Source organism: Tunturiibacter gelidiferens (assembly GCF_014201335.1).
In the GTDB taxonomy this organism is placed as follows: domain Bacteria; phylum Acidobacteriota; class Terriglobia; order Terriglobales; family Acidobacteriaceae; genus Edaphobacter; species Edaphobacter lichenicola_E.
The window spans coordinates 115,344-172,682 of record NZ_JACHEB010000002.1; the positions used below are offsets into that span (position 1 = coordinate 115,344).

59 protein-coding genes (2 of these 59 running past the window's edge) are annotated in these 57,339 nt (G+C 57.4%); 22 read left to right on the forward strand and 37 right to left on the reverse strand.

Going from position 1 to position 57,339, the window contains the following annotated elements:
- The 3 genes from HDF14_RS04220 to HDF14_RS04230 all read left to right on the forward strand — a co-directional run.
- Positions 1-1,523, forward strand: partial view of a TonB-dependent receptor gene (locus HDF14_RS04220; RefSeq protein ID WP_260698024.1) — the 3' portion only. The gene continues 1,900 nt to the left of window position 1, outside the view; 1,523 of the gene's 3,423 nt are visible here — the last part of the coding sequence; the start codon falls outside the window, past its left edge; its stop codon occupies positions 1,521-1,523.
- A 50-nt stretch (positions 1,524-1,573) separates the two neighbouring features.
- On the forward strand, positions 1,574-2,410 hold the full coding sequence (locus tag HDF14_RS04225) for a GntR family transcriptional regulator (protein WP_183974605.1): 837 nt from the start codon (positions 1,574-1,576) through the stop codon (positions 2,408-2,410).
- 102 nt (positions 2,411-2,512) lie between these two features.
- On the forward strand, positions 2,513-3,694 hold the full coding sequence (locus HDF14_RS04230) for a tetratricopeptide repeat protein (RefSeq protein ID WP_183973876.1): 1,182 nt from the start codon (positions 2,513-2,515) through the stop codon (positions 3,692-3,694).
- A gap of 116 nt (positions 3,695-3,810) precedes the next feature.
- Here HDF14_RS04230 and HDF14_RS04235 read toward each other — a convergent pair whose 3' ends face one another.
- Entirely contained in the window at positions 3,811-6,294 is a 2,484-nt protein-coding gene (locus tag HDF14_RS04235; RefSeq protein WP_313899485.1) for an endonuclease MutS2, read from the reverse strand.
- 93 nt (positions 6,295-6,387) lie between these two features.
- Between HDF14_RS04235 and HDF14_RS04240 the strand changes: the two genes are divergently transcribed.
- Complete coding sequence (locus HDF14_RS04240) at positions 6,388-6,927, forward strand: zinc ribbon domain-containing protein (RefSeq protein WP_183973878.1); 540 nt, start codon at positions 6,388-6,390, stop codon at positions 6,925-6,927.
- A 22-nt stretch (positions 6,928-6,949) separates the two neighbouring features.
- Positions 6,950-7,939 carry a porphobilinogen synthase gene (hemB, locus tag HDF14_RS04245; RefSeq protein WP_183973880.1) on the forward strand — a complete coding sequence of 330 codons (990 nt, stop codon included), beginning with the start codon at positions 6,950-6,952 and terminating at the stop codon, positions 7,937-7,939.
- A 10-nt stretch (positions 7,940-7,949) separates the two neighbouring features.
- Here hemB and HDF14_RS04250 read toward each other — a convergent pair whose 3' ends face one another.
- Positions 7,950-8,870 carry a hypothetical protein gene (locus HDF14_RS04250; protein ID WP_183973882.1) on the reverse strand — a complete coding sequence of 307 codons (921 nt, stop codon included), beginning with the start codon at positions 8,868-8,870 and terminating at the stop codon, positions 7,950-7,952.
- 342 nt (positions 8,871-9,212) lie between these two features.
- Between HDF14_RS04250 and lpdA the strand changes: the two genes are divergently transcribed.
- The 3 genes from lpdA to HDF14_RS04265 all read left to right on the forward strand — a co-directional run bounded on the left by lpdA (position 9,213) and on the right by HDF14_RS04265 (position 13,240).
- The gene (lpdA, locus tag HDF14_RS04255) at positions 9,213-10,631 is read left to right on the forward strand and encodes a dihydrolipoyl dehydrogenase (RefSeq protein ID WP_183973884.1); all 1,419 of its coding nucleotides are present in this window, start codon (positions 9,213-9,215) and stop codon (positions 10,629-10,631) included.
- Between the two features lie 77 nt (positions 10,632-10,708).
- Entirely contained in the window at positions 10,709-11,434 is a 726-nt protein-coding gene (gene lipB, locus HDF14_RS04260; RefSeq protein ID WP_183973886.1) for a lipoyl(octanoyl) transferase LipB, read from the forward strand.
- 177 nt (positions 11,435-11,611) lie between these two features.
- Positions 11,612-13,240, forward strand: a complete 1,629-nt coding sequence (locus HDF14_RS04265; RefSeq protein ID WP_183973888.1) for a 2-oxo acid dehydrogenase subunit E2 — start codon at positions 11,612-11,614, stop codon at positions 13,238-13,240.
- A 71-nt stretch (positions 13,241-13,311) separates the two neighbouring features.
- Here HDF14_RS04265 and purK read toward each other — a convergent pair whose 3' ends face one another.
- From purK to HDF14_RS04365, 20 genes are all read right to left on the reverse strand, one after another.
- Positions 13,312-14,490, reverse strand: a complete 1,179-nt coding sequence (gene purK / locus HDF14_RS04270) for a 5-(carboxyamino)imidazole ribonucleotide synthase (protein WP_183973890.1) — start codon at positions 14,488-14,490, stop codon at positions 13,312-13,314.
- A complete protein-coding gene (gene purE, locus HDF14_RS04275) occupies positions 14,487-15,005 on the reverse strand; it encodes a 5-(carboxyamino)imidazole ribonucleotide mutase (protein WP_183973892.1) in 519 nt (172 codons plus the stop codon). The genes purK and purE overlap by 4 nt, the downstream gene beginning before the upstream one ends.
- Before the next feature lie 45 nt (positions 15,006-15,050).
- Positions 15,051-15,311, reverse strand: coding sequence for a hypothetical protein (locus HDF14_RS04280; protein WP_183973894.1), 261 nt, complete (start codon positions 15,309-15,311; stop codon positions 15,051-15,053).
- A 20-nt stretch (positions 15,312-15,331) separates the two neighbouring features.
- On the reverse strand, positions 15,332-15,547 hold the full coding sequence (locus HDF14_RS04285) for a hypothetical protein (RefSeq protein ID WP_183973896.1): 216 nt from the start codon (positions 15,545-15,547) through the stop codon (positions 15,332-15,334).
- Positions 15,548-15,567: 20 nt separating this feature from the next.
- Positions 15,568-17,898, reverse strand: a complete 2,331-nt coding sequence (locus tag HDF14_RS04290) for a hypothetical protein (RefSeq protein WP_183973897.1) — start codon at positions 17,896-17,898, stop codon at positions 15,568-15,570.
- The gene (locus tag HDF14_RS04295; RefSeq protein WP_183973899.1) at positions 17,895-19,130 is read right to left on the reverse strand and encodes a phage portal protein; all 1,236 of its coding nucleotides are present in this window, start codon (positions 19,128-19,130) and stop codon (positions 17,895-17,897) included. Before HDF14_RS04295 ends, HDF14_RS04290 begins: the two co-directional genes overlap by 4 nt.
- 191 nt (positions 19,131-19,321) lie before the next feature.
- Positions 19,322-20,158: a DUF3037 domain-containing protein gene (locus tag HDF14_RS04300; RefSeq protein ID WP_183973901.1), complete on the reverse strand. Its 837-nt coding sequence runs from the start codon at positions 20,156-20,158 to the stop codon at positions 19,322-19,324.
- Between the two features lie 27 nt (positions 20,159-20,185).
- Positions 20,186-21,046 carry a HipA family kinase gene (locus HDF14_RS04305; RefSeq protein WP_313899501.1) on the reverse strand — a complete coding sequence of 287 codons (861 nt, stop codon included), beginning with the start codon at positions 21,044-21,046 and terminating at the stop codon, positions 20,186-20,188.
- Between the two features lie 186 nt (positions 21,047-21,232).
- On the reverse strand, positions 21,233-22,810 hold the full coding sequence (locus HDF14_RS04310; RefSeq protein WP_260698026.1) for a terminase: 1,578 nt from the start codon (positions 22,808-22,810) through the stop codon (positions 21,233-21,235).
- Positions 22,811-27,433 carry an SGNH/GDSL hydrolase family protein gene (locus HDF14_RS04315; RefSeq protein WP_183973903.1) on the reverse strand — a complete coding sequence of 1,541 codons (4,623 nt, stop codon included), beginning with the start codon at positions 27,431-27,433 and terminating at the stop codon, positions 22,811-22,813. It lies immediately after the preceding gene.
- Between the two features lie 126 nt (positions 27,434-27,559).
- Positions 27,560-28,546 carry a hypothetical protein gene (locus tag HDF14_RS04320; RefSeq protein ID WP_313899487.1) on the reverse strand — a complete coding sequence of 329 codons (987 nt, stop codon included), beginning with the start codon at positions 28,544-28,546 and terminating at the stop codon, positions 27,560-27,562.
- The gene (locus HDF14_RS04325; RefSeq protein WP_183973905.1) at positions 28,543-29,055 is read right to left on the reverse strand and encodes a hypothetical protein; all 513 of its coding nucleotides are present in this window, start codon (positions 29,053-29,055) and stop codon (positions 28,543-28,545) included. Before HDF14_RS04325 ends, HDF14_RS04320 begins: the two co-directional genes overlap by 4 nt.
- A gap of 36 nt (positions 29,056-29,091) precedes the next feature.
- Positions 29,092-29,550: a hypothetical protein gene (locus HDF14_RS04330; protein ID WP_183973907.1), complete on the reverse strand. Its 459-nt coding sequence runs from the start codon at positions 29,548-29,550 to the stop codon at positions 29,092-29,094.
- On the reverse strand, positions 29,528-30,151 hold the full coding sequence (locus HDF14_RS04335; RefSeq protein WP_183973909.1) for a hypothetical protein: 624 nt from the start codon (positions 30,149-30,151) through the stop codon (positions 29,528-29,530). The genes HDF14_RS04330 and HDF14_RS04335 overlap by 23 nt, the downstream gene beginning before the upstream one ends.
- Before the next feature lie 96 nt (positions 30,152-30,247).
- Complete coding sequence (locus HDF14_RS04340) at positions 30,248-31,219, reverse strand: hypothetical protein (RefSeq protein ID WP_183973911.1); 972 nt, start codon at positions 31,217-31,219, stop codon at positions 30,248-30,250.
- 145 nt (positions 31,220-31,364) lie between these two features.
- A complete protein-coding gene (locus tag HDF14_RS04345) occupies positions 31,365-31,796 on the reverse strand; it encodes a hypothetical protein (protein ID WP_260698027.1) in 432 nt (143 codons plus the stop codon).
- 49 nt (positions 31,797-31,845) lie between these two features.
- Positions 31,846-32,247: a hypothetical protein gene (locus tag HDF14_RS04350; protein WP_183973913.1), complete on the reverse strand. Its 402-nt coding sequence runs from the start codon at positions 32,245-32,247 to the stop codon at positions 31,846-31,848.
- Between the two features lie 87 nt (positions 32,248-32,334).
- A complete protein-coding gene (locus HDF14_RS04355; protein ID WP_260698028.1) occupies positions 32,335-32,973 on the reverse strand; it encodes a hypothetical protein in 639 nt (212 codons plus the stop codon).
- A gap of 250 nt (positions 32,974-33,223) precedes the next feature.
- Positions 33,224-33,577, reverse strand: a complete 354-nt coding sequence (locus tag HDF14_RS04360; protein WP_183973915.1) for a hypothetical protein — start codon at positions 33,575-33,577, stop codon at positions 33,224-33,226.
- Positions 33,578-33,959: 382 nt separating this feature from the next.
- Positions 33,960-34,436 (reverse strand): sigma-70 family RNA polymerase sigma factor, encoded by a 477-nt coding sequence (locus HDF14_RS04365; protein WP_183973917.1) that lies wholly within the window; start codon positions 34,434-34,436, stop codon positions 33,960-33,962.
- A 695-nt stretch (positions 34,437-35,131) separates the two neighbouring features.
- On the opposite strand from HDF14_RS04365, the gene HDF14_RS04370 reads away from it, so the two are divergent.
- Entirely contained in the window at positions 35,132-35,851 is a 720-nt protein-coding gene (locus tag HDF14_RS04370; RefSeq protein ID WP_183973919.1) for a hypothetical protein, read from the forward strand.
- Positions 35,852-35,857: 6 nt separating this feature from the next.
- Here the strand turns inward: HDF14_RS04370 and HDF14_RS04375 are convergent, their stop codons facing one another.
- The gene (locus HDF14_RS04375; RefSeq protein ID WP_183973921.1) at positions 35,858-36,268 is read right to left on the reverse strand and encodes a YidH family protein; all 411 of its coding nucleotides are present in this window, start codon (positions 36,266-36,268) and stop codon (positions 35,858-35,860) included.
- Between the two features lie 119 nt (positions 36,269-36,387).
- Between HDF14_RS04375 and HDF14_RS04380 the strand changes: the two genes are divergently transcribed.
- Together HDF14_RS04380 and HDF14_RS04385 are read left to right on the forward strand one after the other, a co-directional pair.
- Positions 36,388-36,681 carry a hypothetical protein gene (locus HDF14_RS04380; protein ID WP_183973934.1) on the forward strand — a complete coding sequence of 98 codons (294 nt, stop codon included), beginning with the start codon at positions 36,388-36,390 and terminating at the stop codon, positions 36,679-36,681.
- A 29-nt stretch (positions 36,682-36,710) separates the two neighbouring features.
- A complete protein-coding gene (locus tag HDF14_RS04385) occupies positions 36,711-37,280 on the forward strand; it encodes a methyltransferase family protein (protein WP_183973935.1) in 570 nt (189 codons plus the stop codon).
- 104 nt (positions 37,281-37,384) lie between these two features.
- Here the strand turns inward: HDF14_RS04385 and HDF14_RS04390 are convergent, their stop codons facing one another.
- Positions 37,385-37,660, reverse strand: coding sequence for a hypothetical protein (locus tag HDF14_RS04390; protein WP_183973936.1), 276 nt, complete (start codon positions 37,658-37,660; stop codon positions 37,385-37,387).
- A gap of 410 nt (positions 37,661-38,070) precedes the next feature.
- Between HDF14_RS04390 and HDF14_RS04395 the strand changes: the two genes are divergently transcribed.
- From HDF14_RS04395 to HDF14_RS04410, 4 genes are all read left to right on the forward strand, one after another.
- On the forward strand, positions 38,071-39,291 hold the full coding sequence (locus HDF14_RS04395) for an alpha/beta hydrolase family protein (RefSeq protein WP_183973938.1): 1,221 nt from the start codon (positions 38,071-38,073) through the stop codon (positions 39,289-39,291).
- A gap of 377 nt (positions 39,292-39,668) precedes the next feature.
- Positions 39,669-41,084, forward strand: a complete 1,416-nt coding sequence (locus tag HDF14_RS04400; protein ID WP_183973940.1) for an MBOAT family O-acyltransferase — start codon at positions 39,669-39,671, stop codon at positions 41,082-41,084.
- Complete coding sequence (locus HDF14_RS04405) at positions 41,059-42,288, forward strand: hypothetical protein (RefSeq protein ID WP_183973942.1); 1,230 nt, start codon at positions 41,059-41,061, stop codon at positions 42,286-42,288. The genes HDF14_RS04400 and HDF14_RS04405 overlap by 26 nt, the downstream gene beginning before the upstream one ends.
- A 151-nt stretch (positions 42,289-42,439) precedes the next feature.
- Positions 42,440-42,676, forward strand: coding sequence for a hypothetical protein (locus tag HDF14_RS04410; RefSeq protein WP_183973944.1), 237 nt, complete (start codon positions 42,440-42,442; stop codon positions 42,674-42,676).
- A gap of 240 nt (positions 42,677-42,916) precedes the next feature.
- Here the strand turns inward: HDF14_RS04410 and HDF14_RS04415 are convergent, their stop codons facing one another.
- The gene (locus HDF14_RS04415; protein ID WP_183973946.1) at positions 42,917-43,135 is read right to left on the reverse strand and encodes a hypothetical protein; all 219 of its coding nucleotides are present in this window, start codon (positions 43,133-43,135) and stop codon (positions 42,917-42,919) included.
- Positions 43,132-43,320 carry a hypothetical protein gene (locus HDF14_RS04420; RefSeq protein WP_183973948.1) on the reverse strand — a complete coding sequence of 63 codons (189 nt, stop codon included), beginning with the start codon at positions 43,318-43,320 and terminating at the stop codon, positions 43,132-43,134. The genes HDF14_RS04415 and HDF14_RS04420 overlap by 4 nt, the downstream gene beginning before the upstream one ends.
- Here HDF14_RS04420 and glyA point away from each other — a divergent pair.
- The 3 genes from glyA (at position 43,307) to HDF14_RS04435 (ending at position 45,709) form a co-directional block, all read left to right on the forward strand.
- Positions 43,307-44,572, forward strand: coding sequence for a serine hydroxymethyltransferase (gene glyA, locus HDF14_RS04425; RefSeq protein WP_313899488.1), 1,266 nt, complete (start codon positions 43,307-43,309; stop codon positions 44,570-44,572). The genes HDF14_RS04420 and glyA overlap by 14 nt on opposite strands.
- A gap of 221 nt (positions 44,573-44,793) precedes the next feature.
- The gene (locus tag HDF14_RS04430) at positions 44,794-45,270 is read left to right on the forward strand and encodes a DUF4126 family protein (protein ID WP_183973950.1); all 477 of its coding nucleotides are present in this window, start codon (positions 44,794-44,796) and stop codon (positions 45,268-45,270) included.
- Between the two features lie 229 nt (positions 45,271-45,499).
- On the forward strand, positions 45,500-45,709 hold the full coding sequence (locus tag HDF14_RS04435) for a hypothetical protein (RefSeq protein ID WP_183973952.1): 210 nt from the start codon (positions 45,500-45,502) through the stop codon (positions 45,707-45,709).
- Between the two features lie 45 nt (positions 45,710-45,754).
- On the opposite strand, the gene HDF14_RS04440 is transcribed toward HDF14_RS04435, so the two are convergent.
- The 4 genes from HDF14_RS04440 to HDF14_RS04455 form a co-directional block, all read right to left on the reverse strand.
- Positions 45,755-46,300: an AAA family ATPase gene (locus tag HDF14_RS04440; protein ID WP_183973954.1), complete on the reverse strand. Its 546-nt coding sequence runs from the start codon at positions 46,298-46,300 to the stop codon at positions 45,755-45,757.
- A gap of 52 nt (positions 46,301-46,352) precedes the next feature.
- Positions 46,353-46,805: a thioredoxin family protein gene (locus HDF14_RS04445; RefSeq protein ID WP_260698029.1), complete on the reverse strand. Its 453-nt coding sequence runs from the start codon at positions 46,803-46,805 to the stop codon at positions 46,353-46,355.
- 52 nt (positions 46,806-46,857) lie between these two features.
- A complete protein-coding gene (locus HDF14_RS04450) occupies positions 46,858-48,993 on the reverse strand; it encodes a hypothetical protein (RefSeq protein WP_183973956.1) in 2,136 nt (711 codons plus the stop codon).
- Positions 48,994-49,139: 146 nt separating this feature from the next.
- Positions 49,140-49,910: a hypothetical protein gene (locus HDF14_RS04455; RefSeq protein WP_183973958.1), complete on the reverse strand. Its 771-nt coding sequence runs from the start codon at positions 49,908-49,910 to the stop codon at positions 49,140-49,142.
- 19 nt (positions 49,911-49,929) lie between these two features.
- Here HDF14_RS04455 and HDF14_RS04460 point away from each other — a divergent pair, with 19 nt between their 5' ends.
- From HDF14_RS04460 to HDF14_RS04470, 3 genes are all read left to right on the forward strand, one after another.
- On the forward strand, positions 49,930-50,247 hold the full coding sequence (locus HDF14_RS04460; RefSeq protein WP_183973960.1) for a hypothetical protein: 318 nt from the start codon (positions 49,930-49,932) through the stop codon (positions 50,245-50,247).
- A gap of 89 nt (positions 50,248-50,336) precedes the next feature.
- Positions 50,337-52,124 carry a M20/M25/M40 family metallo-hydrolase gene (locus HDF14_RS04465; RefSeq protein WP_183973962.1) on the forward strand — a complete coding sequence of 596 codons (1,788 nt, stop codon included), beginning with the start codon at positions 50,337-50,339 and terminating at the stop codon, positions 52,122-52,124.
- Between the two features lie 94 nt (positions 52,125-52,218).
- A complete protein-coding gene (locus tag HDF14_RS04470) occupies positions 52,219-52,617 on the forward strand; it encodes a DUF302 domain-containing protein (protein WP_183973964.1) in 399 nt (132 codons plus the stop codon).
- A 24-nt stretch (positions 52,618-52,641) separates the two neighbouring features.
- On the opposite strand, the gene HDF14_RS04475 is transcribed toward HDF14_RS04470, so the two are convergent.
- From HDF14_RS04475 to HDF14_RS04500, 6 genes are all read right to left on the reverse strand, one after another.
- The gene (locus HDF14_RS04475; protein WP_183973966.1) at positions 52,642-53,208 is read right to left on the reverse strand and encodes a DNA-3-methyladenine glycosylase I; all 567 of its coding nucleotides are present in this window, start codon (positions 53,206-53,208) and stop codon (positions 52,642-52,644) included.
- Between the two features lie 107 nt (positions 53,209-53,315).
- Entirely contained in the window at positions 53,316-54,161 is an 846-nt protein-coding gene (locus HDF14_RS04480) for a class I SAM-dependent methyltransferase (protein ID WP_183973968.1), read from the reverse strand.
- Positions 54,162-54,265: 104 nt separating this feature from the next.
- Positions 54,266-55,105, reverse strand: coding sequence for an acetyl-CoA carboxylase, carboxyltransferase subunit beta (accD, locus tag HDF14_RS04485; protein WP_183973970.1), 840 nt, complete (start codon positions 55,103-55,105; stop codon positions 54,266-54,268).
- 81 nt (positions 55,106-55,186) lie between these two features.
- Entirely contained in the window at positions 55,187-55,609 is a 423-nt protein-coding gene (locus tag HDF14_RS04490; RefSeq protein WP_183973972.1) for a hypothetical protein, read from the reverse strand.
- A gap of 113 nt (positions 55,610-55,722) precedes the next feature.
- Entirely contained in the window at positions 55,723-56,499 is a 777-nt protein-coding gene (locus HDF14_RS04495; RefSeq protein WP_183973975.1) for a hypothetical protein, read from the reverse strand.
- Positions 56,500-56,529: 30 nt separating this feature from the next.
- Complete coding sequence (locus HDF14_RS04500; protein WP_183973977.1) at positions 56,530-56,697, reverse strand: hypothetical protein; 168 nt, start codon at positions 56,695-56,697, stop codon at positions 56,530-56,532.
- 302 nt (positions 56,698-56,999) lie between these two features.
- Here HDF14_RS04500 and HDF14_RS04505 point away from each other — a divergent pair, with 302 nt between their 5' ends.
- Positions 57,000-57,242: a hypothetical protein gene (locus tag HDF14_RS04505; RefSeq protein ID WP_183973979.1), complete on the forward strand. Its 243-nt coding sequence runs from the start codon at positions 57,000-57,002 to the stop codon at positions 57,240-57,242.
- Between the two features lie 23 nt (positions 57,243-57,265).
- On the opposite strand, the gene HDF14_RS04510 is transcribed toward HDF14_RS04505, so the two are convergent.
- Positions 57,266-57,339 carry the end of a 23S rRNA (pseudouridine(1915)-N(3))-methyltransferase RlmH gene (locus HDF14_RS04510; protein ID WP_183973981.1) on the reverse strand. The gene runs 376 nt beyond the window's last position, so the window shows 74 of its 450 coding nt (coding positions 377-450); its start codon lies beyond the right edge, outside the window — the gene reads right to left on this strand; the stop codon is at positions 57,266-57,268.

A 57,339-nucleotide genomic window follows, 5' to 3' on the forward strand; every position in this document is an offset into this window, starting at 1 on the left:
TCGGCCTTCGCTGGACAAGATTCCCTTCGCCCACCGATGCGAAGGATACCTTGGTCAACTTTAATCCCCTGTTATACAAGCCGACTCAAGCCCCGGGGCTCGACGGCGATGGAAACTTTCTCCCGGGCCAGCTCTACACGCCGGCGACCTACGCCAATGGTTTGATCTTTCCTAAAGGAAGTGCCTGCGCGGCCGCTCAGGCTATCTCCGCACAGGTTGCCTGCTCTCCGTACGGCGGCACCGTCAATCCCAACTATAGTTGGAACTTCGGGCCTCGCGTCGGTTTTGCCTATAGTCCCTTCGGAGACGGCAAGACGGTTCTGCGCGGCGGCTTCGGTCTATTTTTCGACCGCACGCTCAACGGAGTCTGGGAGCAGAATGCATTCGGCGATCCGCCTCTGGTGCAGACCACAACAATTACCAACGCGTCGTTTGACAATCCGATAGGCCTCGGTTCTGCGGCTCCTCCCGCTTTGGGACCAAATGCGCTGACGACAACAGGCAACCCTGACTTCAAGGTTCCCTCGTATGCTTCCTACAATCTCTCGGTGCAGCAACAATTGGCCCCATCGATAATGTTTGAAATAGCCTACGTCGGGTCAGTATCACGGCACCTGTTGGGTGAATTGGATCTCAATCAGCCGACACTTTCCACTAGGGAAGATAATCCAGACTCTCCTCTCAACAACATTCGCCCCTACTTGGGCTACTCGGACTTCCATACCAGGCTGCCCATCTTCACTTCAAACTACAATTCGCTGCAGGCATCGCTTAATATTCGGACGACGCGCGACCTGACCCTCGGCCTCGCGTACACCTGGTCAAAGAACCTCTCAGATCAGGCCAACGACCGTGGTACTGCCAATACCTATGCCTATAACCCGAAGTTGGACTACGGGCCTTCTACGTTGAATGAGCCACAGATATTCGTCGCCAACTTCGTCTACAAAGCGCCCTTCTTTCGCGAGCAGCATGGCCTGACTGGCCAGGTACTTGGTGGTTGGGAGGTCTCGGGAATCACGACTTTTAACTCCGGGCTTTCTTTGACCACTTCTCAGACTACCGATCCGTTTGGCTGTGTCGCGGATGCTACAACTGCGAATGGATGCGCAGCAGGAACTTATCCCGGTGGTCTGGGGATGGTCAGTCCGAACGCAGATGTTGTCCCGCGGCCTGATCAGGTCTCTCTCGTTCACCTTACTAAGAGTCAGACCCAATGGTTCACCACCAACTCATTCGCGAATGCTCAGGGTCACTTCGGCAGTAGCGGAGTTGGAAGTTTCCTCAGCCCCGGAACCGAAAGAATTGACCTTGGCCTGTTGAAGAACTTCAGGTTCAGTGAGCGCGCCCACCTTCAACTCCGCGCCGAGGCCTTCAACCTCTTCAATCACACTAACTTCGTCGGGCCAGGTGGAGCTGCAGCCGGCGGAATCGATACTACTCTGGGAAGCGGTACGTTTGGACAAGCCTTAAGCGCTCATATACCCCGCACCATGCAGTTCAGCGGAAAGTTTTACTTCTGACGCTTTGGTCTAACGAGCGGAACCAACCCGTATCTCGATGGGTAACGATGATGCCACTTGCCCGAGTAGAAACTAGTGAGCGTGTGTCGAGAAGGCCGTCTCAGATCGCAACAACTGAGCGGCCTCTCGACAGAAAAGGATTCGTTCCTCTGTATTTTCAAATTCAGTGTGCACTGGTCGAAAAAATTCATTCGGGAGAGCTGAAGGAAGGAGATCTTTTAACGTCGGAGTGGCAGTTAGCACGTGCCTATCACGTTAGCCGGGTGACAGCGCGCGAGGCGTTACATGGCCTCAAAACTAGCGGCTATGCCTCCAGTCTAAGAGGACGCGGGACCTTCGTTACGAAACCAAAACGCGAAAAACCCCTGACGCAGCTGCGCGGCTTTACAGAGGAGATTGCGGAACGCGGCATGGTCCCAGCTTCGCGCTTGCTTGAGCAGAGAGTTATCGATGCGACCGCCGAACTTGCCGAAAGCCTCGAAGTTCAAGTGGGGTCACCGGTGATGAGACTTCGCCGCCTCCGACTGGCTGACGGCATTCCCATGGCAGTTGAGAAAACTTACATCTCACTCAGCCGCTTCCCGGGCATTCAACAGATCAACTTCGGTGAAAAGTCGCTTTATCAAACACTCCGTGACCAGTTTAGCGTGCACCTAGCTTGGGCAGCCGAGACAATCGAAATCCTGCCGGCGAACTGCGAAGAGTCTAGATTGCTAAAGATCCCTGCAAAAGCAGGTGTTTTGTCAATCTCGCGAAACACAATAACAGAGGATCGTGTGCCCATAGAGGTCACGGTGTCTCGCTATCGTGCGGACCGCTATCGTGCTCTGGTTTATATCCCTGCGACGGCGATTCGTATAGGCGCGACGGTCTACAAAGAGAATTAGCCCTGCACCTTTGCTTGGAGGTCAGCGCGGACACTCACATCCTAGCGGCTAAACGTTGCGTGCCTTGCCTCAGCAGGAGAAAATGATGTGAAGGGAGGTGCCTTGAACTACAGATTGGCAATCTGTCTGGCGCTCGCAATCAACGTCCCGAGTCTCGCCCTGCATTCGCAGGAAGTCCCAATACCAGCGGCAACTGCACCGCAACTCGATCAACACGAGAATGGAACCAAGTCTGAAGCTGCTTTGACCGCCTTATCCAAAGCTCACCCGACAGATCCAATGCCTCTCGCTCGGTTGGGTCTCCTTGAAGCCCGCCAGGGGCATCTCCCCCAGGCAATTGTCTTCTATCGCAAGGCTATGGCGCTCAAGCCCAACATGCCGGGCCTGCGATTAAACCTGGGCTTGGCGCTCTTCAAGGATGGGCAATATAAAGAAGCCATTCAGATTTTCATTCCCTTGCTCAAGTCGCAGCCGCCGTCCTCGCCGGAGAAGCAGCGCCTAAATGTTCTCATCGGAATGTCGCATTACGGTCTCGCAGAATACGCTGCTGCAGTCCCCTACCTGAAGCAGGCGGCGGATCACGACGTACAGAATCTTCCGTTGCTTCTAAGTCTTGCGCATAGCTGTTTATTGTCGAAGCAATACCCTTGCGTTCTCGATGTTTATCGCCGCATGATCGCGCAAAACGCCGAGTCGGCTGAGGCCGACATGCTCGTCGGCGAAGCATTAGACGAGATGAAAGATACCAGCGGAGCGACTAGGGAATTTCGCGCCGCAGTTCAGGCGAATCCGAAGGAACCGAACGCGCATTTCGGTTTGGGCTACCTGTTATGGACGCAACTCCAGTTTCAGGAAGCTTCCCAGGAGTTTCAAGCCGAGTTAGAAAATACCCCCGACTACCCCAAGGCAATGCTCTATCTCGCTGATTCAGATATCAAATTAAACAGGAATGAAGATGCGAGGCCCTTATTGGAAAGGGTGGTGGCGATGGAGCCCACGAACTCCATGGGCCTTCTCGATTTAGGAGTTGTCTATGCTGAGGCTAATCGCAAAGAGGATGCGTTGCGCGAATTCAAGGCTGTCGCCGCGCTCACTCCTGATGATGTAAACGTTCACATGTGGCTTGGTCGTCTCTACCGATCCACGGGGAATTATAGTGAAGCGAAAATGGAATTCGACAAAGCGAAGAGTCTCAACAGGACCACCCACGACGCGCTCATCACGGTGATGTCCAGCTCTCACGAAAAAGATAAGGTGTCCTCGTCAGAGACGCCTGCCAACTAGCCGGTCCTAACAACCAATGACGGTAATGCGGGTGCGATGAGACGGCAAGCTAGCATCCTTTCGTTTTGAGGGAGCGTGCGATCGGCTCATTGTTGGGCTGAATTATCGCATCGCCATCACTGACGAAGTTCGACCTCTGTGGCTCCTTGACCGCCTTGATTTTGGGGCGGCTCGGTGACCGTGGTGACATGGGGGTGATTGCGCAGGTATTCGCGCAGAGTTCGGCGGAGTACACCCATGCCGGTGCCGTGAACGATGCGGATTCGGGGCAGGCCGGCGAGAAAGGCGCGGTCAATGAAGCGTTCAACTTCAGTTTGAGCTTCGTCGGCGGTGCGGCCGATGACGTTGATCTCGGACGTCATATAGTCTGTGTCGTCGTTGACCGTGGCCACGGTAACGCCTCCCCGTTTACGCGCGGCTTCGAGCGGGGTGACTACCTTAACTGACTCGACTTCCGCGATGTCGTCTATGCCGGCGCGCATCTTCATGAGACCCATCGATACTTCAAAGTTTTTCGCGTCAATGACGCGGTCGACTCTTGCCTGGCGGCCAAGCGACTTCAGCTTTACGAGATCCCCTACCTTTATGCCCTTGGGGACGTGGGGCTGAGCGGCGGGGTCGTTTTTATCGGCGCGAGTCGTGTGGGCAACGACGGTGGAATTGAACTGTTCGGAAAACTCGCGACGGAGGGTCGCCATCCGTCGATCGGAGTCGCGTGCGATCTTTTGCGCCAGTGCCTTGTCATCGATGGCTTTGACGGTCTCGCGTAGTTGGTAGGCGAAGTTTTCGATCAGGGAGTTGAGTTTGGTTTCTAGCTCTTTGGTGCGAGCCTTCTGTTCGACGCGGCCTTCGACTTCGACGCGTGCCTTTTCGCGGGATAGTTCGCGCTCACGCTGTTGCATAGTCTCGCGCTCAACTGCGGCTGCGGTGAGCTGATCGTGAAGCTGATCAAGGAAGGCACCGATGTCTGCGGTCTGCGTGGTCATTTGGGCGCGGGCGGATGCGATGATGTCGGCGCCGAGACCGAGGCGGGCCGCGATGTTGAGACCAGCAGAGGCCCCTGGTACGCCGAGGCGTAATTCGTAGGTGGGGGTGAGGGTCTGTTGATCAAAACCTACGGCTGCGTTGAGGACTCCAGGGTGGTTGGCGGCATAAACTTTGAGCGAGGTAAGGTGAGTGGTGATGCAGCACCATGCATTGAGCTTGAGGAAGTGAGTTGCGATGGCAACCGCGAGAGCAGCTCCTTCTTCAGGGTCGGTGGCTGAACCTAGCTCGTCGAGCAGGACAAGCGAATTTGATGTGGCTTCGCGGGAGATGCGATCAAGATTGACGACGTGAGCGGAGAAGCTGGAAAGATTGCGCTCGATGGACTGAGCGTCACCAATGTCGGCGTAGATGCTTTCAAAGAGAGGGAGCTTCGCCTCTTCGGCAGGGACAGGGACGCCAGCCTGAGCCATCAGCGAGAGTAAGCCCAAGGTTTTAAGAGAGACAGTTTTGCCGCCGGTGTTGGGTCCGCTGATAATAAGTTGCTTGGCTTCTGGCGGCAGAATAATGGTGAGTGGAACTGGTCTGCTTGGTTCGGTCCCATCGGCTAGCGCTGCTGCGCGCATGCGGAGTTCCAGCAGAGGATGGCGAGCGGCCGTGAGGGAGAGTTCCTGCGCAAAGATGGGGCGGGAGCAGTTGAGAGTTTCGGCAAAACGTGCGCGGGCGCTGTGAGATTCGACCTCGGCGAGGATGCGGGCGCCGAGATGGATCGCGGTGGAGTTTTGACCGAGGGCGTGGGTCATTGCGACGAGGATGCGGTGTATCTCTGATTGCTCTTCGTCGAGAAGGCGAACCAGTTCATTATTTTGCTCGATGGTCTCGAGAGGCTCGACGAATACCGTCTGTCCGGAGGATGACGAGCCGTGAATGACGCCGGGGACCTTGCGTTTGAATTCGGACTTCACGGGAATGACGAAACGGTCGCCGCGAATGGTGATGAGATCTTCCTGAGTGGTACCACCTTCGCTGAGACTTTGTAGGGATCGGCGGAGACTTGCCTGGATGGCTCGATGCTGGCGCTCCATGGCGCGGCGGATGCGGTTCAGTTCCGACGAGGCATCGTCGTTGAGGCTGCCATCGGGCTCGATCTTTCCGCGCAGAAGGCGGAGTAGCGGAGCCAGATCGTAGTCGAGCAAGGGCGCAGAGAGTGCGGCGATACCTGGCCACTCGTATCGTGTTCCGTTAGGCGGCGGGTCGATGAGATTGCGCCAGGCAGCCACGCGTTCTACGACCGCGAGAAGGTCGCGGATCTCAGTTGATTCGAGGGCAGCACCTTCGATGCGGGCCTTCTCGAGCAAGGTCGTTGGGTCGAAAAGTCCATGGAACTCGAAACTGCCGCCACGGGTGAGCATAGAGCGCATCTCGGCTGTGCGCTGTTGTTGCAGGTCGATCCAGGCAAGGTCGGCGCAGGGTTCGAGCGCGAGAATCCAGGCGCGGCCCAGAGCGGAGAAGGTGCGGCTTGCGATGTACTCGCGGAGACGTGGCCACTCCAGAGCTGCTGCACTCGCTTCGTGGAGCGGGGAGGGGATGGTCGGTAATAGTTCTGCAGAGGTCACTTCTTTTATCGTACCCTTGCGGGGAACCGGGAGCAGAACGCCTGCGTAGCAAGAAGAGAGCAGGGCTGGCGTCTTGTGATGTGGAGGTGTCAGATGGTCTGTCAGGCATGTGGAGCTTCAGTAGTAGATGGGGTTTATTTTTGTTCGAAGTGCGGGGCGCAGGTTGTCGCTGCTCAACCGACTTATGCCGCATATCCGCAGCCGCCGGCGCCCGTCCTTGTACCGAGAGTCCGTCGGCATCTACAGACACTTGGGGTGCTGTGGTGTGCCTTTGGGGCGTACAGGTTTATCAGCGGCTTGATGGGCATGTTTTTCCTGCATGCCTTCGCTGGCCGTGGATTCGGAGGCTACGACTGGCCCTTCAACCACTCCCATGGTGTCTTTGGACAGCCGTGGATGGCCTCGTTGCTGCCCGTCATTGCTGTTTACACTGTGGTGATGGCAGGCCTCGCGCTGTTCGTCGGCTATAGCCTGTTGACGCGTCGACCATGGGGCCGGACGCTGGCTATCGTAGTCGGGATCCTCAGTCTGCTGAAGCCGTTCTTTGGCACTGCGTTGGGAATCTACACTCTCTGGGTGCTGGCTCCGGGAGCTTCGGGCCTGGAGTACGACGCGATCGCAGACCGAACCTGAGGGCTGGACGTAAACTGGAAGCATGAACTTTCCTGCAACGCGTTTGCGCCGTCTGCGCCGAACCGAGGCGATGCGATCTGTGGTTCGCGAGACCCACCTCCATCCCGGTGCGCTGATCTACCCGCTATTTATCTGCCCTGGCGAAGGGATACGCAAAGAGATCGGCTCGATGCCCGGTGTCTTCAATTTATCGATTGACGAAGCTATAAAAGAGGCAGAGGCTTGTGCGTCGCTCGGGTTGGGAGGGTTGCTGCTGTTTGGCTTGCCAGCGCAAAAAGACGAAGAGGCGACCGGCGCGTGGGCCGAAGACGGCATCGTGCAGCAGGCGCTACGAACAATCAAGCAAAATAAAGCGCTCGATTCTCTAGTGGCAATCGCTGACGTTTGTTTGTGCGAGTACACCCCGCATGGACACTGCGGCGTCGTTAAGCGGGATGGCGATCATTATGAGATTCAGAATGATTCGAGCGTTGTGCTGATTGCAAAGACAGCTGCATCGTTAGCTCAAGCGGGTGCGGACATTGTCGCTCCTTCGGACATGATGGACGGGCGTGTGGAAGCCATAAGAAACGCTCTCGATGCGGGCGGTCACGAACAGATTCCGATAATGAGCTACGCGTCGAAGTTTGCGTCGGCATTCTACGGTCCATTCCGTGAGGCGGCGGACTCGGCCCCGCAGTTCGGGGATCGTCGCAGCTACCAGATGGACGGTGCGAACCTCCGTGAGGCAATGCGCGAGATCGATCAGGACATAGCAGAGGGCGCGGATATGTTGTTGATGAAGCCCGCGATGCCATATCTTGATGTGATTCGTGCGGCACGGGAGCGATACGACCTTCCGATGGGCGCCTATCAGGTGTCAGGAGAATACTCGATGCTGCACGCTGCGTTTGCACGTGGATGGCTGGAGCCAGAGCGGACGATGATGGAATCGCTTTTGTCGATCCGGCGGGCCGGGGCCGACTTCATCGTGACGTACTTTGCCAAAGAAGCAGCGAAGGTGCTGGGATGACGGTGTTCTTCTAAGGCGAGTTAATAGGATCCTCAAAACTGTCTGGGGGAAGAGGCGTAATGATCGCTTCGTCGCCAAAGCGAGCACGAAGCTCAGCTAACGTCATCTCTGGCTGAGAAGGCGGCACATATCGGATGTTGTAGTTGGCAATCGTACTTGCAACGAGATAGAGCTTCGCTCCCGGAATCATCCGCCAGTAGGCCTCGCGGGGTTTCTCGGCACCCCGTTCGCGGTCGCGTTCGAGATCCTTCTGTTGGTAGCGCGCCGCTCGTTCGAGAAAGATCCCTTCGAGCTTGCCGTCCTGGTCTAGGAACCAATCGACGAGCTTGCCGCGATAAAGAATGTCGGCGGCAAGAGCATCGATCTCTACGTCAAAGTCCTGTTGGCTCCGAGGCAAGGAACGAGTGGTAAAGAGTAACTCCCACTCGGAGACGTAGGTTAGAAGAAAGTCGTCACAGAAGCGCTTCAACAGCCGGTGGATGCTCTGGTTGGTGTTGTACTCCCCGTAGCGAGAGACGATAAGACCGGAGATCCAGCCCTCGATGCCGCAGAAAAGCCACAGAAGCGCCAAAAAGCGAGCCTGTTCGAAGAACGAGCGGAGATAGGCATCCGCGAGGTGAGCACGGAGTACGATCGGGTTCGACGGCGCGAGCTCGGGGCCCGGCAACAGCGATCTAAAGACGGTTCGGTATGCCTCTGTTTTGGCAGAGCCGATGGTTAGAGTGGGATAGTGCCCCAATGGAGTCTGGATCAGGAGAATCCAGGAGAGGAGAAAGGGGACCATCGTGACCAGAAGAGAAAATACAACCTCCTCGGTACGGGTGCGCTGATATCGTCTTGCGGGAATATAGGCTGAGAAGAAGAGACGATAGATAACGCCGGGGGCGAGCAGGTAGCCGATCAGCAGAAAGCCTGCGACCAGCGCACTCATAATCTAGGCAGGCTTACGGACGATGCGGAAGCGACGCCCATGTTCATCGGTGAAAAGCGCTACTCCGTTTTTGGCCAAATCTCGGCGGGCACTGTCGATCTTTTCTGCAAATGTAGGTTCCGGCGCGGAAGCGGAGCTTGTCTCCTCGTCAAAAACGCTACTGCGCAGAGCGCTTGTCAGCCGGGCCACGTTGCTAACCATTATTTCTCCATAAAATCTTCACAGTTCTTATTATGACGCAGATGTCAAGCGCAATTGGGTCTTCTGCATGCGGCGAATCTAATAAGTACCGGAGGAATCGAATAAGATGGTGAAGTTGGTTTACCTATATGGAGTGTTCCCTTGGCAGATACGATTTATGACTTAGTGGTGCTTGGCGGCGGACCCGCCGGGTATACCTGCGCAATCCGCGCCTCACAATATGGCTTGAAGGCGGCTCTGATAGATGCGAACGACCGGTTAGGCGGAACCTGCCTGCTCTGGGGCTGCATTCCCACCAAATCGATGCTGTTTTCTGCTGAACTGTGGGATCACCTGAAGCATGCCGACCGTTACGGCATCGAAGTGACGCCACCGAAGCTTAACTGGAAGGGTGTATTGGCGCGCAAGGACGATGTAATCTCGCGTCACACGAAGGGTCTCGACTTCCTGATGAAGAAGAACAAGATCAACGCCATCAAGGGTTACGGTCGCCTGACCGGCCCTGCGAAAGACGGCGTCCACACCATCGAGGTGAAGACGGCCGATGGTAAGACCGACACCATAAAGGCCAAAAAAGTTGTTCTGGCAACGGGCTCGGACGCCCGCATGCTTCCTGGCTACACAGCAGACACGACGATTTTGACGAACTACGAAATTCTGAAGATCGACGATGCTCCCAAGTCGCTGGTCGTTGTGGGATCGGGCGCCGTAGGGGTCGAATTTGCGTCGATCTTCAAGAGCTTCGGAGCGGAAGTCACGATCCTCGAAGCGCTCCCGCGCATGGTGCCTGCTGAGGACGAAGACATCAGCAAAGAGCTGCTACGTCTTTTCAAAAAACGGGAGATCGATGTGCACCTGTCGGCAAAGGTGGACAAATTCGAAAAGAATAAAGACGGCGTCCTCGTTCACTTCACCAAGGCCGACGGAACGAGTGAGACCAAGCAGGCTGAAAAGGTGCTGGTCGCCGTGGGCCGCGCGCCGCGAACCTACGATGTAGGTCTCGACAAGGTGAAGATTACCCCCGATCGAGGTTTTATCGTCACGAACGAATGGATGGAAACGACCGAGCCAGGCATTTACGCGATCGGCGATATCGTTGCGGGCCTTCCTCAGTTAGCGCACGTCGGCAGCATGGCAGGTCTTGTGGTTGCGGCGAGAATCGCAGGCAAATACGCCAAGGCCGTGAATCGCGCTCACATTCCAGGTTGCACCTACTGCGAACCTCAAATTGCCAGTGTTGGCCTCACCGAGGCGCAGGCAAAGGAGAAGGGCTACCAGGTGAAAACCGGCAAGTTCCCATTCGTCGGCAACTCGAAGGCGACGATCCTCGATGCCCACGATGGCTTCGTCAAAGTCGTCTCCGATGCGAAGCATGGCGAGATTCTGGGCGTCCACATCATCGGCACCACCGCCACGGAGATCATCGCCGAAGCGGTTACTGCAATCCAGCTCGAAGCGACCATCGAAGAGATGATGTTCACCATCCACGCCCACCCGACGGTTGCTGAAGCCCTGCTGGATGGCTTCTCGAGCGTCGAGGGAATGGCAGTAAACGTTTAGCCTTGCGGAGTATGCGAATGACAGCCGGGCCACTGGCTCGGCTGTTTTTACAAACGGCGACGTCCCAAAAGTAGCTCATGCACATCAATCTCCTCAATCTCGGCCGCGTCCCATACAGCGAGGCTCTCGTCATCCAACAGCAGGTCATCGCCGCGCGAAAGCAAAATCTGATTGGTGACACGCTTCTAATGCTGGAGCACCCACCCGTTTTGACGCTCGGCCGCAATGCTCACCGCTCCAACGTCCTTGCCAGTGACGAAAAACTCGCGCAGCGCGGCGTCGAGCTCCACGAGATCAATCGCGGCGGCGACGTCACGTATCACGGCCCAGGCCAGCTGGTCGGATACCCGATCATCGATCTGCGTGGTGACCTACCAGGGAAAAATGGTCCCCATCTTGGCCCGGTCGATTACGTTCGTCTGCTCGAAGAGGTCTTAGTTCGCACCTGCGGCGACTTCGGTGTAATGACGCAGCGTATTTGCAAACTCACAGGCGTCTGGACAATGGCCGGCGGCAGCATCCCCGAGAAAAAAATCGCAGCGATAGGTGTCCACGTCTCTCAGGGCGTGACTTCCCACGGTTTCGCTCTGAACGTAACCACCGACTTGAGGGACTTCGAATGGATTATTCCCTGTGGTATCGCCGATCGGCAGGTAACAAGCCTCGAACTGGAGGCCGATTCCGACCGGGAACCAACAATGGAGTCGGCTTTTAACTCCGCAGCCCGCAACTTTGGCCGGGTCTTCGAGCACCAAATGCTGCGGGGCGAATCGGTTGACCAACTGCTCGCCGCGCATGTGTGAAATGACAAACATTGAGCCGTCACCGCTGTTCGCTAACCGCACCAAGCGGCCAGTTATCATCCAGCAGCCGTATAATCCCTTTTGCGTACGCCCGATCGCGGACCGGGCCGAAATAAGACGGGTTGAACCGTCCGCAACCTGTACACAGCACCTGAAATCAGGGGAGAAGAGAAATTCATGCCGACTGACGTAGTTATGCCCCAGATGGGCGAATCCATCACCGAAGGCACCATCACAAAGTGGCTCAAAAAGCCGGGCGACGCCATTCAGCGCGATGAGCCGCTCTTCGAGATCTCGACCGACAAGGTCGATGCGGAGATTCCTTCGCCCGCCGCCGGTACTCTCAAGGAGATCAAAATCTCCGAAGGCACTACGGTCCAGATCAACACAGTCGTTTGCAGCATCGATGAAGCCGGTTCGTCAGCAGCATCTACCGCTTCGCCTGCAAAAGCTGAGACCGCAGCCGCCCCAGCAGCTGACACTGTCACACCCGCTGCTGCCGACACGCCATCCGCAGCCCAGGGAAGTTCGCCCGCCGCCGCAGGTCCGGGTACCGAAGTTCTGATGCCCCAGATGGGCGAGTCCATCACCGAAGGCACGATTACCAAGTGGCTCAAAAAGGTCGGCGACACCGTCCAGCGAGATGAGCCGATCTTCGAGATTTCGACCGACAAAGTTGACGCGGAGATTCCCTCGCCAGTTGCCGGTACGCTCTCGGAAATTAAAGTTCAGGAGGGCGCTACTGTTACGATCAACACGGTCGTCGCTGTTATCGGCGGCGCAGCCGGAAAGACTGCTGCTCCAGCTGCATCGACCCCTGCACCCACGGCGACAGCGACTGCTCCTGTGGCCGCGGCTTCTTCCGCTTCAGCTGTAGCCGGCGATCGTGTCCGTTCATCTCCGCTCGTCCGCAAGATCGCAAAAGACAACAACGTCGATCTTTCGCAGGTACCCGGCACGGGAGCATCTGGCCGCATCACCAAGACGGACATCGTAAGTCATCTGGAGCAGGGCCCAAAACCTGTCGCCGCTGCGTCTGTTACTGCGCCAGCTTCCATACCTGCCGCAGCTGCCGCGAAGCCAGCCGCCCCTCAGCCCCAACCCGGCGAGCTTGTTCCGATGACCAAGATGCGCTCCATCATCGCGCAGCGCATGGTCGAATCCAAGCGCACCAGCCCCCATGTCCACACAGTCTTCAAGGTCGACATGACGCGTATCGTGAGACTTCGCGAGAAGGAGAAGTCGAAGTACGAGCAGCGCAACGGCGTCAAGCTCACGTACATGCCCTTCATCACTCGCGCTGCTATCGTTGCATTGCGCAAGCACCCGGTCGTCAACGGCTCTATCGAAGGCGAGGCGATCCGCTACAACAAGAACATCAACATCGGAATCGCCGTGGCGCTCGATTGGGGCCTCATTGTTCCCGTCCTTAAGCAGACCGAAGAAAAGAACTTCCTGGGCATTGCACGTGGCATCGTCGACGTCGCAGACCGTGCCCGCAACAAGAAGCTGGCACCCGATGAGATCTCCGGAGGCACCTTCACCTTGACCAACTCCGGCATCTTCGGCGAGCAGTTCGGAACCCCCATCATCAACCAGCCGCAGAGCGCGATCCTCGGCATCGGCGGACTCAACAAGGAAGCCGAAGTCATCACCGATAAGGACGGCAACGACTCCATTGCGATCCGTTCCATCCAGCGCTTCACCCTTGGCTTCGATCACCGCATCGTCGACGGCGCAGACGCCGGCAAATTCATGTCCGACTTCAAAGCCTACCTCGAGAACTGGTCCGAGGACATCGGCTAGTTAAGTTTTCCCTCAATAAAAAGCGCGGCAGGCTTACCTCAAGTCTGCCGCGCTTCTCTTTGTCGTATCGTCTAGAGCAACGCTTTGGCTCGCAAGACCAATTGCACCGCCTCATCCGCCGTCGCACCCACGGCCGACAGATGCCCCATCTTCCGTCCTTTGCGCGGCTTATGCTTCTCATACAAATGAAGTCTGACTCCGGGCACCGCGAGCGCCGCGTCAAACCTGGGTTCGACAGCTTGTCCATCCTTCAACCACAAATCGCCCAGCAGATTCGCAATCGCCGCTGGCTGCACAACATCTACATCCCCTAAGGGCAGATCACAAACCGCTCGCACCAGTTGCTCGAACTGACCCGTCACGCAGGCCCGCACGCTCGCATGGTAGCTGTTGTGAGGTCGTGGAGCGAGCTCATTGACCAGCAGTCTCCCATCGGTCGTACAAAACATCTCGACCGCCAACACTCCCTCCAACTGAAATGTGTCAGCAATCGCCTCAGCAATCTCCCGCGCCTGCGCCTCCAGCTCCGAAGACAGCGGAGCCGGAATCACACTCCAAGCCAGAATCTGCTCTTCATGATGATTCAGCGCAGCCGGATAAACCTTCACTTCACCATTTGGAGCACGAGCCACTAAGACGGAGATCTCTTTGTCCAGATCGACGGCTTTCTCCGCCACACCGGCCCGCTCGCCCAGTGCCTCCCACGCTCCCCTCACTTCATCCTCAAGAGAGGCCCCACCATTGAAACCCACCTTACCTTGACCGCGTCCGTCGTATCCACCAGTTGCGCTTTTGCAAAAACACCTGCCGCCAAGCGCAGCCACGGCATCCCGCAACTCATCGAGCGACCGCACCGCTCGATACTCCCCCACTGGAAATCCATTTCGTCGCAGCCAGTCTTTTTGTTCAATTCGATCCTGAATCACCGCTAGCATGGCACCGCCCGGCCGCACCGGTGCATAGCTCGCCGCGGCCTCCATGCTCGCCGGTGAAATCTGTTCAATCTCCAGCGTCACCACGTCACAACCGCGAGCGAGATTCGCCGCCTCCCGCGAATCATCCCACCCAGCCTCGATGCATCCATCCACCACAAACCGAGCCGGGCATGCCGGATCCGGATCAAGCACCAGAATCCGGTACCCCATGCCGCGGGCTGCCATCGCCGTCATCCGGCCCAGTTGTCCTCCACCAAATATCCCAATCGTCGCGCCCGGTAGAATCGGCTTTGCACTCGAAGAATCAGAGCTCACTCGCCCACTCCTTCTTCCCCAACCGCCTGCGCAAGAACTTCATCCCGCCGCGCAGCGCGCCAGGCCACCAACCTCTTCTGCAACCCAGCATCTGTAGTAGCCAGTATCGCGATAGCCAACAGTCCTGCGTTCGCAGCGCCAGAAGCCCCAATCGCCAGCGTTCCTACAGGAATCCCCTTCGGCATCTGCACAATGCTCAACAGCGAATCCATCCCTTGCAACGCGGTCGCCGGTATCGGAACACCCAGCACCGGCACCACGGTCTTCGCTGCAATCATTCCCGGTAGATGTGCCGCGCCTCCAGCCCCTGCGATGATCACCCTAAGCCCGCGTTCAACCGCAGAGTCTGCATAATCAAAAAGAAGATCCGGCGTCCGATGAGCCGACACCACCCGCACCTCGTGTGCGATGCCAAACTCCTTCAGCACCTCCACGGCGCCTCGCATAACCGCATAATCATTGCGGCTTCCCATCACAACTCCAACCAAAACACTGCTCTGCGACTCGGCGTCCATGGCCCGATTATACGGTTTCCAATGCGCGCCGCGCCCGCAGCAGCACTACGAACGGTTCGCCCACAGACTCGCGTTCAGGCACATCACCACACCGTCAATCGTCATACTCAGCCCCTGAGTGAACTTGTCCGCGTCGGCAATATGCTTCATCGTTACAGCGTCGGTGATATTGATCGCGGCCCCGACGATCTCCACGGCCGCCTTCTTCTTCTGCTCACCCGTCTCCGCTCCGAACAAAGCCTCCGTTCCTTGAATCACGCCTGGAAGCAACGCAATCGATCGTAAAAACAGCTTCAAAAAGTTCATACTCTTCTCCCCAATCTCATCTACCGCCGAAGATAATCAATTGCCAGATGGAACACCGCCAACACCGCGCCACCAGCTCCCAGAAGTCCCTTCATCCGTTGCACACTTCGCTCATGCTGCTCCACGCGATCCTCCAGTTGAGTCAATCGCCCCGGCTGCCCAATCCCTAGCACCTGCTTCATTTGGCTCTTCAGCACACTCAAATCCGCTAATACCTGCCCTTCGAACTCTGTCATCTCTCTCCTCCTTTCTTCCTTTATTCGCTCACCGGCAAATTCGTAAACACCGCACTCGAAAACCGCGAGTACAGCGGTGGTTTCGATCCATCAAACATCCGCACATAGTAGTGCTCTATCTGTCCCTCTCGAGGGATGGAGAAGCTCCGCACCGGACTCCTCAACACCAGATCCTGGTCTACTCCCGGACCAAAATCCCCATCCCGTCGTCTCACCTCAAACCCGCCACCAGCAGGGGGAGCCGTCCCCGAATCGACCTGCAGCGCAGTCCCAGTAGCGCTCACCACTTGCAACTGCTGCAGGTTCGAAAGCACGCCGCCGCCAACTGGCAGCGTCGAATTCAACGCAGTCGATGGAAGCAGCGCGTCGACAGCAATCGCCTCAGACAACGTCAACCCCAGTCCCTCAGCCCAGTCATTGGCAAACGACATGCGATAGGTCAGCATCTCCGGGCATCCCATGCCATCGGCGATCTCTACCCGCCGCACCACCACACTCATCGTCTGCCCTGCGCTCGTCACAGCCAGCACATCACCCGGCCAAACGTCCTGCGGATTCACCGCGACATAAGTTCCGGCAACTGCGGCCGCTCGGCTGGCCGAAAAACTCAGCACCGCCATCGCAGCGCTCTCGCAGTCCATCGAGCTCCGCGCAGCGGGCTTCAACACCTTTCCCAGCCACTGAGCAGTCCCGGGCATCCCGCCCTTGGCTTCCTCAGAAACGCTCGCTGCATCCTCCATCCGCGCTACGGCTCTCTGCGGCCCACGATACGTCACAGTTACAAGTTCCCCCGCCACAGGAACCCTGCCAGCAAAGAATGTAACCTTTCCTGCTGCAGATAGCGTGCAATCTACTCCTTCTCCTGCAACTCCGATCAGCCGCGTCATCCTTACGCCACTTGGCAGAGTACTCACCACCCAGCCAGATCCCGTCTGCGTAATCCTGCAGTAGCCCATCGACCCAAACAGCTGCACACTATTCACCGCGACAAAGCTGCAGCTAGACGGCGAGGTCACCACGGACCCGTCATAGAGCACCGTAGCCGGGGTATTCGAAGCTGCACCCAGATTCTGCAGTTCAAACACAAGAGACATCGGCGCTGTCACCAGTCCGCCGCCAAACGAGTTCACTACGCCATCTACCATTGCGTAGTAGGTCTGCAACACCCGTTGCACCTCAACGCAATGCAGACGAATACGCAATGTATAAATATGTCCCTGCAGCATCGGAAACACGGTCCCAACCTCGACACCATTCACAAACGGCACCACCACGGTGTTCCCGCCACTCTGTCGCACGTTGTAGCCGGCAAAGCAGTTCGCGTTCTGCGTGGCTCCCTCGTACAGCCCGCAAACCACTCCAGCGCTCGCACCACCTAGTTGCAGACTCCCCGCTTCAACCACCAACGAGCCGCCCATCTCCACCGGGTCGATCGCGGTCAGCGTCGTCTGCCCATCAAAACCATTTCCTCCCGTCATGGTAAGACCCGCGGCACTCAGGCCAAGATGCGAACCCGAATCGTTCAACTCCCATATCTGCGTATCCAGCACCGCCTCGTTGAAGCTGTCGAGAAGAAACTGCGCGGAGTTCGCTGTCTTCTTCGAACGAAACGGATCCTCCGACAGTTGAAACACAGTAGTCGTTCCATCACCAGCGAAGGTCTCAGTGACATAAGCCGTCGGCTCCATATCGCCGCTCACTGTGACATCATTCGCTAGCTCCTTCACCGACGTCGTCTTCAACGCCGCCACCTGGAGCGAACCGTCTCCATCGCTCAACGTATGGGTCACAGTTCCTGCCGGCTGCATTCCAATCGCACCGTCCAGCACGCGATACGCCGCATATGTCGCGCTTGCGACACCACCCGCATTCACCGACCAGTTCTCTGTCTGCGAAGGTTCGAAGACGCCGACGGAGAGCCCATTCAGCACCCCAGTCGTCGTAAACAAGCCAGCATCCACGCGGTTGGTTAGAGTCGTCAGTAGCTGTCCACCGCTCTGCCCCAGTCCTGCTCCACTCAGAGGCACAGTCTGTTTATCCAGCAGCCACTCATCACTTACAGCGCTCACGGCGTACCGATAGACCGGCCCTTTCAAGCCTGTCCCCGCATACACCGCCTCGGGATCCGTAGCGATATACCCGGTGAAAAGAATCGTCCCGTTTGCTGCCGTAAGCACGACGCGTCCCCGCCTCACCGGTACCGGCAAAGCAGCATCCGTCACATCCAACATTCCGCTGCATATCGACGGAGCATTCAACGTGCGTGAAATCTTCACCGGTCCATCACCGCAAAGCGCAGACGAGTAGTCCACAGCCCCCGCGCCATCCAGATTGTCGATCGTCACCTTCACTGTTTCACCGCCGCCTCTATCGGGCCTAACCCCCGCATCGCACGCACTTCATCCACGGTCAACACCCCGGCCTGCAGCAGCGTCGTCTGCATCTGCAGCTCCTGCATCTCGTCTCTGCTCTCCAGGTCGTTGAAGCAGAACTCGAACTCCCGCCAGCCCAGCTTCTTTGCGAACAGATCACGCGTTATGTGCTCTGCTACCAATTTCGCCACAGGCACAATCGCGCCCTGGAAAGCCTCGTCCGCCATCTCGCCCGCGGTCGACTGATTCACGTCACTCTCGAGGCCAAGCATCATCGGGGGCAGATCGAAGGCATTCGCAATCATGCGAATCAAAGCCTCCTGCCACTGCAGCCGCAGATCCGCATCCGTTCCACCGGCAAACTGAATCACCTCCGGCTTCTGTTCGGAGCTCAAAAACGGAACTCGCCCTGTACCTTCAATCTCATCCTGCCACCAACGAATTAGCCGGTCGTGCTCCTCGGGAGTAGCGTCGTTCAACCAGATCGCATACTGCGCCACCGAATTACTGGCAAGCTTCCCCGCATACCGGCTGGCACTCAGAAACTGGTTTACCGTTTCAAACGCAACCTCCAACCTGCCCAGACCAAACGGCGTATAGCTGCGAGGATTCAGCCTCAAATACATCAGCTCGTCGTCGAGAAGCGGAACCAAAGCTTCCTGCCCCATCCGCCCCGTAGCTTGCGCATAGCGAGGCTTGTTCGGATCGCCGTCCCACTTCGTATCGATCTGGATCGTCGCTCCATCCACCGCCCAAAGATGAAACGGTCTCTCAGGATCGCCGGTCGCTTCCATCTCCACTGCACCAAATCCCCCGACCAGCAGATCCTCCAGCACCTGCTCCCACAGCACCCGAAAGCTGTCCGAAGCATTCGGCTCTTCAAGGCACTCCCGCAGCGCCTTCATCCGAGCCTCCGCATCCTCGACCGTCACGTTGGTGTAGCCGCGCCGCACCTTCACCTGCCAGTCCATGCTCGCGATCTTGTCCTTCACCACGTTGATCGCCCGCCGAACCACAGGCGTCTCGGCAAACTTCCGCAGATTCGCAGCCGTCGGCTTCGGAAGCGCATTCTGCCCCGGCCGACCTGCCGGTCTGTAGGGGCTCAGAATCGAGGGCAGCATCGCCGTCTTCCGCTCGCCCATCCCTGCATCACCAGCCTCAACCCCTGCCAACCTCTGCCAAACATCCTTCACCATCGTCCGAACGCCCATCGCTACCCCTCTCTCTTTCCGTCTCTGCTGCAAAAAGAAAAAGGCACAGCCCCTGGGCCATGCCTACCGTTGAACATCAAATTTCCTAGATCGTCTCGCTAGAACATTGTCATTCTGAGCGAAGCGAAGAATCCCTGTATTTCGTTTCAGCCCCGAGCTCTATACCAACGCCTAGACAGTCCGTCGTCGAATCAAACCCTCAACTCCACCCGAGCCGTCTCCGCCACCCTCGCAAGATCACTCAAAGTCACCACCCGAATCTCCTGCCGCTCCATCGCCTCAACACCGAACCGATACCGCTCCATCGCCTCGTCTTCCGTATCCGACACAGCGCGCAACGGCTCCACAATCGCAGTCAGCTCCAGTCGCGCTCCCTCCACCCTCTGCACGCCTTCCACCAACTGGGGAGCCGAATAAGCCAACCCCTTCGCCGCCTCCACATCCCCTTCCAGCGACACCGCTTGAAACATCCGAATCACCCCGTTCGGCCTATATCCACAATCAATCTTCATCGGATCGCCCGCCCGCGTATAAAGCGAAGCCGCAATCCTCTTCCGCATCAGCCCCCACACTCCAGCCCGCTCAAACTCCGTCCGCATCGCCCCCGCGATTGCTGCCCGTCCGGTCCGCTTCCGCTCCGTCTTCACCTTCAACGGCTCGACATACATCTTCATCAACTGCTCAATCTCCGTCGGCAGACTCTCCGCCAGGCAAGCCCGAACCTCGGTCATCTGCACCGAGTTCGCCAGCGTATCCTCAAGAATCTCCATCACCGGCTTAATACCCGGAGCATCCCTGCCCACAGTCTTCAGCCGCTCTCCAATCTCTCCCTCCAACGCCTCCAGCAAACCAATGTCCGCATCCGCATCCATGCACTTCACCCGGGCCCAGTCCCGCGTAAAGCGCACCACCGCGCTCTCGTCGCGCCCTGCCTCCCGCAGCAGCACGCCGATATTCGCAAACTCGCCCTTCACCACATCCGGCACATATCGGATCAGGAAGAACTCGCATTGGACCCGCTCAGCCATCAACCTCCAAATTCATTACACCCACATCTACATTACGAATTTTCCCACTCCACTAACCTCAGCGAACTGCCTCGGCACCACAATTTTCCTCCCCGACGCCCACATCGGGAATGGCTTTCTATTCGAATCTCGAAACTCCCCGATCAACTCTCTCACCCGCGACCGCCGCCTCAGCATCTGCTCCATCAGCTGCTCGATGACCGCCGTATCCCCGCCATACCACTCAGGAGGAACCGCCTCTGCGATCGACCACAGTGTCTCCCCCTCCATCGCCTCCACCCGGCTTAGCCAGGGCTCAAAGCTCTCCCATCCCGTCACCCGTGCATACACCTGGTTCCTCTGGTACACCCCGCGCAACGGCGAATCTGGAAACGTCCACGCTCCCGCATTGAAACAAAACCCCTGGTCGATGAAGGTAGCCCGGTACTTCTTCTCCCGAGGCTTCCTCTCAAAGACCGCCTGCCGACCATTGCAATTGCCTGCCCACTTATCGATGCAAAGCATCCCGGCAAACTCCGCGAGATTCCTCACCTCGTCCAACTGCTGCTCCGGCAAATAGTCCACCACCTGCCCCGGCATCAACCCACCCACAAACTGCGACCCGAACTGCAGCCCTGCCGTATACCTCTGCCTCAGCCCCTTTGGCATGTCGACGAACATATCCAGCGTATTCGCCACCAGCCACTCGGTAACCTCGACCACATCGCTCATCGGCACAGTCAAACCCACCCCCGCTGCCAGCCTGGTCGCGATCAGTTCATTCGCCAGCACCCGCACGTCCTGCGGATTATTCTGAAACTTCACCACCCAAAGCTTGCCATCCGCTCCCAGCATCAGCTGGCTCTGCGCTCCACCCCGCATCCGTCGAATCGCCTGCACTGCCAACACCGCCAAGCCGAAATACCTCAGCAACAGAATAACCCGTGGGCGTTCGCACGCCTTTTTAGAGCTTCGCGTGGTCCTCCCGTTGGTCGGAATTATCGTTCTGCTCGCGACCAACGGGAGCGCCATTCAAAGCGGTACACACGCCACGAAGTGGCCGCCCCACGCGCAGTGGGCCCCTCCGGCAGGACTTCATCTCTTCCCCAGCAACTCAGCCCGAACCGCCTGCCCAATCGCCATCGCCATCAGGCAATCATCATGCGCCCCATTCACAGCCCCAGTCCTACCCCCCACCATCGAAACAAAAGTCCGGCACTCCGAAAGCAGTCTCTTACTAAAGAACATCCCAGGCGACTCCACCAGCAGCGCCCCCATCCGGCTAACCATCCCAGGCTTCGATCCCGCCGTCGTCAACCAACCCGCAACCCCGCCCTGCTCATGCACTCGCGCATACCGCTCCACGCTATCCAGATAAGCAAGCACACCAGCTCCATGGTTATTCCTCTCCACCGCAATCACCGCCCCGCCATACTCCCTAGCCAAACCCGCCGAAACCCTCGCCAAGTCCAGCGTCCCCAGCCTCTGTTGCAGCTCCGCACACTGCATTCCGGACTCTCTCTCAATCACCTGCACCGCTGCATAGTCTCCATCGGCCCCGCCCCCAGCCGTATCCACCGCAACGACATACTCCTTCCCCGCAATCGGGGGCAGCCAAATCTGCAAAGCCCCACCCCGCCGCATCTCCAAAGGCTCACCCACCGAAGCCAGCCTCTCTTCCACAGCCTCAACCTCAAAGCAACACTCCCCCGTAGCCTTGAAGCAGCTCTCCGCATCCTCCGCAAACTCCTGCGAACGCAGCCCCCGATAACTAGCCTCTAGCCCCCGACGAAACCCAATCTGCCGCGCAGTCAAACCATGCGCCGTCACCAGCCGAAGCTCATCCTCTCGCAACTCCTCAACCGCCGCGCCAACATAAGCCTCCTCCATCCACCACGGAAAAAAGTGCCGAACCACGCCGCCGTCTCGCTGACTCGCTAACCCGCCGACTCGCTGCTCCAATGATCGTCCCCACTCCTCATAAAAACATCCATAAGCCCCATTCGGAGTAGACTCCAGCACCATCTCGCCCCCAGGCGCCAACGCGGCCCGCAGCCCCGCCAACGTAGCCCCCGCATCTCCCGGCCAGCGGCTCACTTCACTGCAGTGCAGATACTGCACCGTCAAACCACGCCCGGCATTCTCATCTCCCGCGCTCACCACACGAAACTCACTATCCAGCGCCGGAAAACACATCTGTCCGGCATTCGCTTTACTCCGTCGCAGCGCACCCTCACGCAGCCCCTCCGGCAGACACTCCCAGAATCGCTGCACCATCCGAAAGATGCCCTCTGCCGCCTCTCGCGTCTGCGCCACCTGCACTGTCATCACGCCGCGAGCAGTAATCGTCTTCAAGAAAAACCGCCCCGCAACCCAGGTCGTAATCCCCATCTGCCTGGCCTTCAGCACAATATTCTGCCTGCCGCGTTCGCGTTCAAACGCCCTCTGCACAGCATTGGCTCGCAACGGCCGCTCCAAACCCGCACGATCTCGAACCTTCAACCAACCCTCAGCCACCTTCACCAAAGCGGATGGCCTTGCCTCCATCCACTTGCCCAGCGCCAACAACTCCTCCACATCCCACTGAGCTTCACTCATGCCACCAACCTCACCCTGAAAACTGCACAGCGCGGCCATCGCCCTCACAACGAGGCCGCGCCATGCGGCAACCAACTACATCTCCCAATGGCATCCCGAAACCGTCTTAGGATTCGGAACATCCCGCAGCGTCAGCGACCCATTCGCCGGCACTGGCACCACCGTACCCGCTGCAAGTCCGTTGATCACCTGCGACGAGCTGCCCGATACCACGCCCACCGTAAAGGCAGACTGCAGGTTCGTCACCGTATACGCCGCACCGCTCTGACCCGTGCAATCCGGCAGCGTCAGCGTCTGATTTGCTGATGGGTTCGACGTCACATAACCATCGCCCGCCGTCATCGCATAGGTCGCCGCGGTCACAACATGCGGGTTCGCCGCCGTAGAGCCGAAGTAGTAGTTCAGTGCATTGCTGGCCGCCGAAGCAAGCAAGAGCTGCCCTGCAGCCGTCGGATGAGTATGATCCCCTTGAAAGAAGGTCGCGTTCGTATTGGCTCCATCTGCGCCAAGCAGCGGATTCGCCGCAAAGTCGATCACGCCATCCGCGCCAATCCTCTGCGCATTCTGCAACATCAACGCATCGTAAGAATCCTTCGGAGAGTCCAGACCGGTACGCGAGATCATCGTTCCCACAAAGGCCCTGCAGCCTGCCTTCTTCACCGTCTGAACCCAGCTCGACAACCGCCCAAACACAGTCTCCGGCGCTGCAGACGAAGCAAAGTCGTTCGTTCCTGAGAACCCAATAGCTATCGAAGGTCCGTTGATCGTGCTGCAAAGCGTTCCCACTCTATTCGGCTCAGACCCCGCAATCGCGCCGAAGCTCACCCCAGTCAACCCCATATCGACAACTTGGTAGCTCGGCTGATTCGTCAACGCCAGGTTGAACGGCCACGCCTGCGTCGCCGGATCCGCGGTACCGAATCCAAACGTGATTGAATCTCCCACCGCATACAACTGGGGATTTACTTGCACCACCGGGACCGGCGTCACCGGAACCGAACGGGAGTTGATGTCGTTCAGGATCTTCTGATAGTTGCCCTGCACCGTTGCCGCACTATCCTCCGTCGCTGAAAACACCGCGCGATAGAAGATCCCGTTGAAGCCCGAACCGCTAAAGAACCCGGTGTTCGGTGCGCCAAGCAGGAAATTCCCAGAAGCCTGAGCCCCGAAAGACGCCCCCTGGAACGAATAGGGAATCTCAACTCCGTTGATGTAAAAATGGTCGACATCCCCGCTCGTTCCGTTGCCCAGCGTGACCGTCAATATATTGAAGCCCGAAATAAACAAGCTGGACATACTGCTGTAGTTGCCATTTGCAACCGTTCCAGGAGCAAATGCGGGGAGTGTCCCTTGATCCTGGCTGCTGCTCGTAATAATATTCACCCCCGCATTTCCCAAAGAGCTTCCCATTAGCATTGGAAAGCTCTGCGGAACAAACTGCGCCGCACTCGTCGGTAACGGATTCAGATAAAACGCCAGGTAGAAAGTCCGCGTGTTGTTCAGTGTCGCCGGCAGACTCACATTCTCCGGAAGACTGAAGCTCAACCCGCCATTGACCCACACCGGCGCACTAGCTCCTGAACCAAGAGTTCCGTTATTGCCGTTGCCCGTGTTGTCGGTCAGCACCGACCCTTTTCCCTCGAGAAAGTTGTAATCGGCCGTCGCGCCTGCAATCGGAGCAGCTCCACCGGACAAGCCCGTTCCAATCGACTGTCCACCCGAGCCGCTCGTTCCCGCTGGCACCGACCACGTTCCATCCTCGCGTAAATACCGCGTCGTTCCCGCCGTTGTTCCTGGATCCGGAACCGCACCGCGAGCATGAGCCGCACCAGACGCTCCGAACAACGGAAGCTGAGCCGCACCTACCGCGCCATTGAGTGTCGTCGCATTCACTGTCCCCGCATTGATCGTCCCCGCCGTGAATCCTTGCGGACTGAACTGATAGCTAAATCCTCGCAGGTTCATCCCGAGCGTACTCGTCGTCGGCTGGAAAGAAATGGTGTCCACGCTAGTGCTGCTATCCAGCTCAAACAAGTCGTAGCCGGAGTTCCACCGTCCACATCCATGCGAGTTGCAGTGAACCGAGAACACGCTCTCTTCTCCCGCCTGCACATCCATCGTCCTCTGCCAGATGCCCTGCGCCACGTACGCAAAGCCTGGCGCCGAATGAGTTCCGCCGTTGCCCAGGTAGCTCGAAGCAGGCACTGCATTGCTAACCGTCCATCCGCTTAGACCAGGCCCTGTGTTTCCCTCATATTCGACCCCCGCGGTCTGCGCCACTGTAGGACGAGGCGTTGTCTGTCCAACGAAAGCCAGATCTGCCCCCAGCTTCTGCTGATAATAATGTGGCTCCTCAATGGGATCGTTTACAGACCAGGACACTGTATTCGGTGCCAGTGTCAGTTGCCCATCCACACTCTTCGTCGCCGTATCGTAGACTCCCAGTACCTCTGCCATGGGATACAAAACGTATCCCCCCGTTATCTTGGATACCGTCCCGCCCGTGCTCGTGCTGTTCGCACCCGCCTGGGTAAACGTCAGCGTGTTCGCACCAGTCGTGGTCACCGTGAAGCTGCCGTTATAGCTCTGGTCAGCCACGCCTGAGATGTTCATACTCAATCCATTCACATCCACCGGCAACGAGCCTGCCGTCGTCACCGTCACAACCCCGCTGTTCCGCGCAATCGCCGCAATCTGCATCGTCACGTTCAGAAAGGCGCTGGTGTTATTCGGCACGCCCACAAGCGACGCCAATCCGCCCGCATAATAGAGACCTGTCGTCGAGTAAGATCCGATCACAGGAAACAGCTGCCGGATAACACCTACGGTATCTACCGTCTGTTCCAACCCATAGCCGCATAAACCACCGAAAGCAATCGTCGCTCTCGCCTCGTGAGGCTTGTTCAAAGTCAGCCGCAGATGCGTTCCATCTACCACTGAGTAGTTCACCATCTCGTAGTTGGTAGGCCCACCGGCCAAGGGCGAATCTGTAACGCAAGCCACTCCATTCGGACTAGGAACTGCAGCCGTATTCGTCGCAAATCCCGCGGTCACCCCGGTCGTCGCAATTGCAATCGTCACCGGTCCTGGAGCAGCATTGTTGGACTGAGAGGGAATTGTCGCCGCAGTCGCCAGAAATACGCTGACCGGAAAATTCGTCCCGCTGAATGTCGCGCCCTCTCCCGGTCCGCTGCCTACCTGGCCCGTTCCCCCCGTTAGCATTCCAGTCGTGATTGTCTTCGTTGGGTTCTTGTCGATCAAAAACCGCCCTTCACCTTGTGTTCCTCCAGCTGCCACCGAACCAGCCATCACCACCGTCGAACCGGGAGAACAACCAGCGCTGCATACCCCTTGGAATACGTTGAAATCCTCCTGGATCTGAATATCGAAGGGGTGTGCGCCCTCGTCCGCCTCATCGCGAAATCCTCCCGACGAGTTGATAAATTGCGATCCCATGAGGCAATCACCAACTCCATAGCAGTTGATTTGCTGTGCATCCAATATGTGCTGGCCCATCGTGTTATAGGTGCCAGTAACGCTCATGGCGTTGTAGTTGGTCTTGAAGTAAGGAACGCTGCCAATCGTCTCCGGAAACAGGTTTGACCCGCCCGTCAGGCCCTGATGACGAATCTCCAGTGCATACGAGTTCGGATCAGTGGATCCTCCCGCCGCAACTTCAGCCTGCGAGCTCCGAGTCGAAGTCACATCGATAATCTGGCCGGCATCTACCCCGTCCCCCGCGGAAGCGGTCGGATTTAAATACGTATCGCGACGTTGTCCGTTCCTGTCGTCCTCGACATGAGTCCCCCCGGCCCCGCTGTTCAACGTGCTCGCCGTGTACTGCTCTCCCACCGGATAGCTGCGTTCCACCTTCACGTCGCATCCGCTTGCGCAATCCGGGCTTGTCACCGCATTCGCAATCCCGTTGCCTCCCAGTCCACTCACATACTGGCTCGCATACTCGTCGCCGTTCAGGTTGTTCACCTGCAATTGCGTCCCAACCGGCTGCACCACAACCTGTGTCGCCGCAGGCAGTGTCGAAACCTTCTGTCCCAAACCAGCCGCAGCACCGGCTATATTCACATCGACATAGTGTTTGTCCGCCGCCTGGTTCGGAGTAGTCGGGTCGGCCGGAAGAACCAGCGGCCCCGTCATCGTATCTCCCGCCTTCTCGACAAAAGGATTGGAGCTGTCCAACGGATGCCCCGTCACTGCAGCGGCAATCGCGGTGTCCACGTAGTTCTTGCTCACCGTCTGCATCGCCACCGAAGTCGGAAGCACCGTGCTCTTGATCGTGCTTACCTGCACCGGAGCAAGGCTCACCGGAACCACCCAGAACTCCCGGCTTACACTCCCATCGTCCAGGTGATACACCGCCGTATAGTAGGTCCCAATCGGTGTTGAGCCGGCATTAGGAACCAGCGCCAGGCTCAAAGCACCATTGGTGATCGTAGCGGAAGTGCTACCAGTGGGCACCGACTGCCCACTTGCAGCCGTAAAAGCCTGCCAGCTCACAATCACGCTGCCGTTAGCCAGCGTCCCATCCCCACGATAAACCGTATCTGTAACCTGAGTAGTACCAATTGTGCTGGGTGGAGTCGCCTGCGCAGCCGCAGCCACCTTCATCACCGTCATCGCTCCCGGAACTGCCAGCAGCAGCATCCCGATCAGCGTCCATCCCTTAGGCTTCCAATGCATCGTCGTTCTCCTCGTTCCTGTTCACTCTCGTCTGCCGCGGCCAATCCCATCCGGGCACAAGTCATCTGCGCGAGTCGTTGTCGCGTTGAATTCGATTCCGCCTGTCAGTGCTTAGGGTCGTCTTCGCTAAACGGCTCGCATAGCTCCCGGCAGATAACTGCGGAAGCACAAAACCGTCTCGCCGTCGTTCGCGTCCTTCACTGGCAGCGCGCGAAACGCCCCCGCCAGCTTCACCTTCTCCAGCGGCCCGGCCAGCGTCTCGACCATCTCCGCCGCACCCTGCATCGCCTGCAACCGCGGATAGTGGTAGATCACCCTGTCTCCCTGCTCCCCATCCATCACAAACAGCGCGGACCACTCCTGAAAGAATCCGCCACCCTCGCGATCGACGAATCCCATCAGCGGACTCACCTGCATCCCCGAAGGCGGAGTCCCAGCCAGCAGCGCCGAGCCCAACTGCAGCACTCCATTCGCAATCCCCACAACCCTACCCACGTTGAGCGTGACCCGCCGAATATAGTTGATGTCGTTCGCCACAGACGCAGGCGAACTCACGTACGCAGCGCTCACCCCGCTCCCTACAAAACCCGTCTGCGCCACGTAATCTTCATCGACGGCGACCAGCTCCCCAACCTGGAACTGTGCCGCCGCCGTCGCCCCCACACTCAATGAGCTGGCCGTCGATCCAGGCACCAGCGGAACAGCCTTCGCCGCCACACCGCCGCTCCCATTCGCCGCCGCGCCAGTCGCCGTCCGCAACAGATTCATCTGTTGCGAACCCGCAGCCAACGCCAGCTGCAACTTCCCCCAGCTCTCAAACTCAAGCTCAACCGTAGCCTCCACCTGGGTCACAACCTGGCTCTGCACCACCGCAGGCGCACCAGTCGTCAGCGCTCCAATCTTCGTCGCGCTCTTCCTCGCAAACTTTGAGCACCATCCCAAATCTACCCAGGGCGACGGCGGCGAACTCAACGCAAACGTCCCGATCTGCGCCGCATCGAACAACGTCGGCACTCCCACCTCACGGTTTACCGGAGCAAAATAAGCCCTTACCCTCCGCGTCACCGGTGCCACAGCACCCACCAGACCAACCGCAGTTACAGTCGCACTCACAGCTCACCCACTTCCTGGTAGCAAAACACCACAACCGTAGCCACCCGCTCCAGCCGCTCACCGTTCACCACAGCAGCCCCAAACGCAGCATCTCCCCAGAACACGTTCGTCCCCATCGCCACCGGAGCCAGTCCCGATCCACCCGCCGCCCCAACATAGTTCATCTTCGCCACATTCTGTGGAGCCGCACTCACCGCCGACACCAACTCCGCATCCATCCCCGACAGCAACCGCCCCCGATCCATCCCCCCGTTGCCGGAGTCACCATCGGTCGCATAGCTGATCTCGCACGTCATCGTCGCCAGCGGGAGCGCCCCCTGCGTATCCACGCTAAGCCCCGTCCAGCGCAGGCAAAACGCATTCACCGGCACAGTCGCAGAAGCCAGCTCGTTCTCCTCCACCAGCACGCCAGGCCGTGTCACCCCGCGGAGCACTATCGTTCGTGCCGGATTCACCGCCGCCAGCCTGTCTCGCAGCGTGACATAAAACGTATCTCTAGCATTCTGCATTTATCTGTAACCTTTCGAGTGGCATTTACGCCGCAACTAAACCATCAACGCCAACGGAGCCCGCAACATCAGTCGATAAACGTAAGTAGCGCCCCCAAGCTCCGACTCCGAAGCCGACTCAATCTCCATCAGCACATCGTCGATCAACACCCCGAACGCCGTGGCAAACAGAACATTGGCAGCCGAATACCCCATCAAACCCACCAGCGCGTTCACCGCTGTCGCCGAAACCAGCAGCTCACTCGTAGCCGCCTTACCAGCAGCCAGCGTAGCCCGAGCCTTCCGAAACACCACCGGCTCCAGCGCCACATCCTGAAACGTAGGCACCGCGAGCCCAAGCTGCTCCGTCGTATCACCCGAGCTGGCCGGAGCCGGCATCCGCAAAAACACGCTCCGCCCCCCGCCGCACCGCAACAACACATCCGCCGCTCGCAGCGCCCTTATCGATGCATCTCGCAACTCTCCCATCGCATCACCCAAGCCGATCTGCGACATAGGGCTTCAGCAGCAGTTGCACCTGTGCATCGATCAACGATCCACTGAAGTACTGCATCTGCATCGTGTCCATCTTGCTCGATTTCACGTTCATGGCCGGTGTCGCCTGGGCATTCTTCACAATTTGCACGCACGCAACCTTCACCGCATCAGGCACAGTCACCAACCCCGACGTGTAAGTCACCTCAACCTCGTTGTAATCAATCCCAAGAAAATTTCTGGGAAATGTCAGCTCGGCCGTTGTCTGATTTACATCGACAGTTGTCACATCCAGCGCACTCCAGCTTCCGGGCACGCTGAAAGCGAACGCAATCTGTTCATGAAAAGGATCGGGCAACTCACCCCTCCGTGGCCTCGCAAACCGAACCCTCACGCCCACCAACGCAGAAGCGGCTCCCACCGCCGAAGCCAGCGGACGATAGCTCAGCCGCACTGTCTGCGCGCCATCGGTCAGCCGCATCCGCTCCACATACTGCGTCACCAGGAGACTCGGTCGCCGGCAATAAGACTCCATCAGCGCAGAAGCCATCGTCACCCAGTCATCCGTAGTCTCTGCCGTCAGTCCATACTGCACATACTCCGTCGGCAACAAATAGCCCATCGCATCCCTCTCTCAAAAAGCAACAGGGACCGGCACAAATAGCACCGGCCCCCATAGTTATCCAACAAACCAACCGAAACCGAACAAGCCCAAAGTTTAGCGGTCGACCAGAACCTGGTAGTGGGCATAGCTCGAGCCCTTCACAACGACGCCGCCAAACTTCACGACTACATACTGCGAAGCCAGCGAACCGGGAACGCCGAGTTGGAAGATGCGAGGATTCGGATCGCTCAACCAGTGGTATTCAATCAAGTCCTCGGTCACGATGTAAGCAGGTAGAACAGCCGAACCGGAACCAGGAGTACCGGTATAGCTCAGCGTCCACTCAGGAATGAGCGGAATATCACCAGCCTGCGTCGATAGTGTCTTCACAGTAAAGCCGGCCTCGATCTCCCGCGTATTCAGCACGACATTGAACTCGGTCTTCATCTCACGGTCGATCAAATCGAGCAGAACCGGGTTTGCATAGATCGCAGTGGGGCGAACACCAAACGAGCTGTTCGAAACCATCTGGGCAATCGTCGACTTGAAGCCATCGACGATGCTCTGGTTGGTACCGATCGAAACGGTATTACCACCAGCAGCAATCTGCGCACCCGCGCCAAAATACTGCGGAGTCGTAGGTGAGCTCAGGCTGGTGTCAGTGCCGTTCCAAAGGGCAACGTCATGCGTACGCAGAACGCCATCAACGGTATCGGCAAGATCCTTCGCCTGGAGATAAGCAAACTGGCTCTGCTGACGGCCAAGCTCCATATCGAACAGGTTGTAGTTGATCTGCGCGACGAGCGCCTTCAACGGAACGCTGTTCTCGATGCGAGTCGGGTTGACTAGCGGAGCGACAATGTTACGTGGATCCACAAAGCCTGTGGCAGCCGCAGGAGACGGAATCGCAGTCTCTTCAAAGTAGCGGGACGGATGGCCAGTAGCAGGAACCTGCTTGATGCGCTGACCAAAGATCCCACGGCGACGTACGAGGTCCAGAATCTCTGTCTGATACAACGGAACTTCAATCGCGCCAGGTCCAATGTAGTCTGCTGCGCCATGAATATCGGTAAACTTCGCGTTCATCTTTCTCCCTTTCAAAACAAAAAAGGCGCAGCCGCGGCCACGCCATCTAGAAACTCCATTACCGGCGCCGAAGGCGCGTCAGCCTCGATGGCAGATCGCGCCGTGCGCGCAGCACGCACTTGCTGTTGACTGTCTTTCCGTCAAATCAACCCAACAAACCAGACCGCAGCAACTGAGCCTTCACCGCAATCCTCTGCTCAATGCTCAAATTGGCAAGAGCAGCATCCACGCTACCGGCTTCCATCGTCTCCACAGCGACGCCCTGCTTCGCCAGCAGATTTACCATCGCCAAAGGAAGAGTCTTCCGTCCATGTCCAACTTCAGAAGGCACAGATGCAGCCGCTGCCTTCAACTGTGCAATCTCAGCCTCAGCCGCAGCCAACTTCTCCTCCAGCTCAGCCTCGCGCCGTCCTTCAACAGTCGCAACAATCCGGCCGATCGAAGCCTCAGCATCCAGGGCAAAATCATTCTGCCGTTGTGCCAGCCTCTCCACCGCCTGTTCCAGCAAACCCGCCGCTGCAGCCAGACGTTCAACGGTCATCCCCAGCTCGTCTTTCATATCGAGTTCCATCTCCATGCTCTCTCGCCTTTCTTTTCAGTTAATCAGTCCACCCACTGAATCTCGTTTACGCCGCAGCTTTTGTAGTAGCAGCTGCAGGGGCCAGCCCACTCTGCACATTCAGAATTGCCACCACAGCCGACACCACATTCGCGATATACGTGCTATCAGCCGTAATGCCAGCCTTCGCCAGCAGCGCAGTCACGGACTGCTCCGTCAACAGCAGCACCTCGGCCAGCTTCTGTGCACCAGTGCCACTCTGCGCACCAGAGGCAGCATACTTCTGCTCCACCAGCAGCACAGCCGTCTGAATCAGCGAAGTAGCATCGGCCACTTCATTTGCAATTGGAGCCGCAACCGGAAACAGAAGCCCAACCAGCCTCTCCACCGGAACGGCGTACTCCACAGCCCACTTCAGCCCCTTGGCAAATCCCTTTCCGATCGTCTCTATCACACTTACAAAACTCATGGTTCTCCCTTTCGTTTATGTACCGAAGGCGCGTCAACCTCGATGGCAGATCGCGCCGTGCGCGCAGCACGTACTTTTCTTTGTGAACTACCGAGCCACCGCCACGCGTCGTCCAGCCGCAGCCGGCCGCTTCACATGAAAGCTCGTACTCCGATAAGCCGCCTTCTCCCGCAGCAAAATCGCAGCTCCGGTAAAGGTAGCCCGAGTCAACGTCCAAACCTGCGCCCGCATATCCGCCACATGCGCATCCGCCAGTTCATAGCTCATCCCCATCAGATTCGAGCCAGCCCCACTCCCCTGGATCTTCGCCTCCATCTCCGGAAAGTCCCGAGCAAACAGATAGCCCGCCACCGTCAGCTTCTGTCCATCCAACTCAGCGGCTGTAATGATGCCGCATTTCTGCCGCGCATCATGTCCATCCCATCCCGCCTTGTAGTCGACAGCCATCCCCAGCAAACTCGGCAGCGCAGCCTCCGCAGCCGCACGCGTCAGCACCACCCGATGCCCCTTCGCACCGCTTGGAGCCTTATCGCTTGCCACATCTACCAGCGTCAACACACCTTCAAACGGCAACCGGTTCGGATGTCCATGCACTACCGGAAACTCCACCGCCATCGCCCGCATCTCGAGCCCTGCCGCACCCCGCAAACCATCCCGCCTGCCTGCAAGCTCCGACCATCCAGCAAGCCCAGCACTTCGCCGATGAAGCCCCTCCGAGTGTCCCATTGCACCTCCTGTATTTTGTAAAGCCCGCCCAACGACCACACCTCTGCCATCGCCCCGCGGACATGCGCGGTTGCCCTTTTTCTCAACCGGCACATCCAGCAGGACAACCCCACCACGCTATCCCGCGATCGATCCAGATCGATCAAAATAAGTTACAAATTAGAATTAGATCGAACGATATCTGTTACAAATTAGACCGAACCGCAGAACAACCCCCGACCACCCAGGAAAGCCGCACAAAACCGCCTACTTACTCCTCCGGCTCGCGAGCCATCTTCTCCAACAACTGCCCCACAACGCTCTTACCTCGCCGCTTGGACTCCACCGGCATCTCGCCTTTATCCAGGCCACCCAGATTGGCCAGCATCTTTGCATGAGCGATGCTGCCCTTCTTCGCCTCCTCCACAAACCGTTCCACAATCTCAGGCAGCGCCTCCGCCACCCGAGCCCGTGTAAACGTTCTGCAGAACTTCGGCCGCGGGCCCTTCGAAACAGCTCCACCCGCACCGCCTTCCCCGGCATCCTTTTTTCCAGCCCCCAGAACGCCACTCTCCCCGTCCAGCCCTTGTCGCACAAACCTGCCCGCCACCCGCTTCCGTTCCACCTGGTCTCCTCCCAAAAGCAAACGGGAGAGCAGCCATCAGGCGCTCTCCCGTTTCAATTCTTTACTACCTTTCCAGAATAGCAGTTGGACCATAACTAATACGCCAACTTTTCGAGAGAAATATTCGTCATCGAAACAACGACTTAGCGCCCTCAGGCCACTTTCTACCCCTTGACAACTTTTTCCTCACATCCCAAATCGGCACCGACGCCCTCACCTAAGTCCCAAAAAAGCAAACGGGAGAGCAGCCACCAGGCGCTCTCCCGTCTCAATTTTTATTCTCTTTCCAGAGTAACAGCCGGCGCGTAACTCATACGCCAACTTCAAGACAGAAATAACTGCAAATAAAACAATGACCTACGCTTTACAGGGCACCTCCGGCCTATTGACAAGCCTTTGCAGGCTCCAGAAGTTTTCGTTCCAGGAAGATCTCCGTCAGCTCATCCAGCGCGTCGGCATACTGCCGGTGCACCGACCTCAGGCTCAACCCCAGCAAACCAGCCGTCTCCGCCTGCGTAAACTCCTGCAGCGCAATTCGTCGGATCAAATGTTGTTGTCCCTCGTCGAGCTTCTTGAGACACGTCTCCACGTCATGCACGAAGATCACCACATCTTCAAAGCTGTGCACTCGGTAGCTCGTCACCTTCCCGCGAAACATCTCGCGACCCAGCAACGACGGCGCTCTTCCCGCCTCCATCGACAGCCTCACATACCGTCGCAGCATCCCCTCCGTATACTTCCGGTAGAACGCCAGCTCCGGAGCCGTCTTCTTCTGTTGCACCACCTCTGGCAGCGTCTTCACACGAGAAGGCGCAGCCGTAGCCCACACCGCCGGCAGAATCACCAAAGCTGCACTCATCGTGCACCTCCGCCAACTCCAACCGCCGCTGTACATCCCACGCTGCGCAAACTCCCGCTACGCATCTGCCGCCGCTTTCTTCCTCCAGCATGCTTGCCTCGCGGTGCCGGAAATTCAGCCAGTCGCCCAGCGCATCCCCGGCAGTACACACCGTCAGAGCTCGCACGGAGCCATAGCGCCCCGCACCCTTCACATACCTTCAAATCCATGCGCAAGTAGTTCACTTCGTTCCCTTTCAAAGCGTACTTCTCCCCCGGCGAGCCTCGATGTTTTTCAATGGTTGAGTGGGCTCGCCTAAGTTGCTATGGAACGCCGTTCGCTTGCCGCTTCGCTCTGCTGGTTCAGTCGGTCAAGGCGACAGCCTTCATCTGTCGTTTGCTTCAGTGCGGTGTCGTACCTTGGGAAAAATCGATCACCCTGTCTCCTCGCCCACACGTCTCCGAATGCGGCTCAGCTCCAGCGCCCCATGATCAGGGGCCCTCAGTCGCTCTACCGCTTCGATTCCGTATTGGGAAAGTCTCAAGGTTATAGCTTTTGACAAAAGTACTGTCAACCGCAATCTTTCCTCAGGCAAACTACTCTCGTATATCCCTCGTTAGCAGTAGTTTGAACCCGAAACTTATTGCGTCAAGCGAATATTTCGCTTTATGTTCGCCTTGCCAAATGATATGGTTCGCCGAGGGTTACCCTCCATTATGAACTTCCAAGACCTCCACGAGCTCCTTCGTCTCGAACTCCAACGACGCATCGACCGGGGCGCACTAACCGGAAGTCGCCTCGCCCAGCAAGCCGGTTTTCAGCAAGCCCACATCTCCAACTTCCTCAATAAAAAACGCGCCCTGTCTCTAGAAGGCCTCGACCGCGTCCTGGCCTCCCAGAGACTCTCCGTCGAGCACATCCTCCCCCTCGACCTCAACGCCCACGCCTCAACTTCCACCCCAGTTGAAAACAGCGACCCCATCGAAATCGTCCCCGTCGTCTCCCCCTCCGCAGCCATGGACGACGCTATCATCCCACCCGCCTCCATCATCGAAACCGTCCAGGTCTCGGCCTCCCGCCTCCACGACAACCGCGCCCGCCCCTCCACCAAACACGCCCACTGGCAACGCTTTCTCGCCATCCGCGCCGACACCCAGCAATCCGCAGCCATGGACCCGCTCCTCTCTCCCGGAGCCATCGCCGTTCTCGATCGCCACTACAACTCCCTCGCGCCCTACCGCGCCCACCAGCCCACTCTCTACGCCGTCCGTTGCGGAGCCGCACTCCTGCTGCGCTTCGTAGACTACGACGAAGGCCGCCTCATCCTTCGCCCCTACTCCCGCGACTTCCCCGTCCAGCTCCTGCCTCTCGCCTCGCACGAAACCCCAGCCGACTACATCGTAGGCCGCGTCTGCCTCATCTTCTCCGAGCTCTAAAGATCTCTACCCATGAAACGTAACCCACATCGCCCAAAGCGCCAGCAAAGCCAGCAGCAACGCAAGCGAAATGCTCAACGGCCACCTCGCGGTCATAGGCGTCTCCCCCGCGCGCAGCTTCCGTAGCGCAGAAATATGCGATACCGCCACCAGTCCCGTAGCCACCACGCCAATCACCACCAGCGTCACGCCAAAGTGAATCGCCGCTTCATGCAGCCGCACACTCTCCGGCGTATGCGCCTCCATGCGAATCGTCCGAAAGAACGCAATCATCCCCAGCCCAAAGCTGCTCATCGTCAGAGTCGTTCGAACCCACGCCAACGTCGTCCTGTCCAGCGACAGGCTGGTGCGAAATATCGCCATCTCCGTCCGTTCTCCCGCGAGCGTCACTCGCGGATCTTTCTCTCCCTCACCCATCGCCCCCGCCTCTCTCCCTGTCCGAGAAGCCTACCCAAGCTCCGGCCGAACGTCCAATCTAATAGTCCCCCCTCACACGAACCCCAACCCACGAACCCAGTGCTACCCTTTTCCCAGTCATGAACCTCCGCATCGCAGCCATCCGTTCCGGCACCGAACCCGTCCGCAAACTCACCACCGGCTCTTTCCAGCGATGGCTCGAAACACCCGTCCTCTGCCCGAAATGCGACGTCACCTACAACCTCGCCGTCGATTGGGATCAATCCTCCGACCGCTGGTTCCCCGAGACCTCGCGCCCTCTCATCACCCTTCTTAAAAAGGCGATCCACATGGGCCACAGCACCGACCACCGCGTCACACACTTCGAAACCGAAGGCGTCGTCGTCGAGAGCATCACCCCACTGCTTCCGTAAAATCCGTGATCAACCCACGAGGTTCCAGCATGAACGTATTGGCTTTGTACCGAATCCTCTACCTCGCGTGGGTCTTGTCTGAGGTCGTCATTCTCGCCATCACGCGCACCCGCCGCGGCGGTGGCGACATCCAGGACCGCGGCTCTCTCCGCATCCTCTGGCTCGTCATCCTTGTCTCTGTCTCCCTCGGCAGCTACTACGGCGATACCCACCCCCACACCATCGACCCCATCACCCCTTGGGCTCAAGCCGCCGCGCTCATCCCCTTGATCCTTGGCCTAGCCATTCGTTGGACAGCCATCGTCACCCTCGGCCGCTCCTTCAGCGCTAACGTCGCCATCCGTGCCACACAAACTCTCCACAAAACAGGTCTCTTCCGCTTCGTCCGCCACCCGTCCTACTCGGGACTCATCCTCATCTTCGCCGCCATCGCCCTGCACACCCGAAACTGGCTCGGCTTCGCGATGGTCCTCATCCCCACCGCCGCTGCTCTCTTCTATCGAATCCGCGTAGAAGAGTCAGCTCTCCGCCGCGCCTTCGGGCACGATTACGACGACTACCGCAAAACCACAAGATGTCTCATCCCAGGAATCTTCTAACCCATTAACCCCACCCGCGTTCAGCCGCCTCCCATCCCACTGGGACACATACCGACCCGCAGATCCCCGCAGAGCGCCCCTTTCGGCTCTCCGGGGAAGTCAGCCTAAGCTACCGCCAACTCATACTCCGCACTGATATCGGTCACCGAACCAACGCTGGTAACGCCCACTGCAGGCTTCTTCCAATCGCCCAGCGAACGGCTCAGCATCGATGCCGCGCAACCCTCGCCGCACAGTACAACGATGTCTCCGCGCCGCGCCAGTTCAGCATCCCACGGCATAAAAGTAATACCGCTATCGCTGACCTTCGCCAGCACCCAGTGATTGCTAGTCTTCTTCTGTACTCCACAAAGGCATGTATAAAGTGTGATTGCCGCCATTTTTTGCCTCCTATCAGTTTATGAATCTTCTCTATCCGTGTGCTACGTTTTGCATACTTGCAAGCGCAATGCCAGTCTCAACCGGTCCTGAAGAGCCTTTATTCTCAACAAACGGGCCAAATTCATCGACCGTTAACCCACCAGACCTGAGGGCAAACTCGCAAAAGAAAGGAAAACATTTTCCACTTTCGCCCAAATCGGCAGCTCAGTGGAAAAAAGGTCTGACTACAACCTTCTCGCCATAGTCAAAATTGCCTGATTCGTGTAAACGCTTCCACCTATCTGATGCAGGCCGGAACATTACGACAGCCAATACACCAATAATTTCCCGCAGCAGGGCGCCAAAAGGTAAAAATCCCCCACCCACCGGAAGAAATATCGCATGCGCCAACCCTTGGTAAACTAGAGAAATGCTCTCAAGGCTTTACGCAAAGTGGATGTACTCCTGGGAGACAGCCCTCACCACCCGCGACACCAATCGCATCGTCCGGCCCCTCGAGTGGGGCTTCGACTGGCTCCAGGACTTCAGCCCCCTCGCGCTCGCAGCCAACCCGCACCTTAGCGACTACGACCGCATGACCGCCGTCAACGCCGACATCGTCGCCCGCGCCGACGAGTTCTACAGCTACGACACCCCCACCGACTTCCGCCTTGAGCGTCGCCACCCCCAGCTCTACCCCACCAACGTCCGCCCCGAAACCCTCCAGGAAGACGCCGAGCTCCGCCGCCAGGCCGAAACCGGTGAGATCGAAGCCGCCGACTTCCTCCGCTTCACCTCACCCATCCGCACCCGCTACCCGGAGAACGACCAGGTCAACGCACGCTGGTATCCCGCGCACCCGGAGACGCAAAAAGGCAAGCCCAAACAGGCCATCATCGTCATGCCTCAGTGGAACGCCGACGCCTTCTCCCACAACGCCCTCTGCACGCTCTTCAACAACTTCGGCATCTCCTGCCTCCGCCTCTCCAAGCCTTACCACGACGTCCGCCGCCCAGCCGAGCTCGAGCGCTCCGACTACGCCGTTAGCGCCAACGTAGGTCGCACAACCGAAGCCTGCCGCCAGGCCGTAGTCGACATCCGCAGCTGCATCGACTGGCTCCAGTCACAAGGCTACGAGCAGTTCGGAGTCCTGGGCACCAGCCTCGGCAGCTGCTACGCCTTCATCGCCGCCGCCTTCGACGAGCGCCTGCAAGTCTGCGCCTTCAACCACGCCTCCACCTGGTTCGGAGACGTAGTATGGGCTGGCCAGAGCACCCGCCACATCCGCGCCGCCTTCGAGCAAGCCGGCCTCACGCAGGATCAGGTCCGCGAAATCTTCTCCATCGTCAGCCCCATGTCCTACATGGACCGCTTCGCCGCCAAGCCCAAGCGCGTCCTCATAATCCACGCCACCTACGACCTGACCTTCCCGCTGAAATATTCGCTCGACGTCCTCACTAACTTCGACGCCCTGAAGATCGACTACGTCTCGAAGGTCCTCCCCTGCGGCCACTACACCACTGGCGAAACTCCCTACAAGTACCTCGACGGCTGGTACCTCGGCTCCTTCATCTACCAATCCTTCAAACGCCTCGCGCAAACAAAAACCGCCCCATCTCTCGAGTCTCACGCAACGGTAAGCGCTCGATAGAAAGCCAATCAGTTCACCCATCCGCAAAGCCTTTCATGATCTTTTCCCCAAGATCGCTGGAAGGTCGTGTACACTCCAGAGCATATTGAGCCGAAAAAACTGAATTCCTCACCGGTGAAGCCAGCCTTCAGCCGGTCTGTCTCTGTGTCGTGTTCCTTTTCAACCGCTTGCGGGCCGCCAAAACTTAATCCGTCATTATTTTGAAATGATGAGCAAGTTTGAGCACTATCAAAGCAATCGATAGCAGATGATTCCGAGAACCAGCGCCTTACCGTTCGACCAAACAGGCCCATTTACTGCTGGATGATCCGTCACGTCCGGGATGCGAAATGTGTGTGAACCCATGGGCCAAACCTTTGTGTAGGAGCGTGCGCTAGATGATCTTCAACTCGCTTGTCTTTGTCGTTTTTTTTGCGATTGTTCTCATCCTGCACTCAATGCCTTTTTCCTGGCGAGTGAAGAAGATCAATCTCTTGATTGCCAGCTACATCTTCTACGCGGCGTGGAATCCGCCGTTCGTCATTCTGCTTTGGCTGTCCACAGTCGTCGACTGGTTCGCTGCTCGCGGACTCGCCGCGGCGGAAAACCCCTGGAAGCGCCGCGCCTGGATGATGGTCTCCATCGTCGTCAGCCTGGGACTACTTTGCTACTTCAAATACGGTCACTTCCTTCTCGATAACTTCGCCCACATGGTATCCATGGCGGGCTTCAAATACAGCCCGCCAAAGTCGAGCATCATTCTTCCCATCGGCATCTCGTTTTACACCTTCGCTACCATGTCCTACACGTTGGACATCTATCTGCGTCGGTCCGCGCCCGCTCGCAACTTCCTCGACTACGCCCTCTTCGTTACCTTCTTTCCACACCTCGTCGCCGGGCCCATCATGCGGCCCACCGAACTGGTCCCTCAATTTGAAGTTCCGCATCAGGCAACAGCGAGTCAGATGCGTTTTGGTTTGGCGCTGATGACCCTGGGGCTTTTTGAGAAGTCGGTCTTGGCCGACGGCTTTCTCGGCCCCGTGGTAGATCTCGTCTACAACGGCAGATCCGCACCCGGCTTTATCGATGCCTGGATGGGAACGTTGGCCTTCAGCGGGCAGATCTTCTGCGACTTTGCCGGCTACTCCATCACCGCGATTGGAGCAGCCCTTTGCCTGGGATTTGCCCTCTCGGATAACTTTCGCTTTCCCTATGCCGCCATCGGATTCACCGACTTCTGGCGCAGGTGGCATATCACTCTCTCGGCCTGGCTGCGCGACTACGTCTACATACCGATGGGCGGAAACAAGCGCGGCAACGCGCGAACATATTTCTCCCTGATGGCAACAATGCTGATCGGTGGCCTTTGGCATGGCGCAAGCTGGACATTCGTCGTCTGGGGCGGTCTGCACGGGCTCTATCTCTCGGTCGAACGTATGCTGCGCAAGCCGTTCCGTGGCTATCATCCGGGGCCCATCGCGGGCGCCGCGCTCGGGCTGCTCACCTTCCTGTTCGTCAACATCGCCTGGGTCTTCTTCCGCGCGAAAACATTCCCCCAGGCCATCGTGATCCTCAGAGGCATGTTCGGCAGAAATCACCATGCGGAACCCATCCTGGCGGCGATTTACCTCATTACAACGACGCTCATCATCGGGGGCTTGCTCCTCGCACACAGCCTCATGCGCAACAAGACCCTCGAGATGGCAATCGCCCGGCTGCACCCTGCAACGCTAACCGCGCTCTGGACCATCATGGCCTTCGCAGTTGTAATTCAACACGGAGAGAGCAATGGCTTCATCTACTTCCAGTTCTAGCAACATGCCTCCCACAGCCACCCACGAGAGGCTGCCCATGGGCTTGCGCCTCACCGCAGCCGACCGTCCGGGCGTGGCGCAGCCAGTTCCGGAACGCGATATTCCCCACCAGCCCTGGGGCAGGATCTCACTCGTCGTGGTGATTCTGGTGCTCTTGCTCTCCTCGCTTTGGGAGTGGCAGATGCGTCGGCTCGAGCTTGTTCCGGGAGACATGAGCAGCTCGTATGACACCTGGGCAAAACTGCGTCGCGAAGTCGATCGTCGCGATGTGCCGCTTCTGCTCATTGGCGACTCACGCATTCTCTACGACACCGACCTCGATCGCGTCCAGCAGCTCACCGGCATTCGTCCGATTCAACTGGGCATTGCCGGCGGAACTGGCCTCCTCGTCCTGGAGGACATCGCGGACGACCCTCACTTCAAGGGCCTCGCCGTCGTCGGAATGGCCGAAACCTCCTTCTTCGACAACCGCTTCACCGTCGTACGGACGAGGGAGGCGATAGAGTTGAGCAAAAAGGAGTCGCCTTCTAAGCGCGCTTCTTACCAGATCCAGCGCGTGATCGGGCCGGGCCTCGCCATGCTTGAAGAAGACTACGGACTCAGCACTCTGGTCGCTCACCTCGATCCACATTGGCGTCCTGGCGTACGAGGCCCCTACGACAACGTCTGGAAGATTGGACAACTCGCTCCGGATGGGAGTGCCCGGCTTTGGCAAAGACTCGAACACGATAAGCGTTTGAACGATCACGCCCGGACCGTCTGGTTTGAACTCTTTCCACCATTTCCGATCGACGACAAGAGCATCCAGGAGATTCTCGTGCGGTCCAAAACCGCTGTCGATAAAATCCGTGCTCGCGGCGGCGACGTAGTCTTCCTTCGCCCGCCTTCAGGGCTCGATCTGGGCAAGGTCGAATACGGCCACATTCCCAGAGCAAGGGGATGGGACCCTCTTCTCGCCTACACGCACACCAAAGGCGTTCACGCTGACGATCTTGCCAACGCACAGAACCTCAATTTGCCGGAGAGCTCTCACCTCTCGCACGCCTGCGCAATCGTATTCACCGATGCCTACATCCGAAGCGTGACTCAGCTGACGCCTATGCTTCACCTCAAACCCGACGCGCCCCCACCTCTCTCGACCCCTGACTGCGTTCCACCATCCGCGGCTAGCCTGGATCAAGCGCCCGGGAAAGTAAATCGGTAGCGAAAGGTCGGTCTGTCGGAAGTAAATCGGTTTCCCTTGTCCGAAAACGGGCTTTTCGGACAACTGACGGACACCGGGATCCCAAAATATTTATTGAAACTTGGGAACTCCCATACGCAGCAGCCGTATCATTCCTGCAGAGGGTCATCCCATGACACAGCCTCCGTATCGTCCGTCCGACGACCACGCCACCCGGCGTCTCGCCATCTTCATAGCCGTCTTTCTAGTCGTAGTAGCCGTCGGTGCCCAAACCCCGCCCCGGCAGAGCGCCACAACTGATTCTGACGTGTGCCACTGCCTCCCGTCCAAAGCGGCACTGATGATGAAGTCAGCATTTGCAAAGGCGCAGGCCCACTCCACTGCGCTGGCGACCCTTACCCAGAACTAGGTTCGGCGCCTCACGAACGCACAGAAAAGCCCCGAATGAGAGAACCACCTCGTCTGTCATTCGGGGCCTTCTGAACGTCAATCATTAACCGCACGACACCCGCTACTCAACTTTGCGCATGAAGTCACGAAAGTCTTCGTTGCGAGTCCCGCTCCACTTGGCGACAAGAAGCGGAAGAATCACCATCGTCGAGAATGCGATTCCGACATACAAAGTCTGCATAATGATCCTTTCCAATTTCTATGTCTGTTTAAACCCTTGCTGATAGTAAGAACGCCAACCGCAAACGAATGGATGCCCACCCAAAAACCTTATTTGTTCAGAATCAAAATCAAATCCAAAAACTTCAAAAAACCCACCAAAATATAGCCTTTTCCAAGGCAACCAACTACGCACAGACAACACCACCCAAAATAAAGTTGAAAATCGTGGCGCATTTTTAGACGCCAAAAAGTTCATTGCTTCGCCACCACATCAGCCACGCATTCCACCACACTCTCACCATCAAAACACCACACCCAAACACCCTCTTTTTCCAAAACACCCCTCAAAAACGCCGTAAACCACAAAACCAACCCCCCAACACCACCCACAAAAAAAAATCCAAAAACAGTGACATAAAATAACCCCATGCCCATCGACATGAATGCCCCGCTGGCCGCCGCCGACCCCGAGATTGCCGCACAGATTCAAAACGAGATAAAGCGCCAGCACGAAGGCCTTGAGATGATCGCCTCCGAAAACTTCGTAAGCCGCGCGGTTTTAGAGGCCGCAGGCACCGTTTTCACCAACAAATACGCAGAGGGCTACCCCGGAAAGCGCTACTACGGCGGCTGCGAGTACGCCGACATCGTCGAAGACATCGCCCGCGCCCGCGCCAAACAGCTCTTCAATGCCGACCACGCCAACGTCCAGCCCCACTCCGGCTCCCAGGCCAACGCCGCCGCCTACATGACCCTCCTCAACCCAGGGGACTGCATCCTGGGCCTCGATCTGGCCCACGGAGGCCACCTCACCCACGGCCACAAGCTCAATTTTTCAGGCAAACTCTACAGAATCGTCGGCTACCAGGTCCGCAAAGACACCGAAACCGTTGACTACGACGAGTTGGAAGCCACCGCAATCCGCGAAAAACCCAAGGTAATCGTAGGTGGAGGCAGCGCTTACCCGCGCCAGTTCGACTTTCCGCGCATGCGAGCCATCGCCGACAAAGTCGGCGCCTACCTCATGGTCGACATGGCCCACTTCGCCGGCCTTGTCGCCGGCGGCGCCCACCCGTCCCCCGTCCCCCACGCCCACGTAGTCACCACCACCACACACAAAACCCTGCGCGGACCGCGCGCCGGCATGATCCTCTGCAACCAGGATCTGGCCGCAGGCATTGACCGCAGCGTCTTCCCGGGCCAGCAGGGTGGCCCCCTCATCCACATCGTCGCGGCAAAAGCCGTGGCCTTCAAAGAGGCGCTGGCACCGGAGTTTGCGACCTACGCCAAACAGGTCGTCACCAACGCCAAAGTCCTCGCCGAAGCGATCGCCGCAGAAGGATATCGCATCATCTCAGGCGGCACCGACACACATGTCATGCTGATCGACGTCTTCCAGAAGGGAATGCTCGGCTCTGAGGCGGAACATGCCCTGGGAGAGGCTGGAATTACCGTCAACAAGAACGCAATCCCCTACGACACTAATCCGCCCATGAAACCCAGCGGCATCAGAATCGGTACGCCAGCGTTGACCACAAGAGGCATGAAAGAGCCGGAAATGCGCATCATTGCAGGCTGGATCGCCCAGGCTCTAGAACATCGGACCGACCCCTCGAAGCTTCGCCAAATCCGCGGTCAAGTGCTAGAAATGGCGGAGAACTTTCCTCTGTATGGCTGGCTGAGAGACAAATAGTGTTCTCGAAATTTGACGATTTCATCCGACCCAACTGATCCAGGTGGCGATTCACGGCGTTGCAAAATATTGATTCATAAGCCATCGTCAAAAAGCGATCTGCGAGTATAGTTTTCGATTGAAAGGCTAATGCTGAGTCGTGAGTAGAGAGCGCCTGAAACATCCTGGCATTCCACTAACTTTCGAGTATTCGAATGAAAGGGGATTTTATGGCGATGCAAATGATGACCTGGTTGTTCGCCATCCCCCTCTTGGGCCTCGTGACAGGGATGCGGACGATGACTGCGATGGCGGTGCTTTGCTGGTTCGCCTATGCAGGCCATCTTTCGGTAGACGACAATTGGGCAGCTTGGAGCGGAAAACTCATAACAGCAATCATCTTTACCTTGCTTGCGATAGGGGAATACATCGTTGACAAGCTACCGAAGACACCGAATCGGACTGCCCCGTTTCCGTTGATTGCGAGGCTGTTGGTTGCCGGCTTGATCGGCGCGATCACTGCTGCGGGACTGAACGGATCTGGAATGGAAGGGGTCATTTTGTGCGTGTCGGGCGCCCTTGTTGGCACCTTCGCCAGCTTTCTGATTCGGCGCGAGATTGTGACGCGACGCGGCGGTAAAGATTGGCCCGTGGCGCTTATCGAGGATGGGAGTGCAGTCTTTTGCGCAGTTCTAGCGATGGGAATTGTGACCGGCTAAACTCCTGTCGCAAATACCCCTCCCCACATCATTTGAACCAACGTAGCTTCAGCACCTCCGACCAAAGATTAAAAATCTTTGGCAAAGGTTGATTTCGTCGAGTACGATGTGCAGTACCGCAGGCGCAAACCCACTCGAAATGGGATTCTAGCTTGAGTCGGAGACGAACTGCGATGTGATTGTTCCTGCCGCAGATTTCGGCCGCGGGCAAGCACGGGAGGGTGGAGAGATGACGAAGAGCATGACGCGAACCGTACTGACGATTCTGATGTACGCGGGAGTTGCAGTCTTCCTCTTTCCCTACTTCACGGGAAGAATTTCAACCGGAGTCATCTTCATGATTGTCGGTGCCGGAGCCACCGTGGTTTTTGGGATACTTCGCTGCTACCTCACAGAAGGCGACTGCGGACGAATCCCTCATCATAGCCGCGACTGGTAACCCGCGACCTGAAGTTTCACACCAGTTTCTGTCCCGTCGAGGCAGTCAGGTCAGTGACAGATCGAGTTCGAGGACCTCGGCTATCTTTGCGGCCGCATGTGCGGCAGTACAAAGACTGGTGTCGATCGAGAGCCTGGGGTTCGACAACGAATGTCCATCAAACTCTCGAGTCGAATAGATTTGATCGAAAATCGTAACCGAAGTCAGCTTGTGATGATTAAGCCGTGATGGATTAGCTAGGCGTCGTCTCAGCTCGCTACGTGGGCAGACAAGTTCAACAAAATCCACCTCGCCGCCTCTCTTTTCAACTGTATTGGCCACGTTTCTTAGGAAGCCGGATTGCACCGTCGGTTCGGGTGCAAAGGTGAAAATGAGTCCAGGCACCTGGCCCGAAGCCGCCTGATCGAAGACAGATAGCCAGATCTCTTCTCGTAGTGCAACGAAGGCTGGCGAGCCGAACTCAAAGACCGACAGAAGCAGATCCACTGTGAGATGGTTATGGAAGAGTTTGTAGCCGGTCATCGCGGCCAGTTCGCGTGCTACTGTCAGTTTTCCCGTTGCGGGCAAACCGTATAGAAAGATCAGCTTCATCGAGTCGTACCTTCGCGCGATTACGCAGCGCCAAGTATACGAGTCCTGTCACTCAGGTGGTCGGAGCCGGTGCAGCAGATCGCAGCCATCCCTCCATCACGTCGTGCCCGACCACGCCAGCCTGTTGTTTCACAAGCTTTCCGGCAGAGAAGATGGCGAAGTTGGGGATACCGCGTACGTTGAACCTCGCGGCTAGTTGCTGATGTTTGTCGGTATCAACTTTCAACACAAGGGCCTGTCCAGCCATGTCCTTTGCCGCGCGCGCCACCTCTGGAGCGGCGGCGTGACACGGCCCACACCACTCCGCCCAAAAGTCCACCAGAACCGGAACGCGTGAAGTATTAACGATTTCGTCGAAAAGAGCTGCATCTACCTGCAGAGGTTCATCGACTGGTGGCAGCGGAGTCTTACACGCACCGCAACGGCCCGTGTCAGAGAGGTGATTTGCAGCAACACGATTTTTCTGGCCACACTGTTTGCATGTTCGGATTGCAGGCATCTTCATCACCCCTCGAATACCGATTAGATGTGTTTTCGCCTGATTCGGTCTCAGGACCTCAATTGGTCGTTTTGCGAGCGTCCCCTGCCGCGTCTGTCTGATGATCGGAAACAGGCCGTTGAATCGAAATTGAGCGGGACTCTTTCAGCTCTTTGCGAATCCCCGGACCTCGCGTGACGACATCCAGTGTGTACTGGCCTGGATCCATACCGGGAGTATCCAGTGACATCTCAACATAAGCGAGATAACCCGACCCCGAATCGACTCGGAAAGGTATCTCTTTCTCGGTTGCAATTGGGTTCGTCTTGGACCGAAGAGTGAACTTTGCAGTCCAGCTCTCGGGTTTTTGTTTGTCTATCTTTTTGGAGGGATAAATCCTCACAAAAGCATGAAGCCGATCCGTGGATGCGAACCTATCCGAAGGTTCAGGCTTGATCCGGCAATCCACCGCACGCATCGGGTCAATCTGCGAATGCGGCTGAACGTCAGCGTGATCGTCGGTCGTTCGCCGCTTCAATCCATCCACCGAACCGACCTGTTCGCGGCAGGATTTTCCGACAACTAGGCTGCTCACCTCAACACCAGTCTCCCTAGGCAGGCTGACAGTGATCTTCTGTTCCGCTGATGCAAGCACCCCTCCATTTCCGTCGTGGACCGCAATGCGCCAGAGATATTGACCAGGATGCAAACTCCCATCTCTCTCCCAGTTGACGTGGTGACCATCCCACCTCACCTGAACCGCCCGTTCCAGCACTGCAGTAGAAAGGTTGACGTCGTCCACCGATTCGACGACAGAGAGCCGTGTTGGACCTCGGCCAGCTCCCGTCCACTCGACGAGCGCGCTCATTGGAAATAACGGCTCAAGCCCCGAGCGCAGGGGAAAGTAGTCGACGTGTTGCGTAATTCGAAACTCTGTCGAACTCACAGGCTTCAAAGTCGCCTTTCTGACCTTATCCACCAACACTCTGGAAACCCCTTCGCGGTACGCCTCGGAGGACGTCCCCACAGGTGAAACCTCCATAATCGACGCGCGTAGATTACGGTCCGCAAACTTCACCTCCACGGACGGAATCCCATGGTCGCGATCCGCGGCAGTCATATCAAAGTTAAGCGAATACGTCTCGTCGAGGTCTCGATGAATCTGCGCAGCAAGCTTGTCGAGCGAGTTCGAAAAGCCGCCCAGTGTGGCATCTGCGGTCTGCATCATCAACGAGGCGCGTGCCGCAGAGTTCGCCAAAGCGCTACTAAGCCGTGGATCGAATCTCATGTTCATGGAAGGTGCAGTTCCAAGTTGTGGGCCGCCATTCGTCGAAGGAATATTCACCTGCGCCGGACGGTCTTCCGCGGCACCGCCAGCCGGCACGAACGCCTCCGGCCCGCCCACATTTGCAATATAAATATGAGCCCCCACGTGCTTCGCTACATCGACCAAAGCTTCCGGTCCATCATGCGCGAACATCTGATCGTTAAGGCCATACATCGACTCAGCCAAAGGATTCATTGCCAGAACAACCTTTGGCCCATCGAACCGCTGCATAAGACTGACCGCATCTTCCGCCTTCACCAGCCAGCTTCCATCTACCGGTCGGCCTCCAACCATCGACGCGTTCCCGGTGTACTGAAAGGGCTCGACAGCATGACTCACGAAGTCCAGATTCAGCAGTAGCTGTGATCTCCCATCGGTAAATGGAGTCAGCTTTCCATTCGAATCAAAGATTCCAACTCGCCACGGCAGCACCTCCTTCGGTTGCGACGCGAAGTATCGCGTAGCTTCACGCACTCCAATCGAATGCAACACCGGCTGGTTCGGTGGAAAGACCAGCAATACCAGCGGCGAAACCACATCAGGCGATTTTTTTGGAGCCTGCAGCCGCCCGATCCGCGGCGTTCCGTTCACAATCAGCGTGTACTCCGCCGCTTCGACATGGCTCGGCAGCACACCATCTTTGCCGACGATCTTCAGCGAAACGAGCGCCTCCGGCGCCTCAAAGAATCCGCCCCGGCGAAGTAAGTCCAGCTCACGGTAAAGGGGCGTGTTCGAGGAAGAGCCCACTGCAGGCCGAGCGGCAAGCTGCGAATTTTCGAGTGACGGCGAATCTGGAGTCGGCAACTGTGGATACGGTGATTGCTGAGCGCACGCCATAGCCGTCAGGAATGCACTTGCTGCAATCGAAATCCGTGTCGAACGCATCATGCGTCTCCATCCAGCCATCGATTCCGTTCGGCGAAATTATAATCTCGTTCCCGGGATCTGGACGGGTTACATGGCACGCGTCGCGTCAGAACACTTAGCGCTCAAAGTTATAGGAAGCCGCCGATAAGTCGCCGACGGCAGAGAACTCAGGCGCGCCGGCGATATCGAATCGAAAATTCGTAAGTAGGATTAGGCGGGAAGAGCTGAGCCACCAGGCGAAGTCGCTCGGCAAGAGCCAGCGGCGCGAGCAAAGGATACTCGCGTTCACGAAGTTCGGAGTAGTCGAAGTCCACCGAGAGCGAGAGCTGATAAATGGCGATAGCGTCTGAGAAGGAAGATTCGAGGAAGGCAGTTTTCGCCTTCTCATCGATCACGGGCTTCACCTCAGTCTGTTCCGTCTTCCCGCCAAGCGCGAGGCCGCGGTTCTCCCAGGCGTCCTGACTGGTTTCCCCCCGAACATCCGCCAAAGCCTGCCCCCAAACCAACTGCTCGAAGGCATCAGGAACGCCGATCGCATCGACAAAGGCATGACCAACATTGATAAAAAACTCAAAAGCAAGCGCGAAGCGATCTCCCAGCAAGCGGGTAGAGATGAAGATGCCCTCTGTGCCATCGTGCGTTACGTTTCGATGGCAAATCGCCTGGTCCCCCAACTCCGGCGTATAGGCAGGCGCAACCATAGTCGATTCACTCCCCCTGGCCTCACTTAGAGCCAGTGGAACAAAATAGTAGGTCTTGCGCGAGATCGCACCGGCGACAGCGGTTGGTACCGCCTGAACCATGCGCTCGAGATCCTTCTCACCCAGATTGTTATCGCCGAATGCCGCGTAACGGATGCCGTTCGGTCCCTGTCGCACCACCGCATCGCGGATCACCTGTGTCGCCTGTATCAACTCGCTCTGCACACCTTCTGCCATAAAGCAGTATTCTACTGGTATGGCGCAAGCATCGCAGAACGGAAGCTCAGCCTCGCCTCGAACCTTTGGCGCGGGCTACTTATTTGGTGTTCCCTTGGGGGACCTTGGCTGGTTTACCAGCCTGTTGATGAGCTTCGCGCTGGGATTTGCAGCTTTCTTCGCGGCAACCTTCTGCGCGATCGTCGGCATTCTCTTTTACAACACGGCAACGCACCACGCGGTCGATTTTTCGTTGACTTACAGCCGGGTCGGACTCCCTGTGGGTGTACTAGTGTTACTAGTGACGTTGCTGTATCTCGGCACCCTGTGGGTGCGTCGGCAGCTCCGCAAAAGCTAAAAATCCTCAGACAATCATCGGATATAGCGGCGGCAGCCTGTTGGTGATATCTGCTATTCTTCAAAACACTTCCTGGAGGACCACCAAGTATGTCATTTGTTCGTGCTTTTGTGCGTTGGGGCTGCTGTACGGCCGCAATTGCAAGCCTCGCCGTCCCCTCAGTCGCCGCCGACAAAAAAACGAAAGATACTGCGATTGAAACGCCTTCCTACTATGGACTGCAGCCTGCAACCGAGAGCATCGATCTAACGATGTACGCGCGCATCCGCGAAGAGGGTTTCAAGCACTCGCACGTGATGGAATTTGGTGGAGCATTGGCTGACGGAATCGGGCCGCGTCTCACCGGCTCACCGAACATGGCAAAGGCCAACGCCTGGACTCGCGACACGCTGACGAAGATTGGCCTTGAAAACGCGCACCTCGAAGACTGGGGCGAGTTCGGCATGGGCTGGCAGCAGATCAATACATGGGTGCGAATGGTCTCGCCCGACCCTGAACCTCTCTGGGCACAGGCAGCCCCGTGGTCCCCGGCGACCAATGGCCCGGTCACGGGAAAAGTCGTCTACATGAACGTGCAGGAGATGGGCGACCTCGAAAAATATAAAGGCATGCTGAAGGGCAAGATTGTTCTGCTCGGTGCAATGCGTCCCACCCCCGACGTTACGGAGCCGCTCTTTCACCGCTACACCGATGCAGAGCTGAAGGAAATGGAAACCTACGAATCGGGTGGCGGACGCTACACTCCGGGCTCGCCCGAGTTTGCAAAGTACATCGCCGAGCGCTTGAAGATGGCTGATCTTCGTAAAGCCGCCCTCAAGATGATGGCAGATGAAGGTTCCGTGGCCGTAATCACCCCAAGCCGTGATAGCGCTGATGGCGGTGGAACTGGCATCATCTTCGACGACAACGGAGCGAACCTGGCTCGCGATGCACAGAAGAAAGAAAACGCAGTCACCATTCCCAACGCGGTCATGATGATCGAGCACTACAACCGCCTCGGGCGCTTGATCGAAAATCACGTCCCAGTCACGCTCGAGCTCAACATCGAGACGAAGTTCACCGGCGACCACGAGCATGGCTTCGACACCGTAGCTGAAATTCCCGGTACCGATCCAAAGTTGAAGGATCAGATCGTCATGGTCGGCGGCCATCTGGACAGCTGGATCTCCGGCACCGGCGCGACCGACAACGGCGCGGGCTCGATCGTAGCCATGGAAGCCGTCCGCATCCTGAAGTCTCTTGGCATCAGACCAAAGCGCACCATCCGCATTGCCTTGTGGTCCGGCGAAGAGCAAGGCCTCTTCGGTTCGCTCGGATACGTCAAACAGCACTTTGGCACCTTTGCTGAACCGAAGGATCCCCAGCCCGCGTACCTGCCCGCCTTCATGCGTCAGCGCGGTCCACTGTCCACGACCAAGGAGTGGGAGACGCTCGATGCCTACTACAACCTCGACAATGGAACCGGCAAGGTACGCGGTGTCTACACGCAGGAGAACTGGGCAATCGCTCCGATCTTCAAACAGTGGATCGCGCCCCTCGCCGATCTCGGCGTTACCACCATCTCCTACCGCAACACCGGCGGCACCGATCACCTGTCCTTCGATGCAGTCGGTCTACCCGGCTTCCAATACATCCAGGATCCGATGGACTACGAGACGCGAACCCACCACTCCGACATGGACACCTACGACCGCCTGCACGCTCTAGACCTTGAGCAGGCTGCAGTGGTTGAGGCGATCTTCCTCTACAACACCAGCGAGCGCGAAGCCATGATGCCGCGTAAGCCCTTCCCTCATCCCGAATTACAAAAGCAGATGAGTGCCCCAATTCCCGGCATCTACCCGAACGCAGTCCCCGCCGTAGACGCACCGAAGTAAAAACACAAAGAACGATCGATGCGAATTTCAAGATACCCCTTCCAAGGGGTATCTTGGTTTAACGCCAACGACCGCAACCAGGGAGGGTTGACCCGTGACTGAACAGCAGACCCATGAAGGCATTAAAACCTGCACCAGCCGTTACTCTGTCGACGAAACTGTCTCCCGAATAGAGGCTCTACTCAAGGAAAAGGGAGTCAAGCTATTTACCGTCGTGGATCACTCCGGCGAAGCGGCCGTAGCGGGCATCGAGATGCACCCAACGAAGCTGTTGATCTTTGGAAGCCCCAAGGCGGGAACTCCCGTTATGCTCGCCGCGCCCAGCGCTGCGCTCGATCTTCCGCTGAAGATCCTCGTCGCTGAAGGAGCCGATGGCAAAGTGCTGCTCTCTTGGAATGATCCGGAATGGCTCCAGCGGCGACACGGCTTTTCGCAGGAATTGACTGCAAACCTGGCCGCCGCTGGAATGCTCGCAGCCAAAGCCGCGCAATAGTCCGATCCATGCAGTCCTTACCGCTCAGCGCACTTTACGTCGAAAACAATCTGCACTGTGGTCATTGACGATACCGACAGCCTGCATCCACGCGTACACGATCACAGGGCCGACAAACTTGAAGCCGCGTTTCTTCAGCGCCGCAGAGATCTCCTCAGACAACGGAGTCTTCGCCGGCACTGGCCCGCTGTTTTGAATCGGCTTGTTGCCGGCAAACTTCCAGATGTAGGTCGAAAAATCCTCTCCCGCATCAGCCATCGCTACATAGATCTTTGCTCCGTTGATGGTCGCTTCAATCTTGGCGCGGGACCGAATGATGCCCTCATTCTTTAGCAGACGCTCAATGTCTGCCTCTCCCATGCGCGCCACCTTCTTAGGGTCGAAATTATAGAAGGCCTTGCGAAAGGCCTCGCGCTTGCGCAGGACAGTGATCCAGGAGAGCCCCGCCTGAAATCCGTCGAGCATCAGCGCCTCCCACAGCACGCGGCTGTCGCGCTCCGGCACGCCCCACTCTTCATCGTGGTACGCCTGCATCAACGGATCGTTCTCAGCCCACTTGCAGCGATGGATGGCGGTGTTCTTTTTCGTCATACCATCCTCGAAAAAGGGATCAGCTGGTCGGTTGTCTTCATAAGACATAATCGCTGACGCAGACCACTTCTATCAATGTGGCGCGAAACCGTGTCGGCCATCAGAGCTTACAGCCAGGCGCTCAGCAGTCTTCCGGCGCTGCCGAGCGCCCGTAAATTATCCGCTCGACCGGCAAAGTAGCGCGCGTTGATCTCGGGGGAACCAAGATCTTCGAGGTTGTAAAAGGCATCGAGTTCCGCGGCGATCTTAGACGGCTTGAAGAATAGTTGGAACGGCTCTCCCGCTAATTGAACCCGAGACGCCAGGGAGTCATAAGCCAGCTGCTCGCGGAATGGAAGTGCCGATCGAGGTTGTCCGTAGTCCAGAACAAGGCCCGAGCCGCGCGGCCGCGAAGCGATGAAATCTATCGTTGATCGAAAGGCACCGTGAGTCAGATATGGCACCACCCCCAACCACGCAAAGAAGGTCGAGGCCTTGGGATCAAAGCCAGCAGCACGCAGTTGCGTAGGCAGATCCTGCGTCTCAAAATCAACCGGAGCGTACACAAGATTTTTGGGCGAAGGCAGCTTGCTTTCAGCCAACAAATCCCGCTTCCAACTCTGTGTCGCAGGATGATCGACTTCAAAGACACGAAGTTCGGAGTACGGGTTGCGATGCGCGAAGGTATCGAGTCCCGCTCCCAGAAGAACGTACTGAGTAACTCCCGGTGCCACCGCATCTCTGAGCATGTCTTCTGCATAGCGGCTGCGTGCCACGATAAATGCGCGCAGAGCAATAGAGAAAGGTCGATCCGGACGGATCGGCGTACGACGCAGCTCCTCGGCATATCTCTCTCCCAGGATCGCGACCGCAATTGGATCGTCGAGGACCAGTGGTTGCGCGTCATAGAGTTGATGCGCTGCACGACGCAGCGCCACGCGAAGAGCGGTACGGGATGGAACGACGGCCTGCATTCACCTTAAGTGTAACGACATCTCCCACGAACCATGTCGTTTCGCTGGTGAATAGATTGGCATTCCGAACAGAAGAAATTTCAAGCGACGATCTACCCGTTCCGCTAGGAACCCATCCAGCTCAGAGTCTGCGACAGGTAGTCTTTCATCTCCTTGCGGGGAACGATTGCATCAAGAAATCCATGTTCGAGTAAAAACTCCGAACGCTGAAAGCCCTCCGGAAGCTTCTGCCGAATAGTCTGTTCGATGACTCTGGGCCCCGCGAAACCGATCAACGCTCCCGGCTCTGCGATGTTCAGGTCACCAAGCATAGCGAAGCTCGCGGTGACGCCACCGGTCGTCGGATCAGTCATCACAGAGATGTAAGGAATCTTCGCGTCATCCATTCGGGCCAAACCCGCAGAGATCTTCGCTAGCTGCATCAGCGAAGCGATCCCCTCCATCATTCGAGCACCGCCCGACGCCGCAACAATGATCAACGGATTGCGTGTAGCTAGCGAGCGGTCCACCGCACGGGCAATTGTCTCTCCCACAACCGCGCCCATGCTTCCGCCAATAAAGGCGTACTCCATCACACTCAAAACAACATTATGTGCACCAAGCTGTCCAATTGCATTGATGATCGCGTCATTCAGGCCAGTCTTGTTCTGCGCCTCGGCAAGACGCCGCTTGTAGGGCTTCAAGTCCGTAAAGTTCAACGGATCGGTCGAACGAAGTTCTAGGTCGACCAGCTCGTAGCCGGGCTCAAGGAGATTTTCGATACGCGTACGAGCATCGATCCGAAAGTGATGACCGCAATGCCAGCACACCTTCTGATTGGCTTCGAGCTCAGCCTTAAACAGAATTTTGCCGCAGTCGGGGCAACGAATCCACAAACCCTCGGTCCGTACCGTCTTCTCCGAGTCGTTTACGATCTCGTTATCTTCGCGCTTGAACCAACTCATCCTTGCATGCCCTTTCGACCGTCGCCCTGCCTATTGTAACGACTGAACAGGGTGCGCGGTGCGTTGGTCGTTGAGTTGGAATCAGAGCGCTTCAGCGAGGCGAGAGTAGAGACCGGCATGATTGGTCTCATACAGAACCAAAAGTCTCTGCCGCATCAGGTAGTACGAAGAAGCCACTTCGTGCAGATAGAAGGGAACCCGCATCTTTTGTCTGCCGAAGAAGGTCGCCAGCATGATCTGAGTAACTGCACGACGCAGCTGCAATCCATCGCGGCGCATACGTTCGGCGATGATGATGCCTTCGTCAAAGTTCCAGCGTTCCACATAGGAAGCAAGCGCGATCAAAATTCGGCCATTCTCGCGCATGCGCTGAACCCCCTCCAGGCCGCCCAGAAGGTTCCACATCTCCTCGGGCTCCAGGTTGAGAGAATCCTTCTGCGGCACGAGGTGGTTCAGCGCCACCGTCATCACGCCTGTCGACTCAACCCGATGAAGCTTTCCCACCAACTCATCCCACGTACAGCGAGCCAATCGTCTTGCAGTTAAATAGGAATGCAGGAGCGCAGCACCTAACAAAACAGTAACCAGGGCGGTAATGACTATAGGGGCCATATGGGTTACGTGCGATCGCGGGTCTGAGTGACCTGCTGAAGATCGTACTGCACTCTACTGTGAAGAGCAACCAGATAATCCTTCATTTCTTCCGATAAAGGCGCCCGCACAGCCTCCGGTCGCCAGAAGGCTACTAGCCAATACATAAGAACCGCTATGTATAGAAAAGATGGAAAAAGCTGTACGATCCGATACTGCTGTGTCCAGCCGAGGAAGATACTAGCCAGGTCGCTAACTGCAGAAACGAACGCCCAAACCGTTAGGCCTTGGGCTAGTGCCATTACATGATTACGCCATTCCAGCCCTAACTTATTGGAAGCAAAGAGCATCGCCAGAAAAAGCTCACAGTCAAGCAAAGCGGTAAATAGATCCCCGCGAATCTCCCAGATCCCCGCAGTTGAGCCAAGCGGCGCCTTGATCGCGAGACAAAGTCCAACAGCAAAAGCCGTTCCCGTCAGCCCCCACAATACGAATGAAGAGCGTGCGTCTCGAACCCAAGTACCAGTGGGGCGTAAGACGTTCCGGGCAATCTCGAAGATGAGCCCAAGCTGGAAGAGAATATCCCCTCCGCCGGTGACCCAATAGGTGTTCCTATAGACCCTTGGAGTGCTGTACTTCGCAATAAAAAACATACCGGCCGAGACAAGGGTTGAATAAGCGACGAAGCAGGTGAAGACGGGGAATTGCTGCCACCTTTGGCGGTAGAGCAGCACGACGAGCAGGGCGGCGACGCCAACAAGGCCAGCCGCCCAGAGGATGTTTTCCAAAGTCGTAAAGTTCATTCCTGCCTCGTCGGCCTATCCCGAACGATCTTACAGCCCGGCGATGGAGATGACGATGCCTACGTAATCGCCAAGGGCCAGGGATACAGAAACCAATTGGGGATGCGGAACTGTTCCTGTGATATTCGCGAACATTGGAGCAGCGGTAGAGAAGAGGACGGCGGCGGTGAGCGCGAGGTTGCGGATAGACTTGTTCATGGGGAAGGCTCCTGAAGCGCAAATGTGCGCTTGCATCAGCGTAGGCTATGGATGCTTTCCAAATAAAGAAAAACACGCGCAAAACCTACACAAAAGAGTTATCTATTGTGGGATGGACGCTAATAGTTTCCTCATTTATGACGATCTCTGACCCTGCTAAGAGGGTTTCCCCAGAACTCTCTCAAAGACAGTTCCCGACGATTCGGTGAGAGCATTTTTGGCCAAGTGAAGCGGAGGCAACAGATACCTCGCGCAACATTGTGCCCGGCCCATGTATCGTGGGTCAAAGCCGCGGAGGTCAATTGCCGTACATCTATATCGACAAGGTCTTCCATGAACTAAGGTCGGAGCTGCTATCCGCCATGCACTCCGCCCTTGAGGCGCAGGGACGCAAAGGCCAGGTTGACGTAGACCGGCTCTATCGTGCATTCACCCGCGCGGCCGCAGGTAAATGCGCAAATCCACAACGTGTCTCCGAGAAATGTGTAGCGGAGACGTCGACCTCCAAAACTCGCAAAGCTAAAGACGCACGAATCGATGAGTAGAGATACACAACGGACAGCGAAGCTCAATGGCCTGAATGATAGGGGTGGCCTGCGAGGATAGTAAAGGCGCGGTAGACCTGCTCGGCCACAACGACCC

Coding starts and splice junctions, on each gene's coding strand:
- HDF14_RS04225 (WP_183974605.1), top strand. CDS start 1,574: ATGCCACTTGCCCGAGTAGAAACTAGTGAGCGTGTGTCGAGAAGGCCG.
- HDF14_RS04240 (WP_183973878.1), top strand. CDS start 6,388: ATGGTCTGTCAGGCATGTGGAGCTTCAGTAGTAGATGGGGTTTATTTT.
- hemB (WP_183973880.1), top strand. CDS start 6,950: ATGAACTTTCCTGCAACGCGTTTGCGCCGTCTGCGCCGAACCGAGGCG.
- HDF14_RS04250 (WP_183973882.1), bottom strand. CDS start 8,870: ATGAGTGCGCTGGTCGCAGGCTTTCTGCTGATCGGCTACCTGCTCGCC.
- lipB (WP_183973886.1), top strand. CDS start 10,709: ATGCACATCAATCTCCTCAATCTCGGCCGCGTCCCATACAGCGAGGCT.
- HDF14_RS04265 (WP_183973888.1), top strand. CDS start 11,612: ATGCCGACTGACGTAGTTATGCCCCAGATGGGCGAATCCATCACCGAA.
- purE (WP_183973892.1), bottom strand. CDS start 15,005: ATGGACGCCGAGTCGCAGAGCAGTGTTTTGGTTGGAGTTGTGATGGGA.
- HDF14_RS04280 (WP_183973894.1), bottom strand. CDS start 15,311: ATGAACTTTTTGAAGCTGTTTTTACGATCGATTGCGTTGCTTCCAGGC.
- HDF14_RS04285 (WP_183973896.1), bottom strand. CDS start 15,547: ATGACAGAGTTCGAAGGGCAGGTATTAGCGGATTTGAGTGTGCTGAAG.
- HDF14_RS04295 (WP_183973899.1), bottom strand. CDS start 19,130: ATGGGCGTTCGGACGATGGTGAAGGATGTTTGGCAGAGGTTGGCAGGG.
- HDF14_RS04300 (WP_183973901.1), bottom strand. CDS start 20,158: ATGGCTGAGCGGGTCCAATGCGAGTTCTTCCTGATCCGATATGTGCCG.
- HDF14_RS04315 (WP_183973903.1), bottom strand. CDS start 27,433: ATGCATTGGAAGCCTAAGGGATGGACGCTGATCGGGATGCTGCTGCTG.
- HDF14_RS04325 (WP_183973905.1), bottom strand. CDS start 29,055: ATGCAGAATGCTAGAGATACGTTTTATGTCACGCTGCGAGACAGGCTG.
- HDF14_RS04330 (WP_183973907.1), bottom strand. CDS start 29,550: ATGTCGCAGATCGGCTTGGGTGATGCGATGGGAGAGTTGCGAGATGCA.
- HDF14_RS04335 (WP_183973909.1), bottom strand. CDS start 30,151: ATGGGCTATTTGTTGCCGACGGAGTATGTGCAGTATGGACTGACGGCA.
- HDF14_RS04340 (WP_183973911.1), bottom strand. CDS start 31,219: ATGAACGCGAAGTTTACCGATATTCATGGCGCAGCAGACTACATTGGA.
- HDF14_RS04345 (WP_260698027.1), bottom strand. CDS start 31,796: ATGGAGATGGAACTCGATATGAAAGACGAGCTGGGGATGACCGTTGAA.
- HDF14_RS04350 (WP_183973913.1), bottom strand. CDS start 32,247: ATGAGTTTTGTAAGTGTGATAGAGACGATCGGAAAGGGATTTGCCAAG.
- HDF14_RS04355 (WP_260698028.1), bottom strand. CDS start 32,973: ATGGGACACTCGGAGGGGCTTCATCGGCGAAGTGCTGGGCTTGCTGGA.
- HDF14_RS04365 (WP_183973917.1), bottom strand. CDS start 34,436: ATGAGTGCAGCTTTGGTGATTCTGCCGGCGGTGTGGGCTACGGCTGCG.
- HDF14_RS04370 (WP_183973919.1), top strand. CDS start 35,132: ATGAACTTCCAAGACCTCCACGAGCTCCTTCGTCTCGAACTCCAACGA.
- HDF14_RS04375 (WP_183973921.1), bottom strand. CDS start 36,268: ATGGGTGAGGGAGAGAAAGATCCGCGAGTGACGCTCGCGGGAGAACGG.
- HDF14_RS04380 (WP_183973934.1), top strand. CDS start 36,388: ATGAACCTCCGCATCGCAGCCATCCGTTCCGGCACCGAACCCGTCCGC.
- HDF14_RS04385 (WP_183973935.1), top strand. CDS start 36,711: ATGAACGTATTGGCTTTGTACCGAATCCTCTACCTCGCGTGGGTCTTG.
- HDF14_RS04390 (WP_183973936.1), bottom strand. CDS start 37,660: ATGGCGGCAATCACACTTTATACATGCCTTTGTGGAGTACAGAAGAAG.
- HDF14_RS04395 (WP_183973938.1), top strand. CDS start 38,071: ATGCTCTCAAGGCTTTACGCAAAGTGGATGTACTCCTGGGAGACAGCC.
- HDF14_RS04400 (WP_183973940.1), top strand. CDS start 39,669: ATGATCTTCAACTCGCTTGTCTTTGTCGTTTTTTTTGCGATTGTTCTC.
- HDF14_RS04405 (WP_183973942.1), top strand. CDS start 41,059: ATGGCTTCATCTACTTCCAGTTCTAGCAACATGCCTCCCACAGCCACC.
- HDF14_RS04410 (WP_183973944.1), top strand. CDS start 42,440: ATGACACAGCCTCCGTATCGTCCGTCCGACGACCACGCCACCCGGCGT.
- HDF14_RS04415 (WP_183973946.1), bottom strand. CDS start 43,135: ATGAACTTTTTGGCGTCTAAAAATGCGCCACGATTTTCAACTTTATTT.
- glyA (WP_313899488.1), top strand. CDS start 43,307: ATGCCCATCGACATGAATGCCCCGCTGGCCGCCGCCGACCCCGAGATT.
- HDF14_RS04420 (WP_183973948.1), bottom strand. CDS start 43,320: ATGTCGATGGGCATGGGGTTATTTTATGTCACTGTTTTTGGATTTTTT.
- HDF14_RS04430 (WP_183973950.1), top strand. CDS start 44,794: ATGATGACCTGGTTGTTCGCCATCCCCCTCTTGGGCCTCGTGACAGGG.
- HDF14_RS04435 (WP_183973952.1), top strand. CDS start 45,500: ATGACGAAGAGCATGACGCGAACCGTACTGACGATTCTGATGTACGCG.
- HDF14_RS04440 (WP_183973954.1), bottom strand. CDS start 46,300: ATGAAGCTGATCTTTCTATACGGTTTGCCCGCAACGGGAAAACTGACA.
- HDF14_RS04445 (WP_260698029.1), bottom strand. CDS start 46,805: ATGAAGATGCCTGCAATCCGAACATGCAAACAGTGTGGCCAGAAAAAT.
- HDF14_RS04450 (WP_183973956.1), bottom strand. CDS start 48,993: ATGATGCGTTCGACACGGATTTCGATTGCAGCAAGTGCATTCCTGACG.
- HDF14_RS04455 (WP_183973958.1), bottom strand. CDS start 49,910: ATGGCAGAAGGTGTGCAGAGCGAGTTGATACAGGCGACACAGGTGATC.
- HDF14_RS04460 (WP_183973960.1), top strand. CDS start 49,930: ATGGCGCAAGCATCGCAGAACGGAAGCTCAGCCTCGCCTCGAACCTTT.
- HDF14_RS04465 (WP_183973962.1), top strand. CDS start 50,337: ATGTCATTTGTTCGTGCTTTTGTGCGTTGGGGCTGCTGTACGGCCGCA.
- HDF14_RS04475 (WP_183973966.1), bottom strand. CDS start 53,208: ATGACGAAAAAGAACACCGCCATCCATCGCTGCAAGTGGGCTGAGAAC.
- HDF14_RS04480 (WP_183973968.1), bottom strand. CDS start 54,161: ATGCAGGCCGTCGTTCCATCCCGTACCGCTCTTCGCGTGGCGCTGCGT.
- accD (WP_183973970.1), bottom strand. CDS start 55,105: ATGAGTTGGTTCAAGCGCGAAGATAACGAGATCGTAAACGACTCGGAG.
- HDF14_RS04495 (WP_183973975.1), bottom strand. CDS start 56,499: ATGAACTTTACGACTTTGGAAAACATCCTCTGGGCGGCTGGCCTTGTT.
- HDF14_RS04500 (WP_183973977.1), bottom strand. CDS start 56,697: ATGAACAAGTCTATCCGCAACCTCGCGCTCACCGCCGCCGTCCTCTTC.